General features: G+C 61.4%; 50 protein-coding genes and 1 pseudogene (1 of these 51 running past the window's edge). 17 read left to right on the top strand and 34 right to left on the bottom strand.

Features of this window, described 5'->3' with window-relative positions:
• On the top strand, positions 1-51 hold the final stretch of the coding sequence (locus NCT03_RS29780; RefSeq protein ID WP_250494972.1) for a YjzC family protein. The gene continues 171 nt to the left of window position 1, outside the view; 51 of the gene's 222 nt are visible here — the last part of the coding sequence; its start codon lies beyond the left edge, outside the window; its stop codon occupies positions 49-51.
• A gap of 70 nt (positions 52-121) precedes the next feature.
• On the opposite strand, the gene NCT03_RS29775 is transcribed toward NCT03_RS29780, so the two are convergent.
• The gene (locus NCT03_RS29775) at positions 122-496 is read right to left on the bottom strand and encodes a DUF6632 domain-containing protein (protein ID WP_502800442.1); all 375 of its coding nucleotides are present in this window, start codon (positions 494-496) and stop codon (positions 122-124) included.
• Between the two features lie 356 nt (positions 497-852).
• Here NCT03_RS29775 and NCT03_RS29770 point away from each other — a divergent pair, with 356 nt between their 5' ends.
• The 4 genes from NCT03_RS29770 (at position 853) to NCT03_RS29755 (ending at position 5,923) form a co-directional block, all read left to right on the top strand.
• Positions 853-2,439 (top strand): sugar ABC transporter ATP-binding protein, encoded by a 1,587-nt coding sequence (locus NCT03_RS29770; RefSeq protein ID WP_250494970.1) that lies wholly within the window; start codon positions 853-855, stop codon positions 2,437-2,439.
• Positions 2,436-3,434 carry an ABC transporter permease gene (locus NCT03_RS29765; RefSeq protein WP_244831717.1) on the top strand — a complete coding sequence of 333 codons (999 nt, stop codon included), beginning with the start codon at positions 2,436-2,438 and terminating at the stop codon, positions 3,432-3,434. Before NCT03_RS29770 ends, NCT03_RS29765 begins: the two co-directional genes overlap by 4 nt.
• 98 nt (positions 3,435-3,532) lie before the next feature.
• Positions 3,533-4,675: a substrate-binding domain-containing protein gene (locus tag NCT03_RS29760; protein WP_250494969.1), complete on the top strand. Its 1,143-nt coding sequence runs from the start codon at positions 3,533-3,535 to the stop codon at positions 4,673-4,675.
• Between the two features lie 177 nt (positions 4,676-4,852).
• On the top strand, positions 4,853-5,923 hold the full coding sequence (locus NCT03_RS29755) for an SDR family oxidoreductase (RefSeq protein WP_244831719.1): 1,071 nt from the start codon (positions 4,853-4,855) through the stop codon (positions 5,921-5,923).
• 142 nt (positions 5,924-6,065) lie between these two features.
• Here the strand turns inward: NCT03_RS29755 and NCT03_RS29750 are convergent, their stop codons facing one another.
• Together NCT03_RS29750 and kce are read right to left on the bottom strand one after the other, a co-directional pair.
• Positions 6,066-7,418, bottom strand: a complete 1,353-nt coding sequence (locus NCT03_RS29750; RefSeq protein ID WP_250494968.1) for an MFS transporter — start codon at positions 7,416-7,418, stop codon at positions 6,066-6,068.
• Between the two features lie 57 nt (positions 7,419-7,475).
• Positions 7,476-8,414, bottom strand: coding sequence for a 3,5-dioxohexanoate:acetyl-CoA acetone transferase (gene kce, locus NCT03_RS29745; protein WP_250494967.1), 939 nt, complete (start codon positions 8,412-8,414; stop codon positions 7,476-7,478).
• 157 nt (positions 8,415-8,571) lie between these two features.
• On the opposite strand from kce, the gene NCT03_RS29740 reads away from it, so the two are divergent.
• From NCT03_RS29740 to hfq, 4 genes are all read left to right on the top strand, one after another.
• Positions 8,572-9,597, top strand: a complete 1,026-nt coding sequence (locus tag NCT03_RS29740; protein WP_250469655.1) for an AraC family transcriptional regulator ligand-binding domain-containing protein — start codon at positions 8,572-8,574, stop codon at positions 9,595-9,597.
• 174 nt (positions 9,598-9,771) lie between these two features.
• On the top strand, positions 9,772-10,932 hold the full coding sequence (locus NCT03_RS29735; protein WP_250494966.1) for a helix-turn-helix transcriptional regulator: 1,161 nt from the start codon (positions 9,772-9,774) through the stop codon (positions 10,930-10,932).
• A 289-nt stretch (positions 10,933-11,221) separates the two neighbouring features.
• Positions 11,222-13,000: a hypothetical protein gene (locus tag NCT03_RS29730; RefSeq protein ID WP_250494965.1), complete on the top strand. Its 1,779-nt coding sequence runs from the start codon at positions 11,222-11,224 to the stop codon at positions 12,998-13,000.
• 213 nt (positions 13,001-13,213) lie between these two features.
• Positions 13,214-13,486: an RNA chaperone Hfq gene (gene hfq / locus NCT03_RS29725; RefSeq protein WP_250469659.1), complete on the top strand. Its 273-nt coding sequence runs from the start codon at positions 13,214-13,216 to the stop codon at positions 13,484-13,486.
• Between the two features lie 12 nt (positions 13,487-13,498).
• Here hfq and NCT03_RS29720 read toward each other — a convergent pair whose 3' ends face one another.
• Together NCT03_RS29720 and NCT03_RS29715 are read right to left on the bottom strand one after the other, a co-directional pair.
• Complete coding sequence (locus tag NCT03_RS29720; RefSeq protein ID WP_244831727.1) at positions 13,499-14,512, bottom strand: hypothetical protein; 1,014 nt, start codon at positions 14,510-14,512, stop codon at positions 13,499-13,501.
• A gap of 123 nt (positions 14,513-14,635) precedes the next feature.
• A complete protein-coding gene (locus NCT03_RS29715; protein ID WP_250494964.1) occupies positions 14,636-16,051 on the bottom strand; it encodes an amidase in 1,416 nt (471 codons plus the stop codon).
• Between the two features lie 135 nt (positions 16,052-16,186).
• Here NCT03_RS29715 and NCT03_RS29710 point away from each other — a divergent pair, with 135 nt between their 5' ends.
• The gene (locus NCT03_RS29710) at positions 16,187-17,098 is read left to right on the top strand and encodes a LysR family transcriptional regulator (RefSeq protein ID WP_250494963.1); all 912 of its coding nucleotides are present in this window, start codon (positions 16,187-16,189) and stop codon (positions 17,096-17,098) included.
• A 68-nt stretch (positions 17,099-17,166) separates the two neighbouring features.
• Complete coding sequence (locus NCT03_RS29705; RefSeq protein ID WP_250494962.1) at positions 17,167-17,724, top strand: TetR/AcrR family transcriptional regulator; 558 nt, start codon at positions 17,167-17,169, stop codon at positions 17,722-17,724.
• Here NCT03_RS29705 and NCT03_RS29700 read toward each other — a convergent pair.
• The 14 genes from NCT03_RS29700 to NCT03_RS29635 form a co-directional block, all read right to left on the bottom strand.
• Complete coding sequence (locus NCT03_RS29700; protein ID WP_250494961.1) at positions 17,677-19,173, bottom strand: efflux transporter outer membrane subunit; 1,497 nt, start codon at positions 19,171-19,173, stop codon at positions 17,677-17,679. The genes NCT03_RS29705 and NCT03_RS29700 overlap by 48 nt on opposite strands.
• Complete coding sequence (locus NCT03_RS29695; protein ID WP_250494960.1) at positions 19,170-22,304, bottom strand: efflux RND transporter permease subunit; 3,135 nt, start codon at positions 22,302-22,304, stop codon at positions 19,170-19,172. Before NCT03_RS29695 ends, NCT03_RS29700 begins: the two co-directional genes overlap by 4 nt.
• Before the next feature lie 15 nt (positions 22,305-22,319).
• Positions 22,320-23,600 (bottom strand): efflux RND transporter periplasmic adaptor subunit, encoded by a 1,281-nt coding sequence (locus NCT03_RS29690; RefSeq protein ID WP_250494959.1) that lies wholly within the window; start codon positions 23,598-23,600, stop codon positions 22,320-22,322.
• A gap of 422 nt (positions 23,601-24,022) precedes the next feature.
• Positions 24,023-24,970: a Solitary outer membrane autotransporter beta-barrel domain gene (locus NCT03_RS29685; RefSeq protein WP_502799823.1), complete on the bottom strand. Its 948-nt coding sequence runs from the start codon at positions 24,968-24,970 to the stop codon at positions 24,023-24,025.
• A gap of 71 nt (positions 24,971-25,041) precedes the next feature.
• Entirely contained in the window at positions 25,042-26,049 is a 1,008-nt protein-coding gene (locus NCT03_RS29680; protein WP_250469667.1) for a GntR family transcriptional regulator, read from the bottom strand.
• A 91-nt stretch (positions 26,050-26,140) separates the two neighbouring features.
• Positions 26,141-27,319 carry an ABC transporter substrate-binding protein gene (locus NCT03_RS29675; protein WP_404989379.1) on the bottom strand — a complete coding sequence of 393 codons (1,179 nt, stop codon included), beginning with the start codon at positions 27,317-27,319 and terminating at the stop codon, positions 26,141-26,143.
• A 41-nt stretch (positions 27,320-27,360) separates the two neighbouring features.
• A complete protein-coding gene (locus NCT03_RS29670) occupies positions 27,361-28,410 on the bottom strand; it encodes a CobW family GTP-binding protein (RefSeq protein WP_250494957.1) in 1,050 nt (349 codons plus the stop codon).
• Positions 28,407-28,706, bottom strand: a complete 300-nt coding sequence (locus NCT03_RS29665; RefSeq protein WP_244831737.1) for a hypothetical protein — start codon at positions 28,704-28,706, stop codon at positions 28,407-28,409. Before NCT03_RS29665 ends, NCT03_RS29670 begins: the two co-directional genes overlap by 4 nt.
• A gap of 12 nt (positions 28,707-28,718) precedes the next feature.
• On the bottom strand, positions 28,719-29,474 hold the full coding sequence (locus NCT03_RS29660; RefSeq protein ID WP_250494956.1) for an SDR family NAD(P)-dependent oxidoreductase: 756 nt from the start codon (positions 29,472-29,474) through the stop codon (positions 28,719-28,721).
• Positions 29,475-29,499: 25 nt separating this feature from the next.
• The gene (locus NCT03_RS29655) at positions 29,500-30,255 is read right to left on the bottom strand and encodes an SDR family NAD(P)-dependent oxidoreductase (protein ID WP_244831739.1); all 756 of its coding nucleotides are present in this window, start codon (positions 30,253-30,255) and stop codon (positions 29,500-29,502) included.
• 18 nt (positions 30,256-30,273) lie between these two features.
• Positions 30,274-31,644, bottom strand: a complete 1,371-nt coding sequence (locus tag NCT03_RS29650) for an MFS transporter (RefSeq protein ID WP_244831740.1) — start codon at positions 31,642-31,644, stop codon at positions 30,274-30,276.
• Positions 31,645-31,667: 23 nt separating this feature from the next.
• Complete coding sequence (locus NCT03_RS29645) at positions 31,668-32,549, bottom strand: polysaccharide deacetylase family protein (RefSeq protein WP_250494955.1); 882 nt, start codon at positions 32,547-32,549, stop codon at positions 31,668-31,670.
• 233 nt (positions 32,550-32,782) lie between these two features.
• Positions 32,783-33,673, bottom strand: coding sequence for an alpha/beta fold hydrolase (locus NCT03_RS29640; RefSeq protein WP_250494954.1), 891 nt, complete (start codon positions 33,671-33,673; stop codon positions 32,783-32,785).
• A 116-nt stretch (positions 33,674-33,789) separates the two neighbouring features.
• Positions 33,790-34,677 (bottom strand): LysR family transcriptional regulator, encoded by an 888-nt coding sequence (locus tag NCT03_RS29635; protein ID WP_250494953.1) that lies wholly within the window; start codon positions 34,675-34,677, stop codon positions 33,790-33,792.
• A 179-nt stretch (positions 34,678-34,856) separates the two neighbouring features.
• Between NCT03_RS29635 and NCT03_RS29630 the strand changes: the two are divergent.
• Positions 34,857-35,965: pseudogene (locus NCT03_RS29630) on the top strand (alkene reductase).
• 269 nt (positions 35,966-36,234) lie between these two features.
• Here NCT03_RS29630 and NCT03_RS29625 read toward each other — a convergent pair.
• Genes NCT03_RS29625 through NCT03_RS29615 form a run of 3 tightly spaced genes read right to left on the bottom strand, consistent with a single transcriptional unit; the run spans position 36,235 to position 39,956 of the window.
• Entirely contained in the window at positions 36,235-37,386 is a 1,152-nt protein-coding gene (locus NCT03_RS29625) for an epoxide hydrolase family protein (protein WP_250494952.1), read from the bottom strand.
• Between the two features lie 31 nt (positions 37,387-37,417).
• Positions 37,418-38,752, bottom strand: coding sequence for a tricarballylate/proton symporter TcuC (gene tcuC / locus NCT03_RS29620; RefSeq protein WP_250494951.1), 1,335 nt, complete (start codon positions 38,750-38,752; stop codon positions 37,418-37,420).
• Between the two features lie 43 nt (positions 38,753-38,795).
• Positions 38,796-39,956 carry an L-talarate/galactarate dehydratase gene (locus tag NCT03_RS29615; protein ID WP_250469676.1) on the bottom strand — a complete coding sequence of 387 codons (1,161 nt, stop codon included), beginning with the start codon at positions 39,954-39,956 and terminating at the stop codon, positions 38,796-38,798.
• 199 nt (positions 39,957-40,155) lie between these two features.
• Here NCT03_RS29615 and NCT03_RS29610 point away from each other — a divergent pair, with 199 nt between their 5' ends.
• The 3 genes from NCT03_RS29610 to NCT03_RS29600 all read left to right on the top strand — a co-directional run bounded on the left by NCT03_RS29610 (position 40,156) and on the right by NCT03_RS29600 (position 43,565).
• Positions 40,156-41,187, top strand: a complete 1,032-nt coding sequence (locus NCT03_RS29610; RefSeq protein ID WP_250494950.1) for a LacI family DNA-binding transcriptional regulator — start codon at positions 40,156-40,158, stop codon at positions 41,185-41,187.
• Positions 41,188-41,292: 105 nt separating this feature from the next.
• Positions 41,293-42,609: an SGNH/GDSL hydrolase family protein gene (locus NCT03_RS29605; protein ID WP_250494949.1), complete on the top strand. Its 1,317-nt coding sequence runs from the start codon at positions 41,293-41,295 to the stop codon at positions 42,607-42,609.
• 128 nt (positions 42,610-42,737) lie between these two features.
• Positions 42,738-43,565, top strand: coding sequence for a phosphodiesterase (locus NCT03_RS29600; protein ID WP_244831750.1), 828 nt, complete (start codon positions 42,738-42,740; stop codon positions 43,563-43,565).
• 9 nt (positions 43,566-43,574) lie between these two features.
• Here NCT03_RS29600 and NCT03_RS29595 read toward each other — a convergent pair whose 3' ends face one another.
• Entirely contained in the window at positions 43,575-44,957 is a 1,383-nt protein-coding gene (locus NCT03_RS29595) for an MFS transporter (RefSeq protein ID WP_250494948.1), read from the bottom strand.
• Between the two features lie 127 nt (positions 44,958-45,084).
• The gene (gene gcvA, locus NCT03_RS29590; RefSeq protein ID WP_250469679.1) at positions 45,085-45,972 is read right to left on the bottom strand and encodes a transcriptional regulator GcvA; all 888 of its coding nucleotides are present in this window, start codon (positions 45,970-45,972) and stop codon (positions 45,085-45,087) included.
• A 109-nt stretch (positions 45,973-46,081) separates the two neighbouring features.
• Here gcvA and NCT03_RS29585 point away from each other — a divergent pair, with 109 nt between their 5' ends.
• Positions 46,082-46,924 (top strand): EamA family transporter, encoded by an 843-nt coding sequence (locus NCT03_RS29585; RefSeq protein ID WP_250469680.1) that lies wholly within the window; start codon positions 46,082-46,084, stop codon positions 46,922-46,924.
• A 33-nt stretch (positions 46,925-46,957) separates the two neighbouring features.
• Here the strand turns inward: NCT03_RS29585 and NCT03_RS29580 are convergent, their stop codons facing one another.
• The 9 genes from NCT03_RS29580 to NCT03_RS29540 form a co-directional block, all read right to left on the bottom strand.
• On the bottom strand, positions 46,958-47,566 hold the full coding sequence (locus NCT03_RS29580) for an NUDIX hydrolase (RefSeq protein WP_250494947.1): 609 nt from the start codon (positions 47,564-47,566) through the stop codon (positions 46,958-46,960).
• 26 nt (positions 47,567-47,592) lie between these two features.
• Entirely contained in the window at positions 47,593-48,465 is an 873-nt protein-coding gene (locus tag NCT03_RS29575; RefSeq protein WP_250494946.1) for a D-psicose 3-epimerase, read from the bottom strand.
• A 31-nt stretch (positions 48,466-48,496) separates the two neighbouring features.
• Complete coding sequence (locus NCT03_RS29570) at positions 48,497-50,038, bottom strand: sugar ABC transporter ATP-binding protein (protein WP_250494945.1); 1,542 nt, start codon at positions 50,036-50,038, stop codon at positions 48,497-48,499.
• Between the two features lie 60 nt (positions 50,039-50,098).
• On the bottom strand, positions 50,099-51,046 hold the full coding sequence (locus tag NCT03_RS29565) for a sugar-binding protein (RefSeq protein WP_244831757.1): 948 nt from the start codon (positions 51,044-51,046) through the stop codon (positions 50,099-50,101).
• 31 nt (positions 51,047-51,077) lie between these two features.
• Entirely contained in the window at positions 51,078-52,082 is a 1,005-nt protein-coding gene (locus NCT03_RS29560; RefSeq protein WP_250494944.1) for an ABC transporter permease, read from the bottom strand.
• A gap of 182 nt (positions 52,083-52,264) precedes the next feature.
• Complete coding sequence (locus tag NCT03_RS29555; protein ID WP_250494943.1) at positions 52,265-53,563, bottom strand: D-tagatose-bisphosphate aldolase, class II, non-catalytic subunit; 1,299 nt, start codon at positions 53,561-53,563, stop codon at positions 52,265-52,267.
• The gene (locus tag NCT03_RS29550; RefSeq protein ID WP_244831760.1) at positions 53,556-54,548 is read right to left on the bottom strand and encodes a tagatose kinase; all 993 of its coding nucleotides are present in this window, start codon (positions 54,546-54,548) and stop codon (positions 53,556-53,558) included. Before NCT03_RS29550 ends, NCT03_RS29555 begins: the two co-directional genes overlap by 8 nt.
• A 63-nt stretch (positions 54,549-54,611) precedes the next feature.
• Positions 54,612-55,421: a DeoR/GlpR family DNA-binding transcription regulator gene (locus tag NCT03_RS29545; RefSeq protein WP_250494942.1), complete on the bottom strand. Its 810-nt coding sequence runs from the start codon at positions 55,419-55,421 to the stop codon at positions 54,612-54,614.
• A 109-nt stretch (positions 55,422-55,530) separates the two neighbouring features.
• Entirely contained in the window at positions 55,531-56,019 is a 489-nt protein-coding gene (locus NCT03_RS29540) for a PaaI family thioesterase (RefSeq protein WP_250494941.1), read from the bottom strand.
• A gap of 74 nt (positions 56,020-56,093) precedes the next feature.
• On the opposite strand from NCT03_RS29540, the gene NCT03_RS29535 reads away from it, so the two are divergent.
• Positions 56,094-57,437, top strand: a complete 1,344-nt coding sequence (locus NCT03_RS29535; protein ID WP_250494940.1) for an aminotransferase-like domain-containing protein — start codon at positions 56,094-56,096, stop codon at positions 57,435-57,437.
• Positions 57,438-57,449: 12 nt separating this feature from the next.
• Here the strand turns inward: NCT03_RS29535 and NCT03_RS29530 are convergent.
• A partial coding sequence (locus NCT03_RS29530; RefSeq protein WP_250494939.1) for a Crp/Fnr family transcriptional regulator occupies positions 57,450-57,671 on the bottom strand: 222 nt, incomplete at its 5' end.

Raw genomic sequence — 57,671 nt, 5'->3', positions numbered from 1 at the left:
ACGCATTCGCACAAGCATGAAGCGTTGAAGGAAACTCAAGCGCAAGCCTGAGCGCATATAAGGTATTGGTCGCGGTACGTCCTACAGACTCGGGACGCACCGCGAACACTGCATCGGCGGATTAAAGCGCTCGTGCCTTGTTTTCGCGCGGCATAAGGAAAGCCAGCACGGCCGCAACAATAAATAGCGCAGGCACATCGCCGAGCAAATGACCGACGTGGCGCGTGCCGTCCATCTCGGCGCCGAACGACTGCACAGCCATGATTGCGCCGTGCACGACGCTCGACCATACCGTGAACCAGATCAGGCTCAGATGCTTCATCGGGTTGCGCGATGCCATCAGTAGAAAAACGCCGAGCGTCGCGTAGATGCCGACAATCATCAGCGGGTAGTCGGAATGGCCGCTTTGCCAACTCCATCCGGAAGGCCACAGGATCATGAGCGGCCATAACGCGAAGATGGCGATTAAACCCACGGCAATCAGCGCGATGCGCAAGGCGGCGAGTCGTCGGGCGTCGTTCATCGTGCGCTCCCAAAGAAGGCGTGCTTGCCGCACACGATACTCCCGCGCACCGCTCCCAATTCGGCGGCTCCTTCGCATCGGCAATGTAGTCGAGCGTCTGCGCGCCTGACGGACAATTACTCGTAGCTCTCCGTCACAGAACGCCGTCCCCGGAACGATAGGATCATCACAAAACCAGTCGATATTGTTGCGATTCTCTCGTTCAGAACACGAAACCTAGGGCTATCTGTTATTGACGCACCATTTACATGATGCGAAGATCACAACACAACACGCGGCCCGACCGCGAAAACATAAGAATTCGTCTATTCGACGAAGGAGACATCAGGATGAGTCAGCCGGTCGCGGCCGCTTCATCGCCGCCAGTTCCGTTGATCCGTGTGACCGGCGTCACCAAAAGGTTCGGTGGCGTGCAGGCGCTGCGCGGCGTCGATCTCGAAGTTCTGCCGGGCGAGGTGCACGCGCTGCTCGGCGAAAACGGCGCGGGCAAGTCCACGCTCATCAAGATATTGAGCGGCGTCCACGCCTACGACGAAGGATCGATCGAAATCGCGGGCAACCGGGTCGCATTCGAATCGCCCGCGAAGTCGCGCGAGGCAGGCGTTGCCGTCGTGTATCAGGACTTGAGTCTGGTCGAATCGTTGTCCGTCGGCGCCAACCTCATGCTCGGGCGCGAACCGCGCACGCGCCTCGGCTTCGTCCGGCAACGCGAACTCATGGCGCAGGTCAGCACCTTTTTGCGCGAACACAATATTCCGCTCGATCCGCGCGTGCCCGTGGATTCCTTGCCGTTCGCCTATCGCCAGATGACGGAGATTTGCAAGGCGCTGATGGGCGATGTGCGCGTGCTGATTCTCGACGAACCCACGTCCGCGTTGACAGGCGGCGAAGAACGGATTCTCTTCGACGCTATTCGCACCGTGACGGCGCGCGGCGTCGGCGTGATCTACGTGACGCATCGGCTGAACGAGGTCTTTCGCATCTCGCAGCGCGTGACCGTGTTCCGCGATGGTGCAAACGCCGGAAGTTTCGCCACCGCCGAAACCGACATGAAGCAGCTCGTCGCGGCTATCGTCGGCCCGCGTCATGCGGCCATGCAGGCGCGACAGCAAACCTCGGCGGGTGCGGCGGCGCAAACCAAAGTCGCGATGGCCGATCGCGCTGCCGATGCGCCGGTGCTGAAGCTGTCGAAGGTAAGCAACGCGCATCTTTGCGCCGTCGACTTGTCCGTGAGCAAGGGCGAAGTGCATGGCATTGCCGGACTGATCGGCAGCGGCCGCACGGAGATTCTGCAAACCATCTTCGGTCTGCTGCCCGTGGAGTCGGGCAGCCTCGATCTCGACGGCGAACCGCTCGGCGCGCGCAATCCCTCCGATGCAATCCGGCGCGGCGTCGCGCTCGTGCCTGAAGACCGTCATCTGCAAGGGCTCGTGCTCGATCATTCGATCGAACGCAATCTGACCTTGCCGCGCCTGCCGCGGTTTTCGAGCGGCGGATGGCTGCGCGCGAAAGCCGCCGCGCAACAAGCACGCGTCGCGATGAAGCAGCTTTCCGTGAAAGCGCCCGATGCATCGACACACGTGAAGTTTCTCTCCGGCGGCAACCAGCAGAAGGTCGTATTCGCGAAGTGGAATCATCCGCGCCCGAAGTTGTTGTTGCTCGATGAACCCACGGTCGGCGTCGATGTCGGCGCGCGCGAGGAAATCTACGGCGTGGTACAGGACGCGGCGCGCGCAGGCACGGGCGTCGTGGTGGTGTCGTCGGATCTGGACGAACTGCTGCGGCTCTGCGACCGCATTTCCATCGTCGCCAATGGCGCGATTACACGCACTGTCGAGCGCGCCGAGATTCGTCACGCGGAAGAACTGCACCATCTCATACAACTGGCCCGCCCTACCGAAGAGCTTGCAACATGAACGAGTCTGTTTCGCCGATGCCCGCCGAACAACAAAGCGCCCAGCGTCATTCGCGCGCACGGCGCATTGCGCAGCTTCTGCTGCAGGGCGACCGCCCCTACATGCTGTACTTTGCGTTCGCGATTCTGCTGGTGGTGTTCAGCTTCGCGTCGCCGTGGTTTCTCTCCATCGACAACTTCCTCAACATCGGCCGCCAGACGGCGCTCGTGTCGATCATCGCTATCGGCATGACATTCGTGATCATCGCGCGGCAGATCGACTTGTCGGTGGGATCGTCGCTCGCGCTGTCCGGCATGGCCGCCGCGCTCGCGATGTCGCATATCGGCGATAGCTGGGTCATCGGCGCGATCGCGGGCATTGGCACGGGCGCGATCGTCGGCGCGATCAACGGTCTCGTCACGACGCGTTTGAACATTCCCTCGTTTCTCGTGACGCTCGGCAGCTTGAGCGCGGCGCGCGGACTTGCATTGATGGTCACGACGACGCGGCCCGAGATCATCACGAACGATCATTTCATTGCGATCTTCGGCGAAGGCGACATTGCAGGCGTGCCGGTGCCGATCATCTGGACCTTGCTTGCCGTGATCGGCGGCATTCTGCTTCTGCATTACAGCGTGTTCGGCCGGCAAATCTATGCAGCCGGCGGCAATCCCACGGCCGCGCTCTACTCGGGCATCAACATTCGCCGCGTGACGACGCTCGCATTCGTGCTGACGGGCGCGCTTGCCGGCCTCGCCGCGCTCGTCTTGTCCGCGCGTTCGCATGCGGCGCGCCCGGACGTCGTGCAGGGCATGGAACTCGACGTGATTGCCTCCGTCACGCTCGGCGGGTGCAGTCTCTTCGGCGGACGCGGCTTCATTCTAGGCACGCTGCTAGGCAGTCTCATCATCGGCACGCTGAATAACGGGCTCGTGCTGCTCGGCGTGAGTTCGTCGCTGCAACTCGTCATCAAGGGCGTGATCATCGTCGCGGCAGTCGCGTTCACGCGCAAGTAGTTTTGGTTTCCCGCGCAGATCGACATTGCGTGAGAGACCACGAAAGGCAAGTCAAAAAAGCAGGAGACGAAGTACAACGCGACCAATGGAGGCAAGACATGAACTATCGTCGTGGATCAGGTGTAAAGCTGGCGAGTGTCGCGGCGGCGACTGCCATGGCTCTGTGCTGTGTGCAGGCATTCGCGCAATCGTGCGAGAAGCTGAATGTGGCGTCGATCGGGCCGACGGGCATCGTCGGCCAGGGACCGAATGGTGAGAAGGCGGCAGCCGTCGATGCCGTCAAGCTGACCGATGCCGAAGCCGCCAAGGTCAAGGCCGGCAAGTTCAAGGTCGGCATTTCGATGCAGACGATGAACCTCGACTGGTCGCAACTTCAAGTGCAAGGCATTACGGATACGCTCAAGAAATACGGCGTGGAAGTGATCGGCACGGCATCGGCCGAGTATCAGGTCGACAAGCAGATCGCCGATATCGAGAACACGATCCAGCGCCATCCGGACGGCATCATCTCCATTCCCGTGGATGGCACGGCAACAGCCGCGACCTACAAGAAGGTCTCGCAGGCGGGCATCAAGCTCGTGTTCATGGACAACGTGCCAACCGGCCTCAAGCATCCCGAGCAATACGCGGCCATGGTCTCGGCCGATAGCGAAGGCAACGGCCAGATCGCGGCGAAGGTGCTTGCGTCGTGCGTGCCGAAAGGCGGCACGGTCGGTCTCGTGAACTTCGGCGTCGATTACTTCAGCACGACGGAGCGGACCAAAGCCGTCAACGACTGGCTGAAGAAGAATCGCGCGGACATCAAGATCAAGCAGGTCGCGTTCACCGATCCGTCAAAAGTCGGGCAGATTGCGGGCGACTTTCTCACGGCGAATCCGGACGTCAAGGGCGTGTTCGCCGTGTGGGATCAGCCCGCGCTGGACACGCTTACGTCGATGCGCGCGCAGGGCATCAACACGCCTGTGACGACGGTGGACCTGGGGCTCGAATCGGCAATCGAGATCGCCAAGGGCGGTCCGCTCAAGGCGACGGGCTCGCAACGTCCGTACGATCAGGGCGCAGCCGAAGCCATGGCGATGATGAAGGCGCTGATCGGCCAGACACCGCCCGCGTGGATTGGCGTGCAGTCGCTGCCGGTCGTGCAGTCGAATGTGCTCGAGTCTTACAAGACTGTGTTCAAGAAAGACCCGCCGCCGCAATTGGCCGATGCCTGCAAGAAGGCGGCGCCCGCTTGCGGTTGATCTTCTGACCGACAGCCAGCGCGGTACTGCGAGAGCGAAGCCTTTGCGGGCTTCGCTCTTTTTGCGTGAGGCTCGTCCGATGAAGCACCGCCGTATGCAAAGTACGCGTTTGCACGATCCCGCCTACAATCGAGCGACACCAAGATTCGCATCGATCCTCATCACAGGCACATCTCCATGCAAAAACGAGCACTTATCATCGGCGCGACGGGTATTGTCGGCGGCAATCTCGCGGAACATCTTCTAACGCTCGACGACTGGCACGTAACCGGTCTTTCGCGCGGCCGCTCGGCCCTGCGCGAAGGCGTCGAATCCGTGACCGCCGACCTGACTTCAGCGGAGTCGGTCAGCGAAGCACTCAACGGGCAGCACTTCAGCCACGTGTTTTTCACGGCATGGGCGCGGCAAGCCACCGAGAAAGAAAACATCCGCGTGAATGGCGCCATGGTGCGACATGTACTCGATGCGCTTGGACCCACCGGCAAGCTCGAACATGCCGCGCTCGTGACCGGCCTCAAGCACTATCTCGGCCCGTTCGAAGCATATGGTAAAGGCAAGGTGCCGCTCACGCCGTTTCGCGAGGAACAAGGGCGGCAGGACGTCGACAACTTCTATTACGAGCAGGAAGATAAGGTCTTTGAAGCCGCGAAGAAATATGGCTTCGGCTGGAGCGTGCATCGGCCGCATACGATCATCGGCTTTGCGCTCGGCAACGCCATGAACATGGGCGTCACGCTTGCCGTGTACGCGACGCTTTGCAAGGAAACCGGCGCACCGTTCGTGTTCCCCGGTTCACCCGCGCAATGGAACAGTCTCACGGACATGACCGATGCACGCCTTCTGGCGCGTCATCTCGAATGGGCATCGACTTCGCCCAATGCGCGTAACGAAGACTTCAACGTGGTCAATGGCGATGTCTTCCGCTGGAACTGGATGTGGTCGCAGCTCGCGGAATACTTCGGCATCGAGGCCGCGCCGTTCGATGGCGAAACGCGTCCGCTCGAATCGCGCATGCAGGACGCGCCGCGTTTGTGGGCCGATATCGCGGCGCGCTTCGGTCTTATCGAAGCGAACGTGGAGAAGCTGGCTTCGTGGTGGCATACCGACGCCGACCTTGGCCGGCCAATGGAAGTGCTCACCGATATGACCAAGAGCCGCAAAGCCGGATTTCTCGACTATCAAAGCACGCCTGATTCATTCTTTGAGTTGTTCGAGAAGCTGAAGGCGGCGAAGGTTATTCCTGGTTGAGTTTCGTACTTGGGGCAGGCCATCGAGACGGATGGCCTGCCCTGTGATGTTGCCGCCGCTGGCAACGCTAGCGCTTCCCGCAGACGCGGCAATCGTGCCTCCCATGCGTTCGCGAAGAATCACGCCGCAACTGCTCGACCGCTTACGAATGCGCGCTCGCCGCACCGCCTTCGGTCACACGCGATGCACTCACATCTTCGCGTCGAATCGCTCTTGCGAACACCGGAATGAGCGCCAGTCCAAGCACGGACGCCCCGAGAATCACCATGAAACCCGAATCGCTGCGGCCCGTGATGGTCTCGGTCATACCGAACAGATACGGCCCGACGAAACCGCCGATCAGCCCGACGGTGTTGATGAAAGCAAGCCCCGCCGCCGCCTGAATGCCTTGCAGTCGCTTCATTGCGATAGCCCAGTACGAAGGCAACACGCCGCCCGCGAAGAACGCCGTCACCGCGAGCAACACCATGCGCGCCGCAGGAACAGATGTCGCGACAAACACGCATCCGGCCGCGACGAGTCCCGCCGTCAGAATCCCGAGATACACGCAGTCGTTGCCGTAACGCCGATGAATACGCGGCAAGATCAACACGCCCAGCAGAAAGCCGATACCCACGCTGCTCGACAACAAGCCGACGATAAACGGCGTCTTCACATGCATCTGCTGAATCATTGCAGGCGTGAAGAAGTAAAGCCCGACGAACGCCACCTGATTCAAGAAATAGATGAGGCCGATGAGCACGGTCGTCGGCCGCTTGATCGCGGCGAGCCAGTCTTCCGAAGTGAGTTCGGAATGACCGTGCGTATCGATGACGGCGCGTGCTTCCAGCACTTGCGCTTCATCGGTCGAAAGCCAGCGGGCATCGCGCGGACGCTCCGGCAGCTTGAAGTAGAGCAGCACGCCCGCCAGCACGCTCGGGATGCCTTCGATCATGAACATCCATTGCCAGCCGTGCAGACCGCCCATGCCGCCCAATTGCATCAGCGCGCCGCCGAGCGGATTGCCAAGAACGAGTGCAAGCGCGGGCGCCGTGTAAATCCAGCCGACCGCGATGGGCCGGTCGGCGGGCGCGAACCATAACGTCACCATGTACATGAGCGCCGGAAAGAGCCCGGCCTCGGCGATGCCCAAGAGCACGCGCAGCGCATAGAATGACCATTCGCCTTGCACGAACATCATCGCGGTGGAAAGAATGCCCCAGCTCACCGCGATACGCGCGATCCATCGCCGTGGACCCACGCGATGCGCCGCGAGATTGCTGGGCACTTCCAGCAACGCATAGCCGATGAAGAAGATGCCGGAGCCGAGCCCATATGCCGCCGCGCTGATGCCGACATCGGCGGCAAGCTGCGCCTTTGCAAGCGCGACGTTCGTGCGATCGAGAAAGGACATGAAGTAGATCGCGCACATGAGCGGGATCAGCTTCAGCATCGCCTTCTTCGTCGCCACGCGATGCAGCGCATCGATACTGTCTTTGACCAAGCCGTGGTTCATGTTGTCTCCTGATAAGTCCGCTGCTGTTCTTTTATGTGGCAGCGTTGAGCATGGGATTCAGAGCGTGACTTCGTCGCGTCCCTTGAGACCGAGCATTCGCCGTGCATCGGCAGGCGTTGCGATCTCGAAAGAAAGCTCTTCCAGAATGCGGCGAATCTTTCTGACCTGCTGCGCGTTCGATTCGGCCTTCACGCCCTTTGCGATATACACGCTGTCCTCCAGACCCACGCGCACATTGCCGCCAAGAATGGCGCTCATGGTGACGAGCGGCATCTGATGACGTCCGGCGCCAAGCACCGAGAAGTGATAGTTGTCGCGTCCGAAGAGACGATCCGCGGTTGCGCGCATGACCGTCATATTCTCCGGGTCCGCGCCCATGCCGCCGAGAATGCCGAACACGGATTGAATGAAGAACGGCGGCTTGACGAGCCCCTGATCGACGAAATGCGCGAGATTGTAGAGATGCCCAAGGTCGTAGCATTCGAACTCGAAGCGCGTGCCCTTGTCGCCGAGTTGCTGGAGGATTCGCTTGATATCCCTGAAGGTATTGCGAAAGATCATGTCCTCCATGCCTTCGACGTAGTCCTTCTCCCAGTCGTAACGCCACGTCGACATCTTCGCGGCGAGTGGATGAATCGAGAAGTTCATCGAACCCATGTTGAGCGAGCACATCTCCGGCGCGGCATGCAGCGGATAAGCAAGCCGTTCTTCGAGCGTCATGCGCGTGCTGCCGCCTGTCGTGATGTTGATGACAGCGTCGGTCGCCTCCGCGATGGCGGGAACGAACTGCCTGAAGATATCGAGGCTTGGCGTGGGCCTTCCGTCTACGGGATCGCGCGCATGCAGATGGATGATCGCGGCACCCGCCTCGGCTGCTTCGATTGCCTGATCGCGAATGTCCGCGGGCGTGAGCGGAAGATATTCCGACATCGACGGAACGTGGGTCGCGCCCGTGACGGCGCACGAAATGATGACCTTGCGGGCCGGATTGCTCATCTGACTATCCTTGTCTCCATTGAGTTTTCATCGGGTCTCGATGCCGCCCGTATCGACGGACGAACTCTTGTGACACTGATAGTAGTGAGATAGCATCTCGTCGAAAAGGTCATTTTCGGACACACGGAAGTCCCGCGAGGACATTGCGAGGAGAGCCATGGCGACGACCCGCCCGCCGCTCAACGAGCGCATCTACGCGCCCTACAAGATCGCCGCGCTGGTCGAGGTGCTGGCGGAGCAAGGCATTGCTGCGGCGGACAGTCTGCGCGGCGTGGGCGTGAGCGCGGAGGAGTTGCAAGACGCTTCCGTGCTGACCTCCATCGGGCAATACGCTACCGTTTGCCGGAATGCAGTGGCGCTATCGTGCGAACCGGCCACGCCGTTCAAGGTCGGCGGCAAGCTGCATCTGTCAGCTTACGGCATGTATGGATACGCGCTGATGTCGTGTCTCTCGTTGCGCGACTATTTCAAGCTGGGCGTGCGGTATCACCGGCTCGCGACACCGACAGTCGCTATCGAATGGACCGAATATCCCGACAGAATGGTCTGGACTTTCCCCGATGCATTTATCTCGAGCCCTTCGCGTGAACTGCGCGAGTTCATCATCGAACAGCAATACACGCAGCATGTGACGCATCTTCAGGATGTTGCGGGCAGCGTCTGTCCGCCGGTCAAGGCGTGCTTTTCGTATCCTGCACCCGCGCACGCGGATATCTATCCGAAATATCTCGGCTGCCCGTGCTATTTCGATCAGCCGCAATGCGAGCTCGTCTACGACAGCGCCATTCTCGACCGCAAGCCGCAACTCGCGCACAAGCTCACGGCAGCGCTGCTACAGGAGACGTGCGACCGGTTGATTGGTCAGGCGAAGACATCGAGCGGTGTATCGGGCGAGGTGTATCAGGTCCTGATGAGCACACCCGGCGTTTTTCCGGGCATGGAAGCGGTCGCCGAATCGATGCATCTCACCACGCGCACGTTGCGGCGTCGTCTGGATGAGGAAGGGACGTCGTTCGTGGCTATCGTGGACGATGTGAAACGTTCGCTCGCGCTCGAATATCTGAAGACGACGAAGATGAGCACCGACGATGTCGCGATGCTTCTCGGCTTCAGCGATGCGGCGAACTTCCGCCGCGCGCTCAAGCGGTGGACGGGCAAAGGGCCTGGCGAGCTGCGACGATAAATACATTGCGGAAACATTCGCACTCTGCCGGTGCACTTCACTCAAAGCTTTCCCTTTTAGTTCGGTTACCTAAGGTGTAATCTGCAATTCCATTCGAGGCCTTGCAACCCGAAGGCCTTCGTCTACGGACCACGCTTCGGTCCTGAACTCGTGAGCAACCGCGAGGCAAAGATCATGGACGCAGACAATAAACCGGTCGGACATCAAGACCGGCTCGGTCCGGTAATCAGTCTTCTCTACGATGCCGCGCTCGACGACGCTCAATGGGCCGGCGTGGCTTCGGCCATTGCACGAGCGTTCGACGCCACGAGCGGCGTGCTCAAGACATGCGGCGGTCCTCGCGGTCCAAAGCTCGCAAGCGTGACCGACAATCTGCGTGTCGCGCCGAACGAACAGGCCTGGGCGGATTACTGGCATCGGAACGATCTATGGGTCGAACACTCCGCGCGGCTTCATCCGGGCGAAGTATTCACGAGCCAAAGCCTCATGCCCGATACGCAATTCGAGCGCACCGGCTTCTATCAGGACTGGACGCGGCGGCTCGATATTTATCATATGGTTGGGGTGCTGTTTCCCGTTGGCAATGGTGAGACAGGTGTGCTTGGCGTGCATCGGCCGCTTTCCGCAGGGCGTTTTGTAGAGAACGATCGTCAGGAACTGGGCGTGCTGTTTCCGCATGTGCGCCGCGCGCTCGGCTTGCGCGAACGGTTGCGCGACACCGCGCTCGCACAACGCGCGGCAGTGGATGCGCTCGATTGCATCGAGACCAGCGTGCTCGTGGTCGATGCATCGTGCATGGTCTTGTATGCGAACCGCGCTGCCGAGAATCTACTGGCTTCGTCATCCGAGATTCGCACGCATGCACGGCGCGTGTGCATGAACAGTCCCGCATTGAACAGCCGGCTTGCAAAGCTGATACGCGACGCCGTGCAAACCTCGAACGGCGCGGCTCACGCGGCTGGCGCGGCGCTCGCCGTGCCACGGCAAGGCAGATTGCCGCTCACCTTGCTCGTGGCGCCGTGGCGTGCCAATTGGGCGTCGGCGGATGTGTCACGCCCAGCGGCAAGCATTTTCATTCGCGATCCTGAGGTTTCCGGGGATTCCGCCACGCGCACGCTTCGGGACCTGTTCGGACTGACGCGCGCGGAAGCGGCGATAGCGGTCGCTATCGGCGAAGGACAATCGCTCGATCAGATTGCCGCCACGCTCGGCGTCGGGCTCGGCACCGTGCGCTCGCATCTGAAGAAAGTGCTTTCCAAGACCGGCACCAGCAGACAAGGCGCGCTTGCCGCACTGGTGGCCCGTAGCGTCGCGAGCATTTCGCCTCATCCGTAAGCCCTCACGCATCTCCTATTTGGGAGACGACTGCCCGCCCCGTCCGCCGTAGATTCATAGCGTCTCGCGTTCCGAGCGCGTCATTCACGACCGAGCGCGATCACGACATGGCCGCCCTGTTCTGGGTGAGCCGCCCTGCGTTTTCATGCTGGCGCGACGAATCGTATCGCGAGGAGACCATGCATTACGAGCGGCCCGCGTCGGTTGATCGTCGCGTGGTCTTCGTGCTGTACATCCTTAATAAGATCCGGATACCAGGGCAATTCATCAGTCATTTGGGAGAGCGAACATGATTACCGCCCGGAATGCGGCGCGCGCTGGCGTCGTAGCAAGTTCGTTGTCGTTGCGCCGCACCGGCGTCGTGCTCGCCGGTTTCTGTTGTGCGACGCTCGCGCCCGATGCCTTCGCCGACGGCCTCAATTTCGGCCAGATCATGAACAGTCTGCGTGGCGGCGGAGCGAACCTTCATGTGCAACCGCTCGTCAACGCAGCGAAGGGACAATACGAGAAATACGAAGCAAAGGCGCAGTGTGACGACGTAAAAACGTGGCTCACATCCGGACCGCTTCCCGCTGGCGGCGGTGGCATGAGTGCGGCGCAATCGCCGCAATCGGACCCGGCCGTGACAGCGCTGATTCAGGATGCGCGCTTTGCTCCCGTGTTCGGCAAGACCTACGATCAGATAGACCCGAAGATGCTGACGGAGTACACCAGCAAGATCTTGCCGCACTGTTTCAGCACGACCGGACCGCTCGCATCGATTCCGCCCGACCAGAAGGCCGCCGCCACTCGCGCGATGACTTCTTTCCGCTATAACAGCAATCTGCGCCTGCTCGCGCAGTCGCGCGCCGCGACTGGCGGACTCACGGAACTCGCGACGGAAGCGGAGTCGCTCAAAGCCGATGAAACGGGCCACGCGCGTTTGATCGAGATCGAAGCATCGGCGCAAAAGATTCTGCCGCAAGCACCCCGCGCCGAGCGCGATGAGTTCGCGAAACGCATGACGGTTGTCGAACAACGCGTGGCGATACCTGTCGAGGACGCGCAGACGGCGCAGGCCATCGACAACGCGCGCGGTTATCCCGGCATGGTGGAACTGGCGAAGTTGTATCGCATGCAAAACCGGCCAGCGTTCTCCACGGCGCTCACGACATCGCGCAACGCCGAGATGGCGAAGATCGGCGTCGCGCTCAATCAGTTGGGCACGGCGCAGGAAGCCGTCGAGCGGCAGAGCATCGATGCGCTCGGCACTGGCTTGGCCGGCCTGCAGCAGGGGCGTACGTGGAGCGCGGACTTCCGCCGGCGCTACGACGGCATGGAGCGTGTGCCGAGCGTTCAGGAAACCTACCAATATTTTCTGAGCCGGCGCGCCCAGGCGCTCGAAAGCTCGCGAGGAGAAATCGAGCAGCAGATCAGGCACGCTCGTTCGGGCGAGGAGATCGCGCAGATCAAGTCGCGTTATCTGATGGATAGCGATGCCAACGCGCCGGCCGGCGTGGCGATTGCCACAGCGATGGTCGCGCAGCAAGAAGACTTGCGCAAACGCAGCGCGCTCGGCGATGCTTACGAGGCATCGTCCGGCAACGACTCGGCGCGTCCGGTCGCTGTCGCCGATGCACAGCCGCGCGCCACATCGAAGTCATCCGAGCGGGCATCGCATTTGGGCGGCGAACCCACGGCGGCGGAAATGTACGATGCGGTCAACAATCGGGCGCAGGCCATCGCGCGAGGTATCTCGTCGCAAAACGAGCGTTGCCAGCAGGCCGACCGTTCAAGGCTCACGAGCGGCGATGCCATGCTCTGCCTGACCACCATGTTCATGGGCAGCAAGTCGGTGCGCGGTAACGAACCCATGCGGATCGACTCGTTTCAGAAGCTCGGTTGCGCGCCGGCATCGGGCAAGCCGGGTTATGTCTGCGACTATTCGATGAACATATCGGGCGGACCCGCCGATGCCATGCGTGGCATGTTCACGACGCTTGGCAGCGGTGGCGGCGAGACTTCCGAGGCGCGGTTTCTCAATGCGGGCGGCCACTGGATCATGCAGGTGGATGACAAGAAGGAGTAGCAGACGAGGGCGACGCGTTTCGGCGTTCACCCGTTTTATATCAACACTTAAAACCCAGTCCACCTAAACATACTAGGAAATAATCAACACGAAACACCGTATTTTCACGGAGATTCCGAGAGAGACCGGTTTTGCCTGTGGCCCACCCCACACGTCGGGGCTTGCGCGGCGCGTATTCTGGGAGCGATGTACTCACGGAAAGGGACGGCCGCCATGACTCAAGCCGATACTGACATTCAGTCGACTTTCCTCGAGACCTTGATCGCCGAGCGAAAAACCGTATGGGTCTTTCTCGTGAGCGGGATCAAGCTGACAGGACTGATCGAATCGTTCGATAAATACGTGCTCGCGGTGCAATCGCCGAACGGCATACAGACCATCTACAAGAACGCGATATCGACCGTCTGCGAACCGCACACGCTCCCGCCCAAACGGACGGACGAACGCGCTTCGATGACGCGCGTCGAGCGCGCGCATCGAAAATAGACCGCAGTACCTTTACGCCGGTCTGACGCCGGTGCCTCGCCCGCGACGCTTCGCTGCAACGGCCGGTGTCACCACGGGCGCTGGCGCCGTCTCGATCACACCGAGCGGCGACGCTGGCGCAGCCAACCCCAGCACCGTGCTCACGCGACTGACGAAAGGCACCGCGAGCTTGCCGTATCCGGCTTCGGTCGCGTGAATTTCGTTTTCCCAATCATTGCTGATGCCCGACGCTTGCGCATCGGCGCGCGTGAGGATGCCTCGCGTATCGATCACATGAAAATTTTGCAACGTGAGGCTCATGCTGATCGAAGCAAGTTTGTCGATGAACGCGTCCGCAATGGCGTTCCAGTCGTTCGCAGGGATTTTATAGTCTGTCAGCGCAGGCAAGAGCCACGGTCCAATTCCCAAACCCGCGCCGCTCGCGCGAGGCGTCGCGTAGTCATAGGTGTGCGTGAAGATCGGCGTATTCGTGTTGTGTTTGCTCTTCGATCGCATGAAGTCCAGCGCCTTGAATTGCTGCTCCAGATGCAGCCTGAAGGTCTCCCAACCTTGCGCCGAGATGTAGCGATTATCGGCGGCGGCGAGCGGCCCACCCCATTCGTCGCTCGTGAGAAGCAGTCTTTCGTGCGGCGCGACAGGCACACCGTTGTCGCCGATCGCCGCGACCTGCACGGCATCGATGAGGTCGTTGCCGCCGCCCGAAAGCAAAATCGCGCTCCACGGTTGTTCCTTTGGACCGGCCAGCAGCGAGTAAAACAAAGGGTCTCGACGAAGGTCGACCATGTGAGTGAGCGTATCGCCGGGGTCGGCGCAATTCACGGCGACCGCCGCCTGCGCGAACTCCAGGTTTTTTAGCAGATTCGACGAACTCCAATGCTCGACCGTATTGGTCGTGAACCACGAGTCCCCTTGCGCCAGGAACTGCCAGTTGAACGTGCCCACGTCCGGCTCGCCGTGCGCGTTCATCTGCTGCGACTGAATCACTGTCAGTTTGTCCGGCATCGTCTCCCCCGCCCTTTTCGTCATGCAAGCTCAAGGCAGCCGGGACGAACCCGGCGCTCTGAAAGCTTAGGCGATAGGCGACGAACCCTCGCGATTTGCATTCGTCTGCGTACGCAAGCGCACACATTCGCCGATGCCGCGCACCGCTCAGATAGCAGGCCGCCGCTCGCCGAGGCCGCCCTTGCGCTCGATGAGCGCGCCGAGCCGCAAGATCGTGGCTTCATCGAGCCACTTCGCGACCAACTGAACGCCGATCGGCAAGTTCTCCGAGCTGAAGCCGAAGGGCACCGAAAGCGCCGGCAAGCCGGTCAGATTAAACGGCGACGTTGCGCTCATCACATGCGTCCACGGCACGGTCACGCCATTGACCACGAGTTCCTGCGCGCCGTGCGGCGTTGCGGTCATCGGATTCACGGGGCAAAGCAGCACATCGTATTGCTCGAAGAATCCGGCGAACGCAGACCTGAGCGCTTCCGCTTTCGCTTCGGCGCCGATGAAGTCGGCGAACGCAGGGTCCGGCGTCTCGACGATGCCCTTGCCTATCGCGTGCAAGTCGTTCTCGCGGCCTTTCACTATGGCCTTGACGGACGGCACGAGTTCGCCGAAGACAAGCGTCATCAGCGCACTGAGCGGCTCGCCGAGAAACGGCAGGCGTACCTCTTCGACATCGCAGCCGAGATCGGCAAGACGCGCGGCGGCAGCCTTGACCGCGGCGGTGATCTCGGGATCGACCGGGCCGAACGCGGCATCCGATACCCATCCTACCCGCACGGGCTGACCTGCAATCCCGGCACGGTCCGCGTCGGCGTTGCGGGCATGCACGGCGTAACCATCGAAGCCATCGGGGCCTTTCAGAATCGAGTAACCGAGCGCGACATCGCCGACCGTGCGAGCCATCGGCCCGACATGCCACCAGCGCGCGATCACGCCCGGATAGTGGCCCGTATAAGGCACGCGGCCATGCGTGGCCTTGAGTGCGGCGATGCCAGTGAACGCCGCCGGCCCGCGCACCGAAATGGCAACATCGCTGCCGATACCGATTGGCGACATGCCAGCCGCGATCGCCGCCGACTCGCCGCCCGACGAACCACCCGGCGTGCGTTCGAGATTCCACGGATTATTGGTTCGGCCGGTAACGAGGTTATCGGTCTCGGTCCACGCCGAGAACTCGGGCAAGTTGGTTTTCATGAGCGGGATGCCGCCTGCAGCCTTGAAGCGCGCGACCGACGTAGCGTCCTGCGCGGGTACGTTGCCGGCAAAGAGCCGCGAGCCGCGCTGCGTGAGCACGCCGGCGGTATCGAGTGCGTCCTTGATGGAGAAAGGCACGCCATGCAGCGGCCCGAGCGCGGCGCCGCTCATCACGGCTCGTTGCGCCTGCCTGGCGGCTTCGAGGGCCTGTTCGCCCATTAGCGTCACCACGGCATTCACTTTGGGATTCACGGCCTCGATGCGATGCAAATGAGCCTCGATCACTTCGACACTCGACAATTCGCGAGTGCGAATGAGGCGCGCGAGTTCGGTTGCGCTTGCGTAGTGAATGCGGGTTCGATCGTTGGAATTCATCTGATACTCCTTTGATGGTTTTTCGGTGCGTGCGCTTGAGCGTTGCGACGACGATGCAGCGAACGAAACCAGAGTACATCCATCCGCCAACTCGATTAACATCGCCAGCGTGGATATGAGAAATCGAGGAAACGCATGAATGGCACAGGCTTGCTGGAAGCCGAAACGTTTCTCTTCGTCGCCGAATACGGTGGGTTCGGCGCTGCGGCGCGCGAACTGGGTGTCACGCAATCCACCATCAGCCGGCGCATTTCGCTTCTGGAGAGCAGAGTTGGCGTGCGCCTCATCGAACGCACGACACGACACGTCGCATTGACCGATGCCGGCAAGTCCTACGCGAGCGAATTACGCGACATCCTCTTGCGTCTTCGACACGCCGAAGCGCAAGCGCAACGCGGCGCGGCCGAACCCGAAGGCCTGTTGCGCATCACGATGCCGACCGCATTCGGCCGCGCCTGCGTCATTCCATGTGTTACGCGGCTTGCAAACCGTCATACGCGGCTGCGTTTCGAGGTCGATCTCTCGGATCGCTATGCCGACCTGCTCGAAGGCAATTTCGATGTCGCCGTGCGCCTTGCATCGACATCGCAATCGGGAATCAGCGAGCGGCACATTGCCTCGGCGGATCTTTGCTTGTGCGCGTCGTCGGCGTACGTGGCCATGCATGGGCCGATCACCGAGCCTGCGCAAATCGTCGCGCACGAATGCCTCGCGCTGCAGACCTACGCGCCGCGTACGAGCTGGAATGTCATCTGGCGGGGCAAACGAACCGAGATCAGCTTCACGCCGAAGATGGTCGTGAGCGATCTGTTCGCGCTTGCGGACTTTTGCCGCGCGGGGCTGGGCGTCGCGGTCCTGCCCATGTATGCGATAGGGTCTGCGTTGGCCGATGGCAGTGTCGTCGATGCCGCGCCTGAACTTTCCTTCGTGCCGCTCGAAGTCTTCGCAGCTTACGCGCATGGCCGCGAAAAATTGCCGAAGGTCGCGGCCTTTCTCGAAGCGTTGAACGACATCGGCAGCGTGGGCGCGCCTTTGAAAAAGCGTTGAAGATGCGATTGGTCACGCACGCTTTTGGATGTTAAATTACATCCATTTGGAAGAGAGATAGACACGTCATGCGCAAGTCCCGACAGGAAGCAGCCGAAACGCGCGAACGCATAGTGGAGTCGGCGTCCACGCGCTTTCGTGAGAACGGTATAGATGGCACCGCGCTCGCCGATCTCATGGCGCAAGCCGGCCTCTCGCACGGCGGCTTCTATAAGCATTTCGGATCGAAAGAACAAGTGGTGCTGGAGTCGCTCGAACTGGCGAGCGACACGTTGCGCGAGACCATGTCGTCGGCGCTTACGCGCAAGAGCGGCATCAACGCCGCCGTTGCGGATTACCTTTCGCCGGAGCATCGCGACAACGCGGGCGCGGGTTGTCCGTTCGTCGCGCTGTCGAGCGAACTCGCGCGTTCCAGCGACGAAGTGCGCACCGCCGCGACCGCGGGCATCGAGCGCCTGGTCGAACTGTTCGCCGGTAATCTCGACGAGCCGCCCGCCGCCGCGAGGAAGCAGGCGCTCGTCATGCTCTCCACCATGATCGGCGCGCTGACGCTGGCGCGCATGGTCAACGAGCCAGCGCTATCTGACACCATCCTTCGCGAGGCCAGAAAGGCGCTCGCTCAGTGAGGCATCGTCTGCGGTAGCGGCGGGTTGCGTGCGCCAGCCGCCGCCAAGCGCGCGGAATGCGCCGACCGCCGCACGCGCTGCATCGGCGCGCGTGGCATCGAGATCGTCGCGTGCCACGAGCAACTGACGGTCTGCATCCAGCACGTCCGTGAGCGTGATCGCACCGGCCTTATAAGCGCGCTGCGACAAGTCGCGTGCGCGCGTGAGCGCGGCCACCTCGGCATCGAGTTCAATACCCCGGTTCTGCGTTTCGCTCAATGCGACGAACGCGTTCTCGACATCTTCCGCCGCACGCAACACGCTCTGCCGATAAACCGCAAGCGCCTCCGCATTCGCGCCACGCGCCGCCGCGACTTCCGCATCCACCTTGCCGAAGTCGAAGAGACGCCAGCGCAGTCCCGCCGTAATCGCCGGTTGAAACGCGCGCGCCGTGAACAGCTCATGCGAGCCGCCGCTATCGAAGCCGAGCAGACCAGTCAGCGAAAGCTTCGGATAATAGTCGGCAATCGCAGCGCCAATACGTTCATTCGATGCCGCGAGGCGCCGCTCCGCCGCGATCACATCGGGACGTTGACGCAACAGCGCGGTGGTATCGGGCGACGCAGCGATGGATGGAATGCCGGGGATATCCGCCGCTGTCGCCAGTTCGCTCGCATACGTGCCGGGCTGCACGCCCATCAGCACGTCGAGTCGATTCAACTGCGCGTTGAGTTGCACACGCAGCGTCGGAACCACGGTGCGCGCTTGTTTGAGCAGTGCATCGGCTTGCGCGACTTCGCGTTCGTCGGCGGCGCCCGCGGCCACACGCAGACGCACGATGTCGAGCAGTCTCGCATCCGTCGATATCTGGTCCTGCGCCACCGCAAGACGTGCCTGAAAGCCGCGCACTTGCAGATAGGCATCGGCGGCATCGGCGGCGACTGTCACGCGTGTGCCGGCCTGCTCGGCCTGCGCGGCTTCTTCCTCGCGCGTGGCGGCGGCCGCATCGCGACGCAGACCGCCTGCCAGATCGATTTCCCAGCTTGCCGCCGCGCCTACCGTGTATTCGCGCTGATCGCGGCTATAGCCGGGGAAAGTGCGCGCAAGCGAGCCGAGCGGGCTGACGAGGCTTTGATGCTGCGCGCTCGCCGATGCATCGAGGTCCACCGTCGGCAACAACTGCGCGCCCGCCGATGCCGCCGCCGCCCGCGCCTGCTGTACCCGTGCGAACGACGCCGCGAGATCGAGGTTCTGCGACAACGCGCGCTCGACCACGGTGACGAGCATGGGATCGTCGAAGCCGGTCCACCAGGTATCGAGCGGTGGAGCGGTCTTGCCGGTTTGTGCGGGCACGTGCTGCAGCGGTTGCAGGGCCGTTTGAGGCGTGACGTAGTCGGGGCCGACCGCGCAACCGGCAAGCGCCGCGAATAACGTCGATGACGCAATCCATGTGAGCGATGGCTTCATCATGCACGCCCCTTGCCGAACCGGCGAATGAATACATAGAAGGCTGGCGTGAAGAGCAGACCGAAGCCTGTCACGCCCAGCATGCCGAACAACACGGCGGTGCCGAGCGACTGCCGCATCTCCGCGCCCGCGCCGGTTGCCACGGCCAACGGCGCGACGCCGAGAATGAACGCGAAAGAGGTCATGAGAATGGGCCGCAAACGGGTACGCGCCGCATGCACCGCAGCGGTGACGGCGGACACGCCCTCGTCTTCCTTCTGCTTCGCGAACTCGACGATCAGAATCGCGTTTTTCGCCGCCAACCCGACAAGCACGACGAAGCCGATCTGCGCGAGGATATCTATCGGCATGCCACGCAACGAAAGCCCGGTGACTGACGCGAGAATACACATCGGCACGATCAGCACGATGGCAAGCGGCAACTTCCAGCTCTCGTATTGCGCCACGAGCACGAGGAACACGAAGAGCGCCGCCGCGCCGAACACGACGAGCGTGGGCGTGCCGCGTTGTTGCTGTTGATATGCAAGCTCGGTCCATTCGAAGCCGATGCCCTGCGGCAGCACCTGATGCGCAAGCTCTTCCATGCGATGCAGCGCGGTGCCCGTCGCCACGCCCGGCGCTGCAACGCCCTGCACTTCCGCTGCCGGATAGAGGTTATAGCGCGGCACGCGATACGGAATCGTGCGGTCTTCCAGATGCGCGACGGTTCCTATCGGCACCATATCGCCGGCCTGATTGCGCGCCTTCAGCCGCGTAATGTCCTCACCTGTCCGCCGGAAACGCCCGTCCGCCTGCACGATCACTTCATACGTGCGGCCCAGATAGTTGAAGTCGTTCACGTATTGCGAGCCGAGATAGACCTGCAAGGTGGAGAACACATCCGTGGGCGTCAAGCCGACCTTTTGCGCCTTGACCCGGTCGATGTTGGCGAACACCGATGGCGAGCCCGCATTGAAGAGCGTGAACACGCCCGCGAGATTCGGATCACGATTGGCCGCCGCGACGAGTGCGTTCGCGGCCTTCACGAGCGCTTCCGGTCCAAGGCCCGCACGATCTTCGAGCATCATCTTGAAGCCGCCTGCATTGCCGATTCCTTGCACCGGCGGCGGCGGAATGGTCAACACGTATGCGTCCTTGATGACCGAGAGGCGCTTGCGCATATCGGCGAGTACGGTGTTGGCCGTCACGCCCGGCAGCGAGTGGCTATAGAGCGAAGGCAAGCCTGAAAACACCGTGCCAGAATTCGATGCCACCGTGAGCGTGGTTGCATCGAGCCCGACGAAGGGCGCTACGTGCTCGATACCATGTGTCGACAAGATGATATCGATGGCCTGACGCACGACCTTCTCCGTGCGTTGCAGCGACGAACCTGGCGGCAATTGCACGACGGTAATCAGGTAACCTTGATCTTGCTCGGGGATGAAGCCCGTCGGCGTGCGCGCGAATTGCAGCGCGGTCAATCCGATGAGCGCGACATACACTGCAAGCACCACGGTCAACCCGCGCACGAGCCTTCGCGTGACGTTACCGTACCCGAACGAAAGGCGCTCGAAGCCGCGATTGAAGCGCGCAAAGCCGCCGTGCATGATGCGCGAAGCCCAGTTCGAACGCTCGGCATCGTGTTCGCTATGCGGCTTGAAAAGCACGGCGCACAGTGCCGGACTCAGCGTGAGTGAAACGAAACACGAGATCACCGTCGACGCCGCGATGGTCACTGCGAACTGCCGGAAGAAAAGTCCCGAGATGCCGCTCAGAAACGCCGATGGCACGAACACCGCGCACAACGTGAGCGCAATCGAAAGCAGCGCACCGCCCACTTCGTCCATCGTGCGATGCGCGGCTTCCACAGGCAACATGCCCGCGCGCATGTTCCGCTCGACGTTCTCGACGACAACGATGGCATCGTCCACCACGATCCCCACCGCAAGCACGAGCCCGAACAGCGAGAGGTTATTCAGCGATATCCCGAACGCAGCGAGCACGATGAAAGAGCCGAGCAACGACACGGGAATGGCCACCACGGGAATGATCGTCGCGCGCCAGTTCTGCAGGAACACGAAGACCACGGCCACCACGAGCAGGATCGCAACGAAGATGGTCGTCACGACTTCATCGACGGACTTGCCGATGAAGATCGTCGGGTCATAGATGATCTTGTAGTCGAGACCCGCCGGAAAGTCGCGCTTGAGTTCACGCATCTCGCCGAGCACGGCCTTCTCGACCGCGAGCGAGTTCGCGCCGGGTTCGGCATAGATGAGCAAGGTCGACGCATCGCTGCGATCCATGAAGGCGGTCGAACCGTAGTCCGCCGCGCCCACTTCCACGCGGCCGATATCGCGAATACGCGTGATGCGCCCCTGTCCGTCCGACTTCACGACGATATCGCCGAACTGCTCCGGCGTGGCGAGACGCCCGAGTGCCTCGACGTTGATTTGATACGCCTCGCTGTTGCCCGATGGCGGCTGGTTCAGCACGCCCGCGGAGACCTGCAGGTTCTGCGCACGCAGTGCCGTCAGCACTTCGCTTGCGGTGAGGTTGCTCGCCGCGACACGATCGGGGTCGATCCAGATGCGCATCGCGTATTCGCGTGCGCCCTGGAACTGCACATCGCCCACGCCCTGAATACGTGCGAGCGCGTCCTTCACATGCAGCGTCGCGTAATTCGAGAGATACAACGTGTCGCGCAGCTTGTCGGGCGAATAGAGATGCACCGCGAGCAGAATGCTCGGCGTGGACTTGCGCACTTGCACGCCGAGTCTTTGCACGTCTTCAGGCAAGCGCGGCAAGGCATCCTGCACGCGGTTCTGCGTGAGCATCTGCGCAACGTTCAGATCGGTGCCGATGCGAAACGTGACCGTTACGGTGAGCCTGCCGTCACCGGTCGACTGGCTGCCCATGTAGAGCATGTTTTCGACGCCGTTGATCTGCTGTTCGAGCGGCGTCGCTACCGTACGCGCGATCGTCTCCGCCGACGCACCCGGATACGATGTCGTCACCTGCACGGTCGGCGGCACGATCTCGGGATACTGCGCAACCGGCAGCACGTACATGGCGCCGAGTCCGATCAACGTCAGGAAGGCACTGACGACCGTCGCGAATCGTGGACGGTCGATAAAGAAGTGAGCAATACGCATGAGTGTGTCGTTCCGCTATTTCGATTGCGCTGTCTGCGTGGTCCGCGTCGTCTGCGCGTCGTTTGCTTCGTAGCGGACCGCACCGTCGCGCGTAGTCACCTTCGAGCCGGGCGCGGCGAATGGCAGACCATCCACGATCACACGGTCATCGCGTGTCAATCCCGCACGGACCACGCGCAAGCCGCCGCGCATCTCGCCGATCTCCACGCGCTTGGGCGTGACGGTGCCGTCGTTTGCAACGGTCATCACGACATGCTCGGATTGATCCGGCAACACGGATGCATCCGGCACCAGCAAGGTCGCCGCGGGATGCGCCACGGCAAGCCGCACGCGCGAGAACTCGCCGGGCGTGAGCCGCAAGTCGGCGTTCGGCACGGTGGCGCGTGCATGGATGGTGCCGCTCGCGCGGTCGATCACGTTATCGAGGAAGTCGAGCGTGCCCTGACGCGAATAGTCCGCGTCCGTGCCCTCGCCGGAGGCCAGCTCGACCCTGTTCGCAAGCGGCCCTTTCGTATCCGCGCGATAGCGCGAGAACGACTGAAAGTCAGACTCGCTCATGTCGAAGTCGAGATAGATGGGGTCGAGCGAAACGAGCGTGGCGAGCAGCGTGGTGGGGCTCGTCGCCGCGCGGCTGCCCGCGATCAGATTGCCCGCCGACACCAGATGCCTGCCAATGCGTCCGGTGAACGGCGCGAAGATCTTGCAGTGATCGAGATCGAAGCGCGCGTCGCGAATCTGCGCGGCGGCATCGTCCAACGCGGCCTCTGCGCCATGCAGTTCGGAAGTGCGTTGTTCGACGCTTTGCCGCGTGCCGGCATCGCCTCGCTGCAACTCCTGCGCGCGCTCCAGTTCCTGCTTCGCAAGCACGAGACGCGCTTGCGCGGTCTGCTGCTGCGCCTTTGCCTGAGAGAGCCGAATCTCGTACGGCACGGAATCGATAGTGAAGAGCAGATCGCCTTTGCGGACGACATCGCCATCCTTGAAGTGGATGCCCGTGAGCGTTCCGCCCACTTGCGCGCGAAGCTCGACCTGATCCACAGCCGAGAACTGACCGAGAAACCCTAAGCGCGTATCGAGGTCGCGCACCACTGGCTTGCTCACGGTCACGTCATGACGAGGCGGTGCGGCTTGCACACTTGCGGTGCTTCCGGCATTGCGATGGTTGTTGTAGAACCATCCGCCGCCTATGGCCAGCATGGCCGCAATGGCGATCCACGTGGCGGTGCGGCGCCGGGCTGGCGGACGATGGCCTTGCCGCGCCTCTGCCTCGTCATCGAGTTTTGCTTTCGTATCCACCTGCGTTCACCTCAAGAGAATTGGGATCGTCCGCCGAGCGCCGCTCGGGAAGACGTGTCCCGTCCGGCTCGTTTGGATGTCAACCATCGTCTAAAGGCGTTTAGATTACGTATACAATCTTATTGGTCAAGCGTTTTCAATAGTCGCAACCGGAATATGAAAAACGGAACGTGCGCAAGCTTCGGCCGGACAAGGCTCTGCGGGATTGTTCGCGCGCCGTGTCATGTGTGTTCAGACAGAGCGATTTATGCGGCGAATGCCGTGCTGTAGTGTGGCGAGTGATGGCTCTCGTCATGGAGCCGTCAACGGTTGCGGATAGAGGTTGTTTCTCGTCCGCTTTGCAGGCATCGATGGGTGGACTCCTCCAACCCCCGCCCTTTGCTGCCGGAGCGCACGGCATTGCGCCGTGCGCTTTTTTTTGTTCAGTACTGCAGGCCCAGGCTTGCCGACCAACCCCGGATGTTTGGTCCGAACAAATAGCTCACGCCTAGTTTCACGCTGGTTCCACCCTGAGTTTTGGCGCTCAACGGAGTCAGCAAGCCGAGGCCGACTTCGGCAACAGTGGAAAAGCCGAGCGCACTTCGGTTCGCGCCGAAGAAGCCGCCGTAGCCGCTGCGCACGAACCAGTCGAGCTTGCGCTCGAACACGCTGAGCGATGTCGGCCGCGCATATTCCACACGCAGCGAGTACACACCGGCGGTTTCCCGAAAGCCCTCGAGTCCCGGCGATTCATCGAAGGTCGAGATCCACGACCATGCAATATGTGCCTTGACGCTGAGGCTTTGCTCGGCCTGCTCACGCATCCATTCGATGCCGGCGTTCGGCGTGACGAGCCATGCATTCGTATGCCAGTTGAAGAGCACACCATCGGTGAGTGAACTCAGCGGCTTCGCGGAGCCTTCGTAGCTGGCGCCGTTGATGAGGCGCGCGAGTCCGGCATCGATGGCGGGCGTGAGTGTGAAGCCATAGCCGAGCTTCTGGCGCAACACTACGCCGCCGCCCAGGCTGAAAGCGGACCATTTGCTTCCGATACTGCCCGCTCCGGGCGATGGCGAATCCACTGGCAAGGTCGCGCGATTGGAAAGATAGCCCGCGGAAACACGCCAGAAGATATCGCTTCCGGGTGTGATCGTCGCGAGCTTCGACTCATACGGCACGCGAAAGATGTCGATGGTGGGCTTGATGCCCGCATTGGAGAGGTCGAAGTGAGCGGAATTGATATCCGGCGTGGCGGCGAGATTCAGCAGTTGCGCATAGCCCGAGCCGAGCCGGACGCCCGCGACCTGATCCGCGACCGACTGCGCAAACGCGACCCGAGGCATGGCCACGCTCGCAAGAACGCCAGCAACGATGCAACCGCCAAGAGGCATTCGACGCACGCTCGGGCTCCTTCGGGCTATACGTCGCATCATCGCACAGCGGCGCGCTTGTCACGTGACTATCAGGCGATGCGTTGCATATACGCCGGCAAGTCGGGATCGGGCAAGACCGCCAGCACTTTCAAGCGCTGCAGCGTGCGCTTCTGTCCGGCGCGAAGATGTTGCGTGAGCGCATCGGCGGCAGCCTGCGCATTGCCCTTCAGAAGAAGACGAACGACCTCGCGATGCTCGCTCAACATACCCGCTTCCGGATGCAGATTGAAGGCATCGTAAAAGGCATGATTGACGATGAGCGGCATGTGCGCATGACCGATGGCCGCGCGTAATTTGCGGTTGCGCGAAAAACTCAGCAAGCTGTCGTGCAGCGTGGTTTCGATGCGATAGAGCGCTGCGGCATCGACGGAATCGGGCAGTGCAATCGCACGCTCGATCTCAACCAGCGCCGCTTCCAGTTGCGCGCGGGACAACGAAGGCGCGCTTGCCAGCAGCGCAGCAGGTTCGAGCAACACGCGCAACTCGTAGTCTTCCGCCACGGCACGCGCGGTAAGCGGTCCACATAGCCAATGCGAATACGCCGACTTCTCCACTAACCCGCGATCGCGCAAACGGTTGAGCGCCTCACGCACCGTGCCGCGACTCACGCCGAACGCTTCGGCCGCGTCGCTTTCGTCGATCCGAAAATGTCCGAACACGATGCCAAGCGAAATCACGCCTTCGAGCGCGTCGTAAATGCGCTCGCTATTCGAGGGAATGTCGAGCGGCTCGGGCGGGCGGTCGAAGCCGAGCGCATCTTCGGAAAGCGGCGCACGTAGCGGCTCCGGCACGCCGCCATCGGGATGCGCCACGAGATAACCGCGTCCGTCGAAGGTATGCAATAGGCCGCCCGCATGTAGCATCTCAAAGGCCTTTCTCACCGGCACGCGGCTCGTGCCGAAGATACGCGCGACGGGACCTTCGAGCAGCACGAGACCCGGCGCGATATTGCCGAGTGCAATCGCGGTCTTGAGATGATCGTGAATCAACCGGTAGCGCAGACGGCTGTCCGGTTCGATAGAGTCGACCGATGCCATCGATGCGTCTGCCGTGTCCTCTGCGTCTGCGAGAGGAGCGGTGGTTCGGGAAGCGCTTGCGCGTCTTGTCATCGTTGAACGAACTTCGCTGTCAGGACCGCATGAATTCGGTCCAGCGGCGTACGAGATAGTTATGCTCGTCCATCACCGAGTCCCACACGGCGACCCGGCTCATGCGCGAGACGTAATTGCCGCCGTCGCGCATCTGTCCGGCAGGCACGAGATGCTTGCGCGTCGGGCCGGGAAGGTCCTTGGGCGCTTCCCTGCCATCGTACCAGTACGCCCATTCCGCGTCGCTCATGTGCTCGCGCGAACGCTCCGGGTTCGAGATATAAAAGCCCTGACGCGCCATGGTCGCGCCTGCCCATCCTTCGAGCCACCAGTTGAGATATTCGTAGGAGGCATCGAGCATGCGTCCATGCGCGAGCCGCGATATACCGATACCGCCGAACCAAGCACGATACCCCTCACGCGGCCGCGCGAGCCGAAAGCGCAAACCGGCGCGTTCCAGTTCGACCGTCGCCGGCGACCAGATGCTTTGAATCACGACCTTGCCCGCGATCATCAATTGCGCGGCTTCGGCGAAGCTCGACCAGAAGCCCGCGAAATGACCGCGCCGTTTGAAGTCGATGAGCGTGGCGATCAACGCATCGATCTCTTCGATACTCAGGTTGCCGATATCCTCGAAGCGCATCAGCCCGCAGGCTTGCACCGCCAGCGCGGCATCGATCGCGCCGATGGCCGCATCCGCCTGTAGCGCGACGCGTCCCGCAAGTTCCGGCGCAAGCAGCCATGCCCAGCTTTCCTCGCCTGCAAGGAGCGAAGGCGGCATGGCATCTTCGAGGTAGACGAAGCTGTCCGCATTGTGCGTGAGCGGCAGCATGCTGATGCGTTTGCTCGGCTTGCGCGCAAGCGATCCGTCCGTCTGCACGAAGAGGCGGTCGGCGGGCACGCAGCCCACGCCATTGCTCAAATTGCGTCCGGTATGTCCGGTGCGCGCAAGTGTGTTGACCTCGTCCCAACGACGAATGCGCGCGACATCGATAGGCTGCAACGCATGCGCGGGCCACAGGCATTCGATGCTATGAAACCATTGATCGTAGAGTTCGTAGCGGTCCGGGTGCATCACGCCTTCGCGCTGCACACTCGAACCGTCATCGACGATGAAGCGCAGTTTGATACCAAGGTCCTGCTCCGCGCGCTTGCGCAGATGTTCCTGTAGCGTGACGGATGTGCCGAGCACGCGCAGCTCGACCTTCGACGGATGCACGGCGGGCGCTTGTGGACCGGAGAGATTCGAGCGGACGGGATTCAATCTATGGCTTCTGTCTCGAGGTGCCGGCAAAAGCGCCGGTAGGAAGCAGCCACTGCGTCGCGATCCAGTCCTTCCGCAATGAATACGAGTCGCGAAAGCGGCGCGCCGCCGGGCCAAGCGTCGAGATGCAATACGGGATGCACGAGATGATGCACGGCATGCAGCACGACCGGTTGGGACTCGCCGCGAATGGCGAGCAGTCCCTTGACGCGCAGGATGTTATCACCGTGACGGTTGAGCAGCATGGTGAACCATAACGTGAACACGGGCCAGTCGGGTGCCTCGTCGAAATCGATAGAGAAGGAAGTCAGCGTCGAGAGGTTCTCCCGGTGTTGCGAAAGACGCGCCAATGGACGCTCGCCATCGTCACGTCGTGCGTTCGATGTCATGCCCGTGCGACGCACGAAGTCCGCGAAATCCGGCACATGCGCTGCAAGGCCGAGCACCGCGGATGCATCGTCGTGAACGGTACGGCGCGCCATGCTCGCGGCCGGATTCACGCGTTCGAGTTCGGCTTCGAGTGCCGCGACGTGAGCTTCATCCACGAGGTCCGTCTTGCTGATGAGTAGACGGTCCGCAGCCGCCACTTGCGCGAGCCATTCGGAATGCCGCTCGCGTTGCTGACGCGCGTTGACGGCATCGACCACGGTGACGACCGACGCGATCGAATAATGACTCGATACCACGCGATCGCCGAGCAAGGTCGCCATGATCGGCGCGGGTGTGGCAAGCCCCGTCGTTTCCAGCACCACACGCGAGAACGGCGGCACTTCACCGCGTGCGCGTCGTGAGAACAGGTGCGCAAGCGCGTCCTTCAACTCGCCGCGAATGGCGCAGCAGACGCAACCGTTGTCGAGCAGCACGGTCTCCATTTCCACCTTGCCGATCAACAAATGGTCCAGCCCGACTTCGCCGAATTCGTTGACGAGCACGGCCGTATCGCGCGCGGCATCGCCCTTGAGGACATCTGCAAGCAAAGTCGATTTACCGCTGCCGAGAAAGCCCGTCACGACGATCACCGGAATCACATCGTAGGCAAGGCTCATGGCGCGGTCTCGTCATCGGCGAAAAGTGTCAGCGGATCGAGCGGACGCCCGAGCATGCTTTCCGCGGCCTTCCATATCTGCATGAAGTCTTCGATCATCAATTGCGCGCCGGTCGGCGAAGAGAGTACGAACGATTGGCCGTGAAAGTCGGCAAGACGCAGACGAAACGTTTCGAGCACGCGGTTCGCATGCGCGACCTGCGCATAGCGCTGCGCGCGCGCATTCACGCCCGCGCCCGCCGAAACCGTATTCGACCAGTGCCGCCCGCCGCCAAGTAATCCGCACATGCCGCACATGAAACCTCCCTCTTAAGGCATGACGTCGCCGGAATTCGGTCCGAGCGTCTGCCCGACGAACAGGTTGCCGCCCGGATCGGAGGCGAGCAAGACCGCCGTGGGCGCAACTTCTTCCGCGCGGCCGAAGCGGCGCAGCGGCAGTTCTTTCGCCTTCATCTCCTTCCATGATGCGCTGATTCCATCGACGAGCGGTGTCTCTATCGGTCCCGGCGCAATGGCGTTGACGAGCACGTTGTCGGGCGCGGCTTCCAGCGCGAGCGATTTGGTGAAGCCGATCACGCCCGCCTTGGCCGCCGCGTAATGTGTGAGTTCCGCGCCGCCCTTGATGCCGAGCTGCGACGCCACGTTGATGATGCGTCCCCAGCGCTGCGCGGTCATCGAAGGCAATGCGCGACGCGAGCAGAGAAACACGCTGCGTAAGTCCACGCGCATCATGTCGTCCCACATCGACGTGGTGAGGTCCGTGCAGCGTGCCTGCGTGAGCATGCCCGCATTGTTCACGAGAATGTCGATGCCGCCATAAGCCTCGATACAACGATCCACGATACCGTGCGCGCCCGCCTCTTCGCCGACATCGGCGATCACGGTTTGCACTGTGACGCCGAGCGCGCGGCATGCGTCCGCTTGTGTGGCCAGACGCGCTTCGTTGAGATCCGCGAGCACGAGACGCGCGCCCGCTTCCGCATAAGCGAGCGCAATTGCCGCGCCGATACCGCTTGCCGCACCGGTCACGACCGCGCGACGGCCTTCGAGTGAAAAGGATGCCATGTGCTGTTGTTCCTGTGCGTGAGAATCAGCCGGGCCAGCGCACGGTGAGTCCGCCATCCGCGATGATCGACTGGCCGGTGATGTAGGAGGCGTCGTCGCTCGTCAGATAGCGAATCAGCGCGGCGATTTCTTGCGGCCTGCCGACGCGTCCGAGCGGAATGCCCTTCGCGGCTTCGCGCAAGCCATCGGGGCCGAGCGAATTGACTGCATCGAGCGATTGGGGCGTTTCGATCAGGCCCGGAATGACCGCATTACAACGGATGTTGCGCGGCGCGAGTTCCATCGCCACTGCGCGGCACAGTCCCGGCACGCCCGACTTCGCGGCGGAATAATGCGTGTGGTTCTCCCATCCATAGACACCACCCGCTATGGACGATATCGCGACCATCGCGCCGCCATCGGTCATATGCCGCGCTGCCGCACGGAAGGTGCGCATGACACCGGACAGATCGACATCGAGCATCTGATGCCATTGTTCGTCGCTCATCTCCGTGAGCGGCGATGCGCGCAGCAAGCCCGCATTCGCCACCGCATAGTCGATGCGTCCGAAGCGCGTAATCGCTTCGTTCGCGAAGGCTTCGACTTCCTCGGCGGAAGTCACGTCCACCGCGTGCATCACGCACTGACCGCCCGCCTTCTCGACTTCGGCTGCCGTGACTTGCGGGTCATGCGGGTCTCCAGGAAAGTATCCGCCGACCACGGCCACGCCGATCTGCGCGTATGCCACGGCCAGCGCTTGCCCAATGCCGCTCGCCGCGCCCGTTACCAATGCTGCTTTCACGAAAGACCTCCAGTGGAGTTACTTGATTTCGGTGGGATCGACATGACGCGCGAACAGAATCAGCACGCCGGAAAGGAAACACGGCAATGCGCCGAACCAGAGCGCCGCGTGCAGCCAGTCGCTACCGTGATTGAGCATCGAGGTGACGCCGACGCCCGCGAGGATCGCGCCGATGGGACCCATTGCATGGACGATCGAGCTGCCCGTGCCGCGAATGGCCGTCGGATAACTTTCGCCGATGAAGAACAGCGCCGCCGAATACGGTCCGATCAGGAAGAAGAGACCGAGGCTATAGAGCGCGACGACCACGCCCTGGCTGCTCGGACCATAAAGCATGCCCGCGAACGACAGACCACCGAGCATCCAGCCGATGGCGAGCGTGTTGCGCCGGCCGATCTTGTCGCCGATCCATCCGTGACTCAGATAACCGCAATAGCCGATCACGTTCGACAACACGAGAATCAGCAGCGAGCTTTCGAACGACACGTTATGAACGCGAGTGAGCACCGTCGTGCCGAGCACGCTGAACACCTGAATCGCGGACCAGTTCAGCAAAATGCCGCCGCCGAGCACGAGCGTCGCACGCAATGCGCTGCCGCGAAACGCTTCGGAAAGACCTGCGCGGCTGTGCTCTTCGTAGTCCACCGAATGCGTGCCCGCGAGACTGCGCGCCTCGCCGTCGTGACCGGCTTCGCGCAACTGTTTGATGCGCTTGTGCAGCAGGAATTGCGGGCTTTCCTTCAGACGCCGCGTCATGAAGAAGATGACGATGGCCGGGAACGTCGCGAAGATGAAGCACCCTTGCCAACCGATCCGCGGCAACAAGAGCGCCGTGAGACCGGATGCGATCAGCGCGCCAATAGGCCAGCCGCCTTGCACGAGGCTATAAATGAAGCCCTTGTTGCGATTGAGCTTCGGATCGTTGGCCGCCGAATACAGTTCGTTGAGGTAAGTCGCGTTGACGGTTTCCTCGGCATAACCGAGACCCGAGAGTGCGCGGATGAACACGAGCGGCCACTGACCCATTGCGCCGCCCACGACCGTCAGTCCCGAGCACAACGCCGCGCCCGCCACCGTCCACAAGAGCCCTGCCTTGCGGCCGAGACGATCCAGTAATGGCCCGATGGCGAAGGCGATCACCGCCGTGCCGATTGCCACCAGCGTGGCGATTTCGGCTTGCGAGGCGGCGTCCCAGTTGTAGTGCTTGCCGATCTCGGGCAAGAGCGTGCCGAACAGAATGAAGTCGTACACGGCAAACACCCACGCGAAAAAAGCGACCACGGTTGCGCGTTTTACGTCGCCGGGCGTTATCTGTTCGAGTTTGAAACTTGATGCCGACAGCGGGTTCGCTTTCGCCGGCGCGCTCTTGCTGAGCTCGGAAGGAGTCATGGGATGGGCTCGTATCGGTAGGGTCAGGACTTGCGTGGCTGGCGGCGCAGGAAGTCGTCGGCGATTTCATCGCAGGTGCAAAAGCGCACGCCTTCGTGCTTGCGGAAATGCGCGATCAGACGTTCGAGCATGAGCAATACTTGCGCGCGGCCGGATACATCGGGATGGATGGTGATGGGAAACACCGCGTAGTCGTGCTCGCGGTACACCCAGTCGAATTGATCGCGCCACATCTCCTCGATATCGCGCGGATTGACGAAGCCGTGACTGTTGGGCGCCTTCTTGATGAACATCATCGGCGGGAGATCGTCGAGATACCAGTTCGCGGGAATCTCCACGAGATCTGTTTCCTGTCCGCGCGAAAGCGGCTTCATCCACGTATCCGGATGCTTGCTGTAGTCGATCTTCGTCCAGCTGTCGCCGACGCGCACGTAGTACGGGTAGTAGTCGTTGTGCATCAGGCTGTGGTCGTACTTGATGCCCTTCTTCACCAGTAACTCGTTCGTCACGTTACTGAACTCCCACCACGGCGCGACGTAGCCCGTCGGCCGCTTGCCCGCGAGTTTCGTCACCAGGTCGATGCTGCGATCCAGCACGGCTTCTTCCTGCTCCGGCGTCATCGCGATGGGGTTTTCGTGGCTATAGCCGTGGATGCCGATCTCGTGGCCCGCGTCCGCAACCGCCTGCATCTGCGTGGGAAAGGTCTCGATCGAATGGCCGGGAATGAACCATGTGGTCTTGATCTTCTCGCGCTCGAAGAGCTTGAGAAGGCGCATGGAGCCGACTTCGCCCGCAAAGAGGCCGCGCGAGATGTCGTCGGGCGAGTCTTCGCCGCCGTATGAGCCGAGCCAGCCGGCGACCGCATCGACGTCGATGCCGAATGCTACGAGTATTTCCTTGGCCATCTGCTTTTCTCCTTTGAGCGCTGCGTTTTCGGTTCGAAGCGTTGCTTCGCTTTCACCGGGCACTTAAATGTACATCGTTGACAACATACGTTTACGATGCCGGGTACAAAAATATTCGGCAAATGAGGGATTACCCTTAGTAAAGATCTCGAAGATAAAAAGGGACGGGCGTGCGGAGGCGCGGTCCGTGCATTGAGCGCGGACCGGATTGAACGGAGGCGACGGCGAGGGGTTTAGGTTCGCGCGTGCAGCGTTAGTAAGGCATCGGCGAATGCCTCGGGTTTTTCTTGCGGCAGGTTGTGTCCCGCGCCTTCGACGACGCGATATTCAAAAGGTCCGCTGAAATGCACAGAGTGATGCGCGGTGCCGCCGGTGGACATGACACCGTCGTCCGCGCCGTCGAACGAGATCGTGGGAACGGAGATCGGCGGCGCCTTCGCGAGTTGCTGTTCGAGCGCGTCGTAACGCGGATCGCCATTCACGAGCCCATAGCGATGCCGATACGAATGGATCACGACATCGATGAAGTCTTCGTTGTCGAACGATGCGGCCGTCGCGGCGTAAGTGTCGTCGTCGAAGCGCCAGCTCGGTGACCATAACGTCCACAGCAAGCGGCAGAGTTCTCGGCGGTGCGCGGTCAGGCCGGCACGGCCGCGCTCGCCATGAAAGTAATACTGATACCAGTAGCGAAGCTCGTTTTCCGGCGACGACGGCTTGCCCGATGCCGCGATGTCCTGAATGTTGTAGCCGTTGAGCGTGACGAGCGCCCTGACGCGTTCGGGATGCAGCGCCGCGACGATGCACGCGGCGCGTCCGCCCCAGTCGTAGCCGCCGAGCATTGCGCGCTCGATGTCGAGCGCATCGAGCAATGCGAGCAGGTCAGCGCCCAACGCCGCTTGCTGACCGGAACGCGGGGTATCGGCGGAAAGGAAGCGCGTTGGACCGTAACCACGCAGATAAGGAACGATGACGCGTGCGCCTTGTGCCACGAGAAGCGGTGCGGCTTCATCGAATGAATGAATGTCGTAGGGAAAACCATGCAGCAACACAACGGGCCAGCCGTCTGTCGGCCCGGACTCTTCATAAGCGATATCAAGCAAGTCGGTCTCGATGCGGTTGATCATGCGCTTATCCTCGACGTAGACGTTCGATGACAGCTAGCGTATACGATCCGCATGATTCACGTGGCGCTTACGAGATATCGAACACGCTCGAAAGCGGATGTCATTCGCGATAGAGACTAAGCAATCCGCAAATGCTCGCTGATGTAGTCGATGAACACGCGCAGCTTCGGCGATGCATAACGCGTCGCCGGCCAGAGAATCCAGAATGTCACCGTCTGATCGATGTAATCGTCCAGCACGATCTGCAGCGCGCCGCTCGCAAGCGCATCGCGCACGAGAAAGGTCGGCACGAAGATAAGTCCTTTATCTTGCAGCGCCAGGAACGCCAGCACTTCAATGGTGTTGCTCACGAACGTCTGCGGCAACTCGGCCTCCGCTTCCGCCGTGCCGAGCTGAAACGGCCAGCGTTCGAGCTTGCCGGTGGCGGGAAACTTATGCAGCAGGCATGCGTGATTCACGAGTTCCGCCGGATGACGCGGCACGCCATGCTGCTTCAGATATCCGGGTGACGCGACGACCACTTGCCCGCATGAACCAAGACGCCGCGAAACGAGCCGCGAATCGTGCTGCGCGCCCGTGCGGATCACGGTGTCGAAACCTTCCTCGATGATATCGACCATACGGTCTGACAAATCGACATCGATTTCGATATCCGGATACTTCGCCATGAACCCGTCCAGCGCGGGCATGATGAGCGCGGACAATTGCGGCGTGCTGATTCGCAAACGCCCGCGCGGGCTGCCCGCTGCATTGGACAGTTCGGCTTCGGCGGCTTCGACTTCGCCGAGGATGCGCCTGCAACGTTCGAGAAAGAGCGCGCCCTCGGCGGTCAGCGTAATGCTGCGCGTGCTGCGATGAAAAAGCCGCACGCCGAGACGCTCTTCCATGCGTGCAATGCCCTTGCCCACCGCCGACGACGACACGCCCAATTGCCGTCCCGTCTCCGTGAAGCTGCGCGTTTCAGCGACTTGCACGAACATCGAAATGCCGCCTAGGCTGTCCATGAGTATCCCGAAGAACTGGCCGACTCGCGCGACGCGATCCGCCGATTAAGGAAGTTCTTGTCCGATATATTCGGAACCTTAGCCCATTTTTCTTCTGTCGTCCGGTTCATACACTCTCTTCAACCCTTAACTCCTGCCGTCGAGGAATTCGACGGTCATCCGCATTCCGGAGAGAGAACATGTCCAAACTTCATTCAGCCGTCAGAGTCGGTCCCTACGAGTTTTCGCATCGCGTCGTGCTGGCGCCGCTCACGCGCATGCGTGCCGAGGAAGGCGCCATCCCCGGCCCGTTGATGGCCGAGTACTATGCGCAACGCACGTCGAAAGGCGGCTTCCTGATCAGCGAAGCGACCATTGCCGCGCCGAACGGCAACGGCTACCTCGGCGCGCCCGGCCTTTACGACGACAGCCAGATCGAAGGCTGGAAGCAAGTCACGGAAGCCGTGCATGAAAGAGGCGGCCGCATCTTCCTTCAGCTTTATCACGCGGGCCGCCAGTCCAATAGCCAGTTGCAGCCGGATGGCGGCGCGCCGGTGGCTCCGTCGGCGGTATTGCATGGCGGCGTCGCTTATACGGAAGCTGGCTGGATTCCCAACACCCCGGCCCGCGCGCTCACCATTCCGGAAATCGCGCAACTCGTCGAGCGCTTCCGCACGGCAGCGGAGCGTGGCAAGAAAGCCGGTTTCGATGGTGTCGAACTGCACGCCGCGAACGGCTATCTCTTCGATCAGTTCCTTCAAGACGGCAGCAACATGCGCACCGACATCTACGGCGGCTCGTTCGAAAACCGCGCGCGCTTTCTGCTGGAGGTCACGCGCGCCGTCATCTCCGTGTGGGCAGCCAGCGCGTCGCGGTGCGCCTCGGGCCGAGCGGCACGTGGGGCGATATGTCGGACAGCAATCCCGAAGCGCTCTTCTCCTTCGTGGCGCGTGAATTGTCGAAGCTCGATCTGGCGTATCTGCACTTGATCGAACCGCGCGTGCTCGGCAATGTCGATGACGACAGCAAAGACCCCGCACCCGTGGCCGCGCAACTGATCCGCAAGCATTACGAGGGCGTCATCATCGCGGCGGGCGGCTTCAAGGGGCCAACGGCCGAAGCCATCCTGCAAGCAGGCGATGCCGATCTAGTGGCGTTCGGACGCGACTTCATCGCCAATCCGGATTTGCCCGAACGCCTTCGTAATCGGTGGCCGCTCAATGCGTATGACCGTCCCACGTTCTTTGGCGGAACCGAAGCTGGCTATACCGACTATCCGTTCCATCGCGCCGAAGCACGGGCCGCGTAAGCCGGACGCCGCCATGAACGCTACTTCCCCGCCGGTGTCTCTGACGCCACTCTGCTGGCTCGCGCTCGGCACGTTGCGGGGTTGCGCGGTACGCCTGTCGCGTTATCGCTCAATGCATGGTTCATGTGTCTCGGCTTCTCACTCGGTGCCGCGCTCGGGTCGATCACGCTGAATGTTGCGTCGTGACCGATCTTGGCTTGACCGCGTCGGTCTGCAAGATCGCGGCGTTCACGCTGACCTTGTGCGAAGCGGCGCCCGCCGCGGCATGACTAACGAAAGCGCCTGAAGAACGTGCGCATTTCGACGGCAAGAAGTTCGGGCTCTTCCATCGCGGCGAAGTGGCCGCCGCGCGGCATCTCGGTCCATTGCGCGACATCGAAGACACGTTCGAGCCATTCGCGCGGCGGCCGGCTCAATTCTTTGGGAAAGCGCGCGTAACCCACTGGCGGCAACACGCGCTGACCCGCAGCGAAACGCATGGGTTGCAGGCGGTTTTCGTAGTACATCTGCACCGCCGTGCCAATGCTCTGCGTGTGCCAGTAGAGCGAGAGATTCGTCAGCAACTCGTCCTTCGAGAAACTGCGCTCCACATCGCCGTCGCAATCGCTCCATGCGCGGAATTTCTCGCAGATCCACGCGGCGAGTCCCACGGGGGAATCGTTGAGCGATGCAGCAAGCGTCTGCGGCTTCGTGCTGTGCATGTGCGCGTAGGCGCCTTCTAGTGCGACCCACTCGCTTCGCGCGCGCACGAAGTCTTGTTCGGCATTATTCATCGGCGCGTTTGCGGAATCCACGGATGGTTCGTAAGAGCCCGGCAGAAAGTTGAGATGAATACCATCGACATGCCGTCGATGCCGTAACGCCAGCGCAACCGACACCGCCGAACCCAGGTCGCCGCCTTGCGCACCGAAGCGCTCGTAGCCTAGACCTTGCATCAGCGCGGCCCAGATATCGGCGACTTGAAACGCGGACGTGCCGGGCTGCGCGGGCGCGGCGGAAAACGCGAAGCCCGGCAGCGACGGCAGGATGACATCGAAGGAATCGGCCGGGTCCGCTCCGAACGATGCGGGATCGCACAGCATCTCCGTCAGCGCATGAAACTCGAAGAACGATCCCGGCCAGCCGTGCGTGATGATGACCGGATACGGCTTTGGACCCACGCCCCGCCGATGCACGAAGTGCACGCGCTGGCCGTTCACATCCGCAATGAATTGCGGTTGCCGGTTGAGCTCGCGTTCGGCGGCGCGCCAGTCGAACGTATCGGTCCAGTACTGCACGAGTTCGCGCAGCCACGCGATATCGATACCTTGTTTCCAAGACTCGGATGGCGTCATGGGTGGCCAGCGGGTATCGCGTAGCCGGCGGCGCAGGTCGTCGATCGCTTCGTCCGGAACGGCAATCTTGAATGGCTCGATGTGCATGGCGGGTCGCTACTCCAGCAAGGTCGGAGGTTCAGTGTAACTCGACCTTTTGCCGCGCTCCCGTCTTCTCGTGATTCAGGCAAAGCGCCGCCGCGAGGCTGATCGCCGCGTTGATCGCGAGCCACACGCCGACCATCGCGCTGCTATGAAACGTGTGCGTGAGCCATGTGAGGATGGCGGGCGTGAAGCCGCCCAGCACGGCCGCTGCGATAGCCTGCGCGAACGCATAGCCGGATGTGCGCGCATTGGGCGGCACGAGTTCGACCATGGCCGCGACCTGAACGGCGCTGTAGGCTGCATAGATGAACGAGAACCACAGTTCGACCACCGCGAACCTCAGCACGGTTGCATGCGTGGCGAGCCATGACATCAGCGGATACGCGGTGACGGCGGCCAGCAACGTGACGACGATCAGCACCGTGCGACGGTTGAAGCGATCGGCCACGAGCGCCATGATCGGCAGCCAGACGAGCACCGACAAACCGCCGAAGAAGAGAATGATGAAGCCCGCGGATGCGCCCAGATTCAGGCTCTTGATGAAGGTCGGCGCGTAAGTGGTGATGGTCTGCGAAGTCACAGTCGCCATCGACACCATGCCCATGCACAGCACGATGGTGCGCCAGTCCGAGACCAGGCTCGTGCAGATCTCGGACATCTTCGGCGCGCGCTTTCTGGCCGCGAACACCGACGTTTCCTGAAGACTCGACCGCAGCCAGAACATGACGGGAATGACCATGCAGCCGAGCAGAAGCGGCACGCGCCATCCCCATGCGTGCAGTTCGTCTTGCGTCAGCCAGTAAAGCAGAACGAGTCCGACGAGCGACGCCACCATCACGGAGATTTGCTGGCTGCCGGCTTGCCAGCACGTATAAAACGCGCGGCGTCTGGCCGGCGCGATCTCCGCGAGATAGACCACTACGCCGCCGAGTTCGGCGCCTGCGGAGAACCCTTGCATCAGCCGTCCAAGTAAGACGATGATCGGCGCCGCGATACCGATACTCGCGTAGGAAGGCGTGCATGCCACGGAGATGATGCCGAGCGACATCAACGACAACGCGAGAATCAGACCCTTGCGGCGCCCATGACGGTCCGTATAAGCGCCGAGCACGATAGCGCCCACGGGCCGCGCGAGAAACCCGAACGCGAAGGTCATGAGCGACATCATCAGCGAGATGTATTCGTTGTCGCTCGGAAAGTACGTCTGCGCGATGTATCTCGCGTAATAGCCGTAAATCATGAAGTCGTAGATTTCCAGCGCATTGCCGGCGACGACCTGAATGATCGGCTTGATCGCGACTCTCGATCTGTCGACGTCCGGCGCACTCACTGACGCGAGGCCTGGGCTTGCAACCGCGGAATCCTTCATCGCTACTCCTGTCGAAAAGCGTTCTTTCTGGCCGATGGAAACGTCAGGCGCGTGCGCCGATCTCCACTTCCTGCGCGGTCCAGCCCGCAACGCGGTCGCTGAGCGTGAGACCGAGACCGGGACGCGTCGGCACGAGCATGCGGCCATCGCGCGTTTCGAGCCGTTCGTTGAAGAGCGGTTCGAGCCATTCGAAATGTTCGACCCACGGCTCGCGTGCATAGCTTGCCGCGAGATGCACATGCAGTTCCATGGCGAAATGCGGCGCGAGCATGAGACCCGCGTGATCCGCGAGCGTCGCGACTTTAAGAAACGGCGTGATGCCGCCGACGCGCGGTGCATCCGGCATCAGATAATCCGCCCCGCGCAACCGGATGAACTCCCAGTGTTCCGACACGCTCGTCAGCATCTCGCCTGTGGCGATCGGTGTATCGAATTGCGTGGCGAGCGCTGCATGGCCTTCGGCGTCGTAGCAATCGAGCGGCTCCTCGATCCAGACGAGATTGAACTGTTCGAACGTTCGGCACATGCGTTGTGCGGTCGGACGGTCCCATTGCTGGTTGGCGTCGACCATGAGCGGGAAGGCATCGCCCAGATGCTTGCGCACGGTTTGCACGCGATGAATGTCGAGCGCCGAGTCCGGCTGGCCCACCTTGAGCTTGATGCCACCTATGCCTTTTTCGCGCGATATGTCGGTGTTGGTCATCAACTGATCGAGCGGCGTATGCAGGAAACCGCCGGACGTGTTGTAGCAGCGTACCGACTCGCGTTGCGCGCCCAGCAGCTTGGCAAGCGAGAGGTTCGCGCGCTTTGCCTTCAAGTCCCACAGCGCGACATCGAACGCGCCGATGGCTTGCGCCGCCATGCCGCTGCGCCCCACCGAGGCCCCCGCCCACGCGAGCTTGTCCCACAGCCGCGCGATGTCGCTCGGGTCCTCGCCGATCAGCACGGGCGCGATCTCCTTCGCATGCGCGAACTGGCCCGGACCGCCCGCGCGTTTTGAATAGCTGAAGCCGAGTCCGCGTTGACCATCGGCCGTTTCGATCTCCACGAAAAGAATAGCGATCTCGGTCATCGGCTTCTGCCGGCCGGTCAGCACCTTGGCGTCGCTGATGGGATTGGCGAGCGGCAAGAACGTGGACGCGACGCGAATCCACCTGATTGAATCGTTCGATGTTTCTGCGAGAAGCGAAGACGTTGCGTTCATGTGCCGATTCCTTGAATGACGAGTTCGAAGCCTTTAGCGATGAGTCGATAATACAATGATTGCGCAATCATTCAAGTTTAATTGATTGCGCAATCATCATGGTTTACGCTTAATGCACGAGTGCGAACGTCTTTGATCGGTGGGCCTTCATGGTCTAATCCAATGCGTGGCGCTTTGAAAAAAACGAAGTCGGGGAAATATGGCGAAGAAAGACGAAGGCATTCAGGCGACGGCGGAAAGCGTGACGCTTATCGATGTCGCGCGTGTGGCGGGCGTCGCGCCGATGACCGTGTCGCGCGCACTGAACCGGCCGGAACTCGTGCGCAGCGACACGCAGAAGAAGGTGCTCGACGCTGTTCGCGCGACGGGTTACGTGCCCAACCTGCTCGCTGGCGGATTGGCGAGCAGCAAAAGCCGTCTCGTGGCCATTCTGTTGCCGACCATTGCCAACTCCATCTTCGCCGACACCGTGCAAGCGCTGGTGGACCGTCTGACGGCATCGGGATATCAAACGTTGCTGGGCGTGACCGCTTATTCAATCTCGCGCGAGGAAGCGCTCGTCGAAGCCATTCTCGGACGCCGCCCGGATGGCATCGTGCTCGCTGGCACCAGTCACAGCAAGGCCACCGTCGCGCGGCTGGTGAAGGCCAACATACCCGTTGTCGAGATATGGGATCTCACGAGCAAACCTATCGATACGGTCATCGGTTTCTCGCACGAACAGGTGGGTAAAGAGGTCGCGCAACATCTCATCGCGAAGGGCTATCGTGACTTCGGCGTGTTGTCCGTGGACGATCCACGCGGTTTGCGGCGCTGCAAGAGTTTGATCGCGCAACTCGCGGCACAGGGAATCGAGAACACCGCGTTCGAGATAATGCCCGCGCCGGCAACGTTGCAGGCAGGACGAGAAGGCACGGCAAAGCTGTTGCAGGCACGGCCGCCGCGCATCGTCGTATGCAGTTCGGACACGCTCGCGCAGGGCGTGCTCGCGGAAGCCGCCAGCCGCAAGTTGAACGTACCGGACGATATCGCCGTGATGGGCTTCGGCGACTTGAGCACCGCCGCGCACGTGTACCCTGCACTCTCGACGGTACGTGTGGATGGCGCGACCATCGGCATGAAAGCGGCCGATACCTTGCTCGCGCGTTTTTTGCAGGGCCGCACGGGCGCCGTTTCCTCGCGCGTGAAGATCGACACGGGATTTACGATCATCGACCGCGAAAGCACATGACACGCCCGCAAGCAGCGGGGTATACGATAGTGACATCGTCCAATTCGTCGTCCATATTTACTTGGCTATCCTTACAGGATGGTCAAATAAATAACGGAGACATCCATGAGCGAACGTCTGTTCTTCCGCGCGGCTGGCCGCGCGATGTCGCTGCTATGCGCAGCGTATTTCGTTCTCGCCGCGCCGAACGTCTCGGCATCGCGAGGAGACGGCCGCGACGATGGATGGATCTCCACATGGACAGCAAGTGCCGATCGCAATAACAACCTGACCACGCCGCAGAGCTTCAATGCGTCGACGACGATTCGCCAGGTCGTGCACTTGAGCGTTGGCGGCGACCGCGTTCGCGTGCGTCTCACCAACGAGTTCGGCACGACGCCAGTAACGGTGGGACCGGTACATATTGCGTTATCCGTCGGCGGCGCGAAGATCGCGCCGAACTCCGACCGCACGCTTACCTTCGGCGGAAAGACCACGGTCACGCTTTATGCAGGTGCGCCGATTCTCAGCGATCCAGTAGATATCAAGCTGCCGCCGTTCGCGGACATTGCCGTGAGCTGCTTCCTGCCCGACGCCACGCAAGCACAGACCGTACATCAACTGGCCGTGCAGAACGCGTATGTATCGAGTGGCGACAACACCGCCACGGCCGATCAACCTTCTCCGCAAAAATACACGAACCGCTTTTTCCTGTCCGGCGTGCTGATCGATACCGACCGCGACACACCCGCCGTCGTGACCTTCGGCGATTCGATCACGGATGGCTACGCCTCCACCGTCGATGCGAACCGCCGCTGGCCCGACGATCTCTCGCAACGGCTGAATGGCGGCTCGGCGCGGCGCAGCTATGCCGTGCTGAATCAGGGGATCAGCGGCAATCGCGTGATCAAGGATGGCTCGGGCATCAGTGCGCTCGCGCGCTATGACCGCGATGTCCTCAGCCAGTCGAACGTCAAGCTGGTGATCTTCCTCGAAGGCATCAACGATATCGGCTGGCCTCAGACCGTGCTCGACCCGACGGCGGGACTCGTTCCGGCGCAGGACATCATCGACGGATACAAGCAGATCATCGCGCGGACTCATCTGCGCGGCATCAAGATCGTGGGCGGCACACTGACACCGTTCCACAACGCGCTGCAAGGCACGCCGAACCAAGGCTACTGGACGCAGCAAAAGGAAGCGATCCGTCAGACCGTCAATGCCTGGATACGTACGAGCCGCGCGTTCGATGCAGTCGTGGATTTCGATGCGGTGCTGCGCGATCCGGCGCATCCGATCGACATTCGCGCAGTGTATGACAGCGGCGATCATCTGCATCCCAACGATGCGGGCTATGCGGCCATGGCCAATGCTGTCGATCTCTCGCTGCTCTACAGGGCCGACGACGACCGCGATCACGATCACGATCACGACCATCATTGATTGAGGAACATGCGGACGCGCATCGCGCGCGTTCGCATTCGCGTCTTCCCGCGCACTACCCACCTGTCCGCGCTATCCTTCTGATTCGCCCATTCTTCGCATGGACCCCGCACGGCCTGTCGACCCTCATGCTATTAGCGCAAATCAGCGATCTCCATATCAAGCGGCCCGGCAAGCTCGCCTATGGACGTGTCGATACCGCCGCCTATCTCAGCCGATGCATCGAGCATCTCAACGCACTCGATCCGCGACCCGACGCCGTGCTGATCACGGGCGATCTCGTGGACTTCGGCGATACCGAGGAATACGCCTATCTACGCACGCTGCTGAATCCGCTTGCCATTCCGTATTACCTTTGCATCGGTAATCACGATGGACGAGAAGCGCTGCGCGAAGTATTCGGCGATCACGCGTATCTGCGAGACCAAGCGCGTTTTGTTCAGTATGCGTTCGAGCTAGGCGGCGTACGCATTGTCGTCGCGGACTCGCAAGACCCGCCACACGGAGGCGGCCGGCTGTGCGATGAACGGCTCGACTGGATTGCAGAGACGCTGGCAAGAAGCGCTGCGCAGCCGACCTTGCTTGCCATGCATCATCCGCCGTTCGACTGCGGTATCGAGCATATGGACGAGCAAAAGCTCGATGCCGCCGATGCAGCGAAGCTCGCGGCTATCGTCGCGCGTCATCCGCAGATCGAGCGTCTACTGTGCGGGCACGTGCATCGCGCCATTCAAATGCGCTTTGCCGGCACGATCGCGAGCGTGTGTCCGTCGACCGCGCATCAAGTCGCGCTCGACTTGCGCAAACGCGGCCCGTCCCGCTTCGTGATGGAACCGCCTGCATTCCAGTTGCATCGCTATGTCGCGGGCGAAGGGCTCGTCACGCATACGGCATTCATCGGCGATTACGGCGGTGCTTATCCGTTCTATGACGAGAACGACGCGCTCATCGACTAAGCGGTGCTTTTAGCGTCGCGCCATGCCGAGATCATCGGCTGCGTTCGACGCACTCGCCGCACGCTTGCCTTTGTTCCCTTCTTCGAGCGCGTTCAGTTGTTCGAGGCTCAGATTGCGCGTTTCAGGCGCGAGCCACACGGAGATCAGCAAGCCCGCGAGCGCGATGCCGAAGAAGAACCACAGCGCCGCACTCGCGCCCCACCACGCGACGAAATTGGGGAACACGAGTACGCCGAGAATCGAGCCGATGCGGCTTACGGAAGTCGCGAGACCCGATGCGCCCGCGCGCACGTTCGTCGGAAAGAGCTCGGTCGGATAGACGAAGTTGAGAATGCCGCCGCCCGAATTGGCGAACAGAACCGCGCAACTGAACAGCACGACTAGAAAGCCGAAGGTCGGCTTCGAGTTGAGCGCGAGCACGAGAAGCGCGGCGGAAAGCCCGGCAAACGACGTGATCAGCAGCGGCCTGCGTCCCCAGCGATCCACCAGATTCATGCCGATGATCGCGCCGATCATCCCGAGAATGGCGATGAGACCCGACCCGATGATGGTCAGCACGCGCGAGCCATGCGAGAACGGCGAGATGATGGTCGGCGCGTACATCGAGATGCCGTAATAGGCAGTTGCATAACAAAACCAGAAGCCAAGCACGAAGATCGTACGGCGCAGCATGGGCCTGGAAAAGAGCGATGCGAGACTGCCCTTCGACTCGACCTCGCGCGCAAGCACGACACGCTCGCCCGTTACCGCGAGCATGACGGCTTCGGCTTCCTCGTGACGGCCTTTGGATTGCAGCCAGCGCGGCGATTCCGGCAGCGTCATGCGAAAGAAGAACACGATCAACGCGAAGATGGCGCCCACGCCCAGCATGTAACGCCATGCGTTATCGCCGAGCGGCAGGCACGCAAGCCCCACGACATACGCGGCCACCGCGCCGACGAACCACATCGCCGCAAGAAAGGTGCCGTGCTGTCCGCGCTTGTGCCGCGAACTGAATTCGGCGACGAGCGTGGCGGAGATAGGATAGTCCGCGCCGATGCCCACGCCCAGCAAGAAGCGAAACAGGATGAGTTGCCACGCGCTCTGTGAGACGGCCGTCAAGAGCGCGAACAGCACGAACGCCAGCAGATCGACGACATACATGGCCTTGCGGCCGAAGCGATCCGTCAGCCGCCCGAGCCAGGCCGCGCCGATGAAGGCCCCGATGATCGCCGACGACACCACGAGACTCTGCACGCCCGCGCCGAGATGCCACTGCTTGATCACCGAAGGCAGCGCGACGGCGACGATCGTCAAGTCGAAGCCATCGAGGAAAGTGCCTCCGGCGGACAGCAGCGTGACCTTGCGTTGAAAGCGCCGGACCTGCTGTGAGTCCAGATGATCGAAGCTCATTGCGTGACTCCCATACGTAAGCGATTCGTCAGCGTGACGACTTGAGACGGACGAAAATTCGTGTGGCGCGAGTGTGACGGAGGTCTGTGACAGGCCGATGATGTCGATATCGTGTACCGCGCGTGAATCAGCGTATTCCCTCCCCTTCGAGCCATGAGCGGAACAGGACGACGAGTTCGTCGTCGGACTTCGCATCCGGCACGTAGGTGCAATAGCTCCGCGACGGCAGGCGCGGCTCGGCAAACGGCGTGACGAGACGGCCAGCGGCCAGATCGTCGGCAACGAGCGCGGTCGGTCCCATCGCAATGCCGAGTCCGTCGATGGCCGCCTGCAAGGTGAGATAAAAGTGATCGAAGGTCAGGATCGCGGCAGGCCGCAACGCGGGAATCTCCGCACGCGCGAGCCAGTCCGGCCATAAACGCGGGAGGCTCGACGTATGCAACAACGTATGCTGCCGCAAATCTTCCGGCGTGCGCAGCGCGACGCGTTGCATTAACGCGGGGCTGCACACAGGCACTCTTTCCTCGACGAGGAACGGCCGCATAGAGTAGCCATAGAACGTGTCGGGACCGCCGCGAATCACGATGTCGTGAATATCTTTAAGGCTCTCGACCGATGCGTTCGATGTCTCCACCTTGACGTCTACATCGAGATGCTCGGCGTGGAACTTCGCGAGCCTTGGAACCAGCCAACGCAACGTGAAAGTGGCGGGCGCATTCACGGACAGCGTGCGCGAAACCGTTCCAGGGTAACCGTATCGCGCAGTGGCCTGCGACAACTGCTCGAAGAGCGGACCGATTTCATCCAGGTAGGCCTTTGCCTTGGGAGTCAACACCACGCGCCGGTTATGCCGCTCGAACAGCGGTTCGCCGAGCCACTCTTCGAGCAGGCGCACTTGCTGACTGATTGCGCCATGCGTCACATGCAATTCGGCTGCGGCTTCCTTGAAGCTGGCAAGACGCCCTGCGGCTTCGAACGCGCGCAGTGCATTGAGCGGAGGCAGGACTCGTTTCATTCGAAAGAGTTTATCTAACGCGAGCGGCCAATTTAACTGGTTTGCCGCACGCTCACAAGATAGATAACCTGCTTACATCCCTCTTTCGCGTCCTTAGCCTGGATTCCGCATGCTCAGTTATACCGGCGGTCTCGTCCTTATCGCCGCCGTGCTTCACGCCAGTTGGAACGCGATGTTGCATGGCAATCGCGACCGCTTCCTCTCCATGACGTGGATGAGCATTGCCATCGCGGTGGTCTCGACCATCGTGATCGTTTTTTTGCCGATGCCCGCTTCCGCCGCGTGGCCATGCATCGTTGCATCGGGGCTCGTGCATATCGTCTATAACGTGAGCCTCGTGCGGTCGTATCGGCGAGGCGATCTCGCGCAGGCTTACCCGATTGCGCGTGGTTCGTCGCCGCTGCTCGTCACGCTCGGCGCAGCGCTCTTCGCGCACGAGGCCATCGGGCCGCTGCATGCGTTCGGCATCGTGATGATCTCGGGCGGCATCATCTCGCTGGCGCTGCAAGGTAGCCACGTATCGCGCGCGGGTGCGTTGGCGGCATTTCTGACTGGCGTGACCATCGCGGTCTATACCGTGATCGACGGTATCGGCGTGCGCTTGTCGGAGGGCAACGCGCTTGCCTATACCGCGTGGATGTTCATGTTCTACTGGCTGATGCCGCTGCTCTTCATGGCGACGCGCGGACTCTCTGCACTATGGACGCCGATACGCACCGCCCCGATGTCGATCGGCTCATCGCTTGCGGGCGGGTTGGTATCGATCGGCGCATATGGCATCGTCATTTGGGCGATGCAGTCGGGCGCGATGGGCGCGGTATCGGCATTGCGCGAGACGAGCGTGGTGTTCGCGGTGCTGATCGGTAGAGTGTTTCTGCGTGAAGCGGTCAGCGTGAAGCGCTGGCTCGCATGCATGATCGTCGCGGCGGGCGCGATATGTCTCGGGCTTTGACCGCTCGCTTCCAGTGTCGCTTCTTTCGTCGCTTCAGTCGAAGTCGATATGACCGCTTCGTCTCAGCTCATCCAGCCTGAAAATTTGCTGCGGCAGCACGCGCCCAAGCGATAGCGCGGGAAGATCGTCGAGGCTGAAGAATCCGACGGCACTCGTTTCCGCACCGATGACCTCGCCCGCCTCCACGATCTCGCCGAGAAAAATCAGCTTCCAGATGTGAAAGACCGATGGTGGATGCGGATGTCTGTCTGCATCCCAAACCGCGAGCAAGCGCTGAATCTTAACCGTATAGCCACTTTCTTCCCGCACTTCCTTCGCCGCGTTCTCGGCGGGCGAAACGCCTATGTCGGCCCAGCCGCCTGGAAGCGACCACATGCCGTCCGCCATTTCTCGCACGAGCAGAATCTGCCCCGTTTCATTGAATACCGCGGTACGCACATCGAGCTTTGGATTGGCATAGCCTGTTTCGAACGCGAAAAGTTCGGCTATCTTGGTCGAATCAGTCGATGAGAGCGCGGCGAGTTCAGCGTGCGCGATCTGCGCGATCTCATCGTAACGTTCGGTATCGAAAACGCTCGTTGCGTAGTGCAATCCGGTTTGCGCCAGTGCAAGCAGGCGGCGAGCGCGTTCCAAAGATGCCATGTAGTCGGTTCCAATGCGGCCTCAGTTCACGTCAAATGGCCTCTCACGAATTGCAAGGAGCGGCGTGCGCGCTCGTCCATTTGTTCGTCTGTCGCACCGTTCGACATGTCGCGCCAGACTCCCACTGCGCGGCTCACGTTTCCGCCCTTGCGCATGAAAGGCTCCATGACGATTGTCCCGTCATATTCGATCTCTTTCAACGCGCCAAAAATCTCGTCCCACGGCAGACGCCCTTCGCCTGGCGGCAAGCGGTTCGCTTCGCCCAGATGGAAGTGTCCGAGCTTTCCCTTGCAGGCGAGGATTGCATCGCGAAAAGAGTGCTCTTCAATATTCATGTGGAACGTGTCGAGCTGCACCTTGCAGTAAGGGTTGTCGACCGCATCGCAGAACGCGAGCGCTTCGCGTGCATCGTTGGCAAGCCATTGCTCGAAGCGGTTGACCACTTCCAGCGCGTAGATGATCCCATAGCCTTCCGCTACCTTGATGACGCGACGCACGCTGTCCACGGCACGCTCCACGTAGGGACGCTTGTCCGTCATGCCGGGCGGCGGCGATTGCGGCCACGCGCAGAAAGTGAGTCCCGCGAAAACGGCCGCACCGAGCATATGGCAATCGTCGAGCAAGCGCTTGACGTACTCCGTGCCTGCATCTCTCACGCTTTGGTCGGGAGAGGCGAAATCGTACTCGGGCTTGAGACCGATACAGCACATCACGGTGAGGCCGAGATCGTCGGCGACGGTCTTCAGTTCGCGCTTCTTCGCATCGGGAAGATTGTTGAATTCGCCGAGCGAAATTTCCATCATGTCGAAGCCCAAGCCGGATATGCGCTTCGCCACGGCCGGAAAATCGACCAGCCATTCGGTCGACCAATACGTGTAGAACATGCCGACTTTATTCAAGGCACGACTCCTTTGATGTTTGCCTGACTTGCTAGGCCACGAAGCCTTTTGGCTTGACCTCGGGATGCGCGGGGTCAGCATGTTCGAGCGCGGCCAGCGACATGATGCGTTCCTCGGAGGCGTCGTCGAAGCCGACTTCACCCGCAAGCTGACCGCCCCGCATGACAAGGATGCGGTCGGAGATGGTCAGTATCTCCGGGAGGTCGCTGGAGATAACGAGAATGGCGAGACCTTCTCGGGCAAGTTCGCGCATGAGCGCGTAAATCTCGGCTTTAGTGCCGACGTCCACGCCGCGCGTGGGTTCATCGACGATCAGGACACGCGGTTTCGACGCGAGCCATTTCGCCAGCACCACCTTCTGCTGATTGCCGCCGCTCAAGAGACCCACGAGTTGTTCGACGGTCGGCGTCTTGATGTTGAAGCGCCCGACGTAACTGTCGATCATGCGCGCTTCCTGCAACGGGCGAATGACCGTGCCCTTCGAAAGACGCCCAAGCCCCAGCGCAGCGAGCGACAGGTTGCTGCCCACCGACATGCCGAGCACGAGCCCCTGATACTTGCGGTCCTCGGGCACGAGCCCGATCCCGAGCTTCATTGCATCGCGAGGCTTCGCGATCCTGACCGGCTTGCCCTCGATGGTGACGTTGCCATGCTTCGGCGGCGGCGCACCGAAGATACCCATCGCCACTTCGGAACGTCCCGCGCCGATCAGTCCGGCAAGTCCCACGATCTCGCCGCGTCGCAACGAAAACGATACGTCGCGATAACGCTCGTCGTCGCCCAGACCATCCACTTGCAGCACGATTGGCTGATGCGCGTTATCGGGCTTGATGCGCCGTACTTCGGCGAGATCGCGGCCCACCATCAGGCGCACGACTTCATCGGGCGAGGTATCGACAAGACGCGCGGTACGCACGTGCTTGCCGTCGCGAAGAACGGTCACCGCATCGCAGTTGTCGAACACTTCGCGCATGCGATGCGAGATATAGAGAATGGTCACGCCGCTCGCGCGCAGTTCGTGAACCACTTTGAAGAGCGTCAGGGAGTCGGCTTCGGAAAGACTCGAAGTCGGTTCATCGAGAATCAAAAGACGCGGCTCGTGAATCAACGCCTTGCATATCTCGATCAACTGCTGCTGCGCGATGGTGAGATCGCCGAGACGCGTATCGGGATCGAGTGCGATGCCAAGCCGTTTCATCGCGGCCTTCGCTCTCGTCAACAGCACGCCGCGATCGACCAGCACGCGCGCCATGCGCGGCTCCGCGCCGAGAAAGATGTTCTCGGCAATCGTCATGTTCGGCGCGAGCATCAACTCCTGAAAGACGATGGAGATGCCCTTGGCGGCGGCATCGCGCGTACTCGAAAACTCGACCTCCTGACCGTCGAACATCATGCGTCCCGAGGTCGGCGCATGTGCCCCTGCGATCACCTGCATCAAGGTCGACTTGCCCGCGCCGTTCTCGCCCATGACCGCATGCACGGTGCCGGCCTCGACATTGAAGGACACTTCCTGCAGCGCTTTCACGCCGGGATAGGTCTTCGTTATCTGCTCAACGCTCAACAGCACGGTCATGGCAGCACTCTTTCTCACGAATGACGCGGGGCGCAGCGCGTGGCCAGCCCCGCGCGCGGTTCATTTACCGCCGACGAATTTATCGACGTTCGACGAGTTGACGATATCCACGCCCGTATCCGTGACCGGCGGCACCTTGCCACCCTTGGTCAGCGCATCGAGTTGCTTGACGGATTCAGTGCCCATCGTGAGCGGCCGCTGACCGATCAGCGTCGTCGCATAACCTTCCTTCAGCAGCTTGATCTGCGATGGCAAGGTATCGAACGAAACGATCACGAACTTGCCCGCCTTGATATCGGCAGCCTTGTTGCGAACCGCGCGAATATAGGCCTCGGGCGCGAACATGGGCCAGCCGCCAGCGAAGAAGATGCCGTCGAGTTTCGGGTTCTTCGCGAGCATGTCCTGAATGAGCTGCACGCCCGTGCTCGAATCGTCGTTGCAGGCGAAAGGCGAGCCCGACACTTCCTTGAAGTCGCCATTGAGCTTCGACTTGAAGCCCTTGATGCGCTCGTTGAGATTCGCCGCCGACAAGCCGCCTGTCAGAACCGCATACGTGCCGCCCTTGGGCAGCGCCTTAGCAAATGCTTCGCCCGCCGCTTCGCCGCCTGCTTCGTTGTTCGTGCCGATGAAAGCGATGCGCTTGGACTTCGGTGCGTCCGAGTCGAAGGTCACGACCGGGATGTTCTTCGCCAATGCCGCGCTGATGACGCCGCTGATCGAATCCGCATTGTTCGGCGCGATGGCGATACCCGCGACCTTCTTGGTGATCAGATCGCGCACGATACGGCCTTGTTCTGCGTCGTCGAGCTGGGCCGGGCCGGTGAACAGACATTCGGCGCCGATCTTCGCGGCTTCTTCCTTGCAGCCTTTTTCCGCGTCGGCATAGAACGCGACGCCGAGCGCTTTCGGTACGACGGCGAACACCTTCTTGTCCGCCGCCTGCGACTGGGCAATGCCTATCCCGAGCAGGAGCGTAGCGGCTACGGCACTGAGCATGGTGCGTGTCATGGTCTTCTCCAGAGTCGTTGTAATACAGCTTTCATCGACGTCGCCAGACGCCTTTTCTAAGTTGATCGATAAACACGGCAAGAACGATCACCGAACCGACGAACACCCCTTGCCAGTAAGCGTCCGTGCCGAGCAGAACGAGACCGTTGCGCAGCACTTCGAGAATGACGGTGCCGACGAATACGCCGATCACGGTACCTTCGCCGCCGGACAACGCCGTTCCGCCGATGACAGCCGCCGCGATCACGCTCAGCTCCTTGCCCAATCCTTGATTGGAGATTGCCGACGAGAGATAGCTCACTTCGATGATGCCCGCGAGACCCGCGAGCACCGACGACATCACGTAGACGCTCATCTTCAGGCGGTCGACGTTGAGACCGGTGAGCATGGCCGCGCGTTCGTTGCCGCCTACCGCGTATAACTGGCGGCCATAGACGGTACGCTTCAGAACGATGGCGGACACGATGGCGAGCGCCACGAAAATCAGAAACGGTACGGGCAGATCGAGAAAGTCGCCGCCGCCGAGGGCAAAAAACGAATCGCCGTCGGGACGAAAGCCATCGATAGCCTTGCCGCGCGTAATGACGAGCGCCAACGCCCGCGCAATGCTCATGGTGGCAAGCGTAGGCACGAAGGGCAGCATGCGCAGTTTGGTGACGCAGAAGCCGTTGAAGAGGCCGACGCACGCGGCTATGAGCAGCGTCAGCACGCAAGCGAGAAACACAGGCATGCCGGCCTGCATCATCGCGGCTGACGCGACGGCGGCCAGTCCCCATACACTGCCGACCGAGAGATCGATGCCGCCGGTGATCATCACCGCTGCCTGCCCCAGCACCACGATGCCGATGAAGGACAGGTTGCGCGCGTCGTTGAGAAGGTTGCCCTTGCTCGCGAAGTCGGGCGCGAAGATCGACAGAAGCACGACCATGATCAGCAGGGCGCCGACGATACCGGTTTCGCGCGAGTGCAGCAATTGAGCGGCGAACCCGCGACGGGGTCTCGCCCGCTCGCTGGCTGCCAGCGTTGGCTTGCTCATGGTGTCGCCTCCAGTGCCTCTGTGCGCCCGTCGCGTGTCATGGACAAGCTGTTTTTGTGCTGAAAGAGTTTAGTTTCGGGTCGAAACCCAGTCAAAGCGGGTTTTCCCTGCCGGGCTTGAAGCGCGATCCGGTTCACCTATGAACCTGCTTTCAAATATTGGATTCCTTAGTTTTCATTCGATCACTTTGCCTGCGTATGCATGCGGCAGGTCTCCGCATAAACACGGATTACGTCGCGGACCTTGCTGTAAATAAGGCTCATGGGCGATGCATCGATCGACCCCCGCCTCACCTGCCAGTATTGCTCCGGCAGATAGCGGCTGATCAGGTTTTCCCGTATGCCGATGTTCGCGAGGTTCGCCACCAGCTTGCGCGTCGCCTCATCGATATCATGGTCGGACCAGTAGTAGCGCACGCGGTCGCTATAGCTATAGGTTCGCAGCAACCGCTTCTCCTCGTCGCTGCCGTGATAGTACTTCTCCCAGTTGTTGGGTTTCTCTCGCATCACGCGTTCGACTATCTCACGCAGATTCGACCGGACATTCGGCGCGAGGAGTTCGCACTCGATGTCCGCCAATGCATAAAGCGCTTCACGCAAAGCGAAGGTTACGCCCGGTCCCACCTTGAGAATGGCGAAGCCATCATCGACCAGCGCCGAGAGCGCTTCGGGCTTTTGATAATCGGTGGAATGCGCTTCGAACACGATACCGGGTAGCCTTTCGAGCACCTTGGAAAGTCCGCTTGCAAGCGCGGGAGCGTAGTCGACGACCCTCGTATGATCGAACTCCACGCCGGGTTGAACGACGAGTCCCACCACACGCTCCCACGCCGCGCCGAGTCCGCGTGCATCCCAAGCCTTGCGATGCACGGCGACGGTATCGAGCGCAGCGCTCGCGTGCGTAACTTCCACGGTGGCGAGTTCTTCCGATGCACCGCCCGGAACGGGCACTTCAGTGCCGATGATATACACCGGACCTTCGGCGAGCCCCACGCGCGCGGCAGCCGCTTCGGCAACGGCGCACATACGCGCGGCACGTTCGGCCACGACCTCGTCGGATAGACGCGCGGGGTCATCGGCGCAGGGCATGCTTGCATCGAGATGGAGCTTTCTGAAACCTGCGGCGGCGTAAGCATCGATCAAGGCATCGGCGCGTTGCATGGCATCTTCGGCAGGCAGATTACGCCATGCGTTAGGGCCTAAATGATCGCCACCGAGAAGCAATCTATGGCGATCAAAGCCCATGCGATCGGCAAGGCCATGCACGAAGCGAACGAAATCCGCAGGCTTCATGCCGGTGTAACCACCATACTGATCCACCTGATTCGATGTCGATTCCAGGAGCAAGGGCGTGTCGTCATCGAGCGCCTGCTTCATTGCGGCTTCGATCACCCAGTGATGCGCCGAACAAATCGAATAGATGCCTTTCAGGCGCCCGGCGGCGCGCTCGTCGCCGGTCAAGCGCGTGACGATGTCAGTCATGCTTTGCCTCCGATGTCGCGGCGATGAACGCATCGAGTTCGGCAAGTGTCGCCGTGCCTTCCATCGGACCACGGAACGTCACGGCCCGCGCGCCCGCCGCGCTTGCATACTCGAGCGCGCGCTCCACGGAAAAGCCCTGCGCGCGGCACGCAATGTATGTCCCGCCGAAGCAATCGCCCGCGCCGGTAGGATCGACCTCCGTAACCGACAATGCCGCGAAGTGGCTCGCGTGATTGCCGTCGTAATGACTACAGCCGTCCTTGCCGCGCTTGATGACGACCTCGCGCACGCCGCGCGCAAGCAGTTCGTCGATTGCGCCTTGCTCCGTTCGCGCATTCGCAAGCAGCATTACTTCGTGGCCGCTCGGAAGAAACACATCGGTGTAGTCGAGAATGAAGTCGAGCGCCTCGCGCATCTCCGGAATGCGCAGCATTTCCTTGCGAATGTTTGGATCGAAGCTAACCGTACCGCCGTTTGCCTTCACGGTCTCGATCACCTTCTTCATCGCCTCGATGATGCGAAACGAGAACAGCGATGAGCCCATCACATGAAAGTGACCACACTCTTTCAGCAAGTGCTCGCGGATCTCGCCGACTGACAAATGCCCCGACGCGCTATTCGCAATGTTGTAGATGAAGTCGCGGTCGCCGTCTTCGCGATACGTCACGAAGGCACTACCTGTCGTCGCGGATTTGATCACGGAGATGCCCGACACATCGACGCCGTCGTCACGCAACCGTTCGACGTTGAGCACGCCGAAGTCGTCGTCGCCGACGCAGCCGATGATCGCGCAACGACTGCCCGACTTCGCCACCTGATCGATGAAGATGGCAGGCGCGCCGCTCGCATACGGTCCCATCAACGTGCCTGGCCGGCGAAACGACTGCCCGATTTGAGTCGCCAGGATTTCGACGAGGATCTCGCCCATCGTTACGATGTAGCCGGTGCGGCCGGCCTCTTGCGCTTGAGCTTGAGCTTCGTCCATGGCGTTCTTTGGTCAGGATGCCAACAAGGCAGATTGACGTTCAGGGCGTACCGCGCTTTCAACTTAATTCTGCCTAAACTCCAGAATGCCGCTATCCCTTCGCTGCAATTGCAGACCGTTGCGCGACACGGTGTCGAGCGTCGGCGAATCGATACCGTCATCCATTATCAACGTGTCGATATCTGCCACGCTTGCGAAGACTTCGCCGTTGCGCTCGTCGAGCAGCGGCTGATAAGCGACGACGACCGTCCGCTTGGCCGTACGTCTTGCCGCTTGCGCAACGCGCGCCTGTGCAGGGTCGGCAGCCAGCAGATTGCCATCGCGATCGAGCCCCGACGCCTGAAGAATGCACAGATCGAGCGAATGACGCGCCACCGATGCCTCGGCGTCGGGTCCAGTCATGGCAGTTGCGCCATGCTCCAGTTGGCCGCCGGTCAGAAGTAACTCGCAATGCAGAAAGCGCTGCGCCATGCCGCCGACCGCGACGTCCTGCACGAGAAGCGACAGGTTGGCGCGGTCCGACAAAAACGGAATGATCTTGTGAATGATCTCTCCCGCTCCCAGCAAGAGTGCTTCGTGATCGCCCACGGCTTCAGCGGCAATTCGCGCGATCATGCTCTCGGACGCCTTGCGCGTGGCGCCATCCGACGCCGGCACGAGAATATCGTCGCCCGTTTTCTGCACGAGATAGCGCGCCTTGCCAAACGAGCGCAGCAAATAACGCTGCTGCTCGAGATACGTCAGATCACTTCGAATGGTGACGCTCGAAACGTCGAACGCCTGACTGAGTTCCTCGACAGACACTTCGCCGCGCTTGCGCACAAGCTCGACGATCTGTAGCCGCCGCTTAAGCGAACTCTTGTTGGTGAGCATCGAATCGTCGAGTCGAAATGTCTTTTGTTCCGTAAGAGTCTAGTTTCGATTCGAAAGAACGTCAAAGGCATTTCCCTTCGTGATCCGTAGGTGTTTTCCCGCTTGGTACTTAGCGGTTTTTTGCTAATGCGCCGCGCAATGTCATTACCGTGCTCGCGACGCTCGCCACGAATTTGCCGTCTTCGCGCTGAATGTCGCATCGGTAATGACTGATGGTCCTGCCGCGATGCTCGGCCCATGCGCGCGCCGAAAGCCTCGATTTCCACACGGGGCGCAGAAAGGTCGCCCTCAGGTCGATGCTCGTGAAGCTCTCCTCGATGTCCATCACAGTGGAATGCGCCGTGCCGATAGCCGCATCGGCGAGTTCGCACAAAAGACCGCCGTGCACGGTGCCTTGTTGATTGCCGTGAATGGCGCAATCGGCATCGAGCTCGATAACGGCCAGCGCTTCGCCTATTTCGACGATGCGAAACTTGAGCAGCGCCGATATCGCGGTGGGATAACGCATGTGCGTGACGGTATCGGCAGTGAGGCTGCCGTCTAGTTGACGCTTCAGGAACTCGAGGACGGGAACGTGGCGGTGTGCGCTATCGGTCATGTCGGCTCCAACTCGGTGTTTTGCCGACAATAATCGCTTAAACTAGGACAATCAAATAATTGTCCTACATACACATGAGCGCAACGACACAGGTCAGGAAAGTTGCAGCCACGCTCGAAGCCGATATACGCAATGGCAAACTGCACCCGGGAGCGTTGTTGCCCACGCATCGGCAGCTTGCCACGCGTTACGGCATTGCCATCGCGTCGGCGACCAAGGTCTATGCGGAACTGAAGTCGTTGGGTCTAGTTGTCGGCGAAACCGGTCGTGGCACCTTCGTGCGCGACCGGCCGCAAAAACGCGAGTGGGATATCGGCGATGAAGCGCGGCTTTCTGGCAGCGCCGCCGATCTGTCGTTCAATCATCCAACGTGGCCGGGTCAGGCCGACCTATTGCGCTCGATGTTGCGCGAACTCGCATCTTCAGGCGACCTTGCCGCGCTCATGCGTCAGCAACCGCCTGGTGGCCGGCTTCATGAGCGCGCCATTGTCGCCAAGTTTCTGGCCAAGGCGCGTGGAATTCGCGTGGAAGCCGAGCAAATCTTCTTAGTGCTTGGCGCGCAGCAAGGTCTCGACATCACGACGCGCGCACTGCTCGAGCCGCACGATTCCGTTGCGGCTGACGCGCTGACTTATCCGGGATTCAAGATGCTCGCGCATACGCAAGGCCGCGATGTGCACGCGATCCCCGCCCTGGATGACGGTCCCGATCTCGACGCGCTCGACAAGCTATGCCGCCGTCACCGCATACGCGCGATCTACACCATGCCGACCGTGCACAATCCGCTCGGCTGGGTGCTGTCGGCTAAAAAGCGTCATCGTCTGGTCGAGAGCGCACGGCGTCACGACTGTATGTTGATCGAAGACGCCGCCTACGCGTATCTCGTGAACGACGCACCGCCGCCGCTCGTGGCGCTGGCGCCTGAGCGAACGGTGTATGTATCGAGCCTGGCCAAGAGTCTCGCAAGCGGCCTGCGCTTTGGCTTTATTGTCGCGCCAGAAGACTGCACGAGCCGCATCAAGGCCACGATCCGCGCAAGTTACTGGAGCATGCCGAGCATAGTCACTGCGATAGCCACGCGCTGGATGGCCGACGGCACCGTCGCGCGGCACGAAGTCATGCTGCGCCGCGAAGCGCGCCGCAGACAAGCGATCGCGCGAGACGTGTTCGCGAACATGGAGATGCTCGCGCACCCGTCCTCGCTGTTCCTCTGGCTACGCTTGCCAGAAGACTTGCGCGCGGATCGCGTAGCGACGGCGCTGGCTTCGCAGGGCATCGCCGTATCGAAAGCAGAGTCTTATGCGACGACGCGGCATGCACCGCGAGCCTTACGTATAGGCTTGAGTTCAGTGTCCATGGAAACGCTCGAACACGTACTGAAGCAGGTACGCGACACCATCGAGCACTTTCCAATCTGAGCGCTTTGGCCTTTAGACAAGTGCCTCGGCTTGACGCGTGCGCGGCAACATGCGTTCGAACTCACGCTTGACGATGCCGTAGCATTCGCACGCACGCTCTTCCAGACCGGCGCGGTCGAGCACCTTGATACAGCCTCGGCTGTGATGGATCAGGCCCGCGTCGTGCAGCTTGCCTGCGGCTTCCGTCACGCCTTCGCGACGCACGCCGAGCATGTCCGCGATCATTTGCTGCGT

It is taken from the genome of Caballeronia sp. GAWG1-1 (assembly GCF_023631465.1).
Classification (GTDB): Bacteria; Pseudomonadota; Gammaproteobacteria; order Burkholderiales; family Burkholderiaceae; genus Caballeronia.
Note: the sequence above shows the minus strand (reverse complement) of the source record. Positions and strands in the feature narration are given on the sequence as shown.

Coding starts and splice junctions, on each gene's coding strand:
- gcvA (WP_250469679.1), bottom strand. CDS start 45,972: ATGAAACGAGTCCTGCCTCCGCTCAATGCACTGCGCGCGTTCGAAGCC.
- NCT03_RS29540 (WP_250494941.1), bottom strand. CDS start 56,019: ATGACCGATAGCGCACACCGCCACGTTCCCGTCCTCGAGTTCCTGAAG.
- NCT03_RS29710 (WP_250494963.1), top strand. CDS start 16,187: ATGAATGGCACAGGCTTGCTGGAAGCCGAAACGTTTCTCTTCGTCGCC.
- NCT03_RS29640 (WP_250494954.1), bottom strand. CDS start 33,673: ATGATCAACCGCATCGAGACCGACTTGCTTGATATCGCTTATGAAGAG.
- kce (WP_250494967.1), bottom strand. CDS start 8,414: ATGAGCAATCCGGCCCGCAAGGTCATCATTTCGTGCGCCGTCACGGGC.
- NCT03_RS29695 (WP_250494960.1), bottom strand. CDS start 22,304: ATGCGTATTGCTCACTTCTTTATCGACCGTCCACGATTCGCGACGGTC.
- tcuC (WP_250494951.1), bottom strand. CDS start 38,752: ATGAAGGATTCCGCGGTTGCAAGCCCAGGCCTCGCGTCAGTGAGTGCG.
- NCT03_RS29680 (WP_250469667.1), bottom strand. CDS start 26,049: ATGGCATCGGTCGACTCTATCGAACCGGACAGCCGTCTGCGCTACCGG.
- NCT03_RS29605 (WP_250494949.1), top strand. CDS start 41,293: ATGAGCGAACGTCTGTTCTTCCGCGCGGCTGGCCGCGCGATGTCGCTG.
- NCT03_RS29685 (WP_502799823.1), bottom strand. CDS start 24,970: ATGCCTCTTGGCGGTTGCATCGTTGCTGGCGTTCTTGCGAGCGTGGCC.
- NCT03_RS29755 (WP_244831719.1), top strand. CDS start 4,853: ATGCAAAAACGAGCACTTATCATCGGCGCGACGGGTATTGTCGGCGGC.
- NCT03_RS29550 (WP_244831760.1), bottom strand. CDS start 54,548: ATGGACGAAGCTCAAGCTCAAGCGCAAGAGGCCGGCCGCACCGGCTAC.
- NCT03_RS29600 (WP_244831750.1), top strand. CDS start 42,738: ATGCTATTAGCGCAAATCAGCGATCTCCATATCAAGCGGCCCGGCAAG.
- NCT03_RS29535 (WP_250494940.1), top strand. CDS start 56,094: ATGAGCGCAACGACACAGGTCAGGAAAGTTGCAGCCACGCTCGAAGCC.
- NCT03_RS29610 (WP_250494950.1), top strand. CDS start 40,156: ATGGCGAAGAAAGACGAAGGCATTCAGGCGACGGCGGAAAGCGTGACG.
- NCT03_RS29565 (WP_244831757.1), bottom strand. CDS start 51,046: ATGACACGCACCATGCTCAGTGCCGTAGCCGCTACGCTCCTGCTCGGG.
- NCT03_RS29740 (WP_250469655.1), top strand. CDS start 8,572: ATGGCGACGACCCGCCCGCCGCTCAACGAGCGCATCTACGCGCCCTAC.
- NCT03_RS29595 (WP_250494948.1), bottom strand. CDS start 44,957: ATGAGCTTCGATCATCTGGACTCACAGCAGGTCCGGCGCTTTCAACGC.
- NCT03_RS29555 (WP_250494943.1), bottom strand. CDS start 53,563: ATGACTGACATCGTCACGCGCTTGACCGGCGACGAGCGCGCCGCCGGG.
- NCT03_RS29635 (WP_250494953.1), bottom strand. CDS start 34,677: ATGGACAGCCTAGGCGGCATTTCGATGTTCGTGCAAGTCGCTGAAACG.
- NCT03_RS29660 (WP_250494956.1), bottom strand. CDS start 29,474: ATGGCATCCTTTTCACTCGAAGGCCGTCGCGCGGTCGTGACCGGTGCG.
- NCT03_RS29580 (WP_250494947.1), bottom strand. CDS start 47,566: ATGGCATCTTTGGAACGCGCTCGCCGCCTGCTTGCACTGGCGCAAACC.
- NCT03_RS29615 (WP_250469676.1), bottom strand. CDS start 39,956: ATGAACGCAACGTCTTCGCTTCTCGCAGAAACATCGAACGATTCAATC.
- NCT03_RS29560 (WP_250494944.1), bottom strand. CDS start 52,082: ATGAGCAAGCCAACGCTGGCAGCCAGCGAGCGGGCGAGACCCCGTCGC.
- NCT03_RS29645 (WP_250494955.1), bottom strand. CDS start 32,549: ATGGCCAAGGAAATACTCGTAGCATTCGGCATCGACGTCGATGCGGTC.
- NCT03_RS29670 (WP_250494957.1), bottom strand. CDS start 28,410: ATGAGCCTTGCCTACGATGTGATTCCGGTGATCGTCGTGACGGGCTTT.
- NCT03_RS29585 (WP_250469680.1), top strand. CDS start 46,082: ATGCTCAGTTATACCGGCGGTCTCGTCCTTATCGCCGCCGTGCTTCAC.
- NCT03_RS29625 (WP_250494952.1), bottom strand. CDS start 37,386: ATGCACATCGAGCCATTCAAGATTGCCGTTCCGGACGAAGCGATCGAC.
- NCT03_RS29545 (WP_250494942.1), bottom strand. CDS start 55,421: ATGCTCACCAACAAGAGTTCGCTTAAGCGGCGGCTACAGATCGTCGAG.
- NCT03_RS29750 (WP_250494968.1), bottom strand. CDS start 7,418: ATGAACCACGGCTTGGTCAAAGACAGTATCGATGCGCTGCATCGCGTG.
- NCT03_RS29730 (WP_250494965.1), top strand. CDS start 11,222: ATGATTACCGCCCGGAATGCGGCGCGCGCTGGCGTCGTAGCAAGTTCG.
- NCT03_RS29650 (WP_244831740.1), bottom strand. CDS start 31,644: ATGACTCCTTCCGAGCTCAGCAAGAGCGCGCCGGCGAAAGCGAACCCG.
- NCT03_RS29765 (WP_244831717.1), top strand. CDS start 2,436: ATGAACGAGTCTGTTTCGCCGATGCCCGCCGAACAACAAAGCGCCCAG.
- NCT03_RS29720 (WP_244831727.1), bottom strand. CDS start 14,512: ATGACGAAAAGGGCGGGGGAGACGATGCCGGACAAACTGACAGTGATT.
- NCT03_RS29715 (WP_250494964.1), bottom strand. CDS start 16,051: ATGAATTCCAACGATCGAACCCGCATTCACTACGCAAGCGCAACCGAA.
- NCT03_RS29570 (WP_250494945.1), bottom strand. CDS start 50,038: ATGACCGTGCTGTTGAGCGTTGAGCAGATAACGAAGACCTATCCCGGC.
- NCT03_RS29700 (WP_250494961.1), bottom strand. CDS start 19,173: ATGATGAAGCCATCGCTCACATGGATTGCGTCATCGACGTTATTCGCG.
- NCT03_RS29665 (WP_244831737.1), bottom strand. CDS start 28,706: ATGTGCGGCATGTGCGGATTACTTGGCGGCGGGCGGCACTGGTCGAAT.
- NCT03_RS29735 (WP_250494966.1), top strand. CDS start 9,772: ATGGACGCAGACAATAAACCGGTCGGACATCAAGACCGGCTCGGTCCG.
- hfq (WP_250469659.1), top strand. CDS start 13,214: ATGACTCAAGCCGATACTGACATTCAGTCGACTTTCCTCGAGACCTTG.
- NCT03_RS29770 (WP_250494970.1), top strand. CDS start 853: ATGAGTCAGCCGGTCGCGGCCGCTTCATCGCCGCCAGTTCCGTTGATC.
- NCT03_RS29705 (WP_250494962.1), top strand. CDS start 17,167: ATGCGCAAGTCCCGACAGGAAGCAGCCGAAACGCGCGAACGCATAGTG.
- NCT03_RS29760 (WP_250494969.1), top strand. CDS start 3,533: ATGAACTATCGTCGTGGATCAGGTGTAAAGCTGGCGAGTGTCGCGGCG.